The following is a 56,916-nucleotide window of genomic DNA, read 5'->3' as shown; positions in this document are numbered from 1 at the left end:
TATCGGATTAGCGTTTTTAATCCATTCTCCAAAGTAAATTACAACAGCTGTACTCGTTATCGCTACCACGATACTGATGATATCCCAACAATATTTCCGGTAGATTTTTCCTACCTGATAACCAATCCCGATTATCAGCCACCCGGTTATTACGAATAAAATTGCCATGACAGTACCGGCAATCAGCCAGTACACAATCCCGGAAAGAATACTGTTAGGTATTCCACTGCTTAACTGTCCGAAAGAGTCTGCACCTGTCACAAACTCCCGAAATAAACTTCCCATTCCTTTTCCTAACGCACCGAAAAAGACGACACAGTCGTTAAGGAAAACCGGCGAAAGAATCGCAGTAAACAGTGTTGTTGTTATGCTGTACCATGCCAGTAGAAACAAGATACTTTCATAACCAATCGTCATATTTTTATATTTCTTTTCTAACTGGCTTTTACGGCTATCGCATTTTTCTTTTGCTTTCCGGTAAGCAGTACGGTCACATTTTTCACATTTCTCATAAGGCACTTTTTTCTCAACAGCTACCTCTACCGTCTTTTGGTGTGTCTGTGCATAAAGTTTTTCCTGCTCTGCTTTTTCATACTTAAATTTCCATGCCACGGCTTCTGCGTCGGCTCTTTTCCTGCTGTCTGTCTCGCTGGTCAATCGTTCCTCTGTTTGCCTTAATCTTGTCCGCAATGCTTCGATATTCTCGGCTCTGTTTTCGCTGTTCAATTTCTCGTTCAAGGTCAGCGATTCGCTTAGCTGCCTGTTTAGTTCCTGGATTGTCTGGTCTTTCTGATCCAGTTCGTCCTGCATCTGTTCGGTCATCAGCAGAAGTTCTTCCACCTGCCCGACGTTCTCTAAGTTTCTGCATTCGCTCATCGATCTCCCTCGCTTTCTCTATCTGCTGTTTAAGGTCAGCAATTCGCTGTTCTGTTTCTGCAATAAGCTGTTCTCGTTGTTCAGCTTCTGCGTTAATTCCTGCCATTGCTGATTCTCGTTTTCCAACTGTTCGATTCTGGTTTTCTGTTGCTCGATCTGTGAGAGCAGTTCTTCTGTATCTGGCAAAAGATTTAGCAGCCTGGATAATTCGCTGTTTAAGCTTTTTAAACTCTGGTTCTGCTCCTGAAAAGACAGGAGCTGCCTGTCCCGTTCCTGCAATTCCTGTACCATCTCTGCCATAAGATTCTGCTGTTCCTCGATCTGGTTTATCATTGTCTCCATCATGGGAATGACTTCCCGGCTTTCTTCTAATGTCACGCAATCGCTCCTTCCATTGTGTTAATGCACTGGATACTTTTCCAAAAGAAATCTGTATTTTATCCAGCAGTGCATTTTGTCTTTTTATGATCTGGTTTTCCTCTACTTTCCATGAAGTAGAGGATGTCTGTCCGTTTTGAAATTTCTCGTCAATTTTTCTGGCATCTGCGCCCTCATGGATCGTCGGTATCTCTAATTTTCCCTGCCTTGCATAAGAACGATGGTCAATGTGATTTTCCGTTTTCAAATGTGCATTACAGACGTTTGCCCATTCGCTCCGCCATAGCTCACAATTTTTCGGATTGTTCCACCCGGTAGCATCGGTTAATACACGTTTCCACTGTTTGCGGTTCCTTGTCCCGACTTTCTGGACTCCATTTTCATCAAGTACGGGGATTCGGATTCCATGACGGTCAGGGTTCTTTTTATCCTGCCACCAGTCCGGATGGGATTCATCCACCACAATATTTCCATTTTCATCTCTGACAAACTCCCAATCCTTGATTTCTTTGTTACCCCATGAGTGGTCTGAATTGAATGGTCGCAACGTCACCAATAAATGCACATGGGGATTACCATCTCCTTTATCGTGGATACTCCAATCCGCACACATTCCCTTATCTACAAAGGTCTTTTGAATATATTCAGTTGTATAATCAATCTGTTCCTGTCGGCTCCATTCTTTCGGAAGTGAGAACTCAAATGACCTGCCGAGTTGTGCATCTGAACTTTTTTCTATCCTCAAGACTTCATTCCATAAACGCTGCTTCTGAAAAGTAAGTTTGAATTTTTCCAGTGCAGCATTTTGGTTATCTGCCCTTTTATATCGGACAGATTTCTGGAACCGTCTGATATTTTCAGCAGGTACATTCTGCCATTCCTGTGGTGCATTTTCACACATCAGCAGGCTGGTATAAACGACTTCTTTTTTTGAAGTATAGTAGCTGATCCTGCCTGTTTCTTCATTTTTCATCACATCGCCATTGAGATAAGCAGACGCCGATATGATGGATTTTCCTTTGCTGCGTCCAACAATCTTTACTGTATAATGAAAAATCGCCATGCTCCGTTTCCCCCATTCTGCCGTATCCGGCTTTGATTTCCGGCAGGTAACGTTTTTCCTAAAAGAAAATGGTATCTGCCGGAGCACCCTCTGCGTAAGAGTGCCCTGTGCATAACAGCCTGCATGGAATGTGCCCCTCTGGCGAAGAGTGCCTCCTGCGGCATGAGCAGGTCTGGCTGAAAGCCCCGCCGACGGAACGAGCCCGGCAAGCGTAAGCGCAGACCGGTTGCCACCTGTGGCAAACTTATACGGACGACCTCTGGTTGTCCATAAGTGCGCCCTTCATAAAAAAGCAATGAAGGGAATGGAAACTCCACTCCCTCCGGCATTACACTTCCTCCGTATTTGCAACTGGCTCTTTCTGCATTGCCTTTGAGAAGAATTTCCCATTTGCTTCCTGCCTTTTTAAGAAGCCGATCAGCTTTGGGATATCATCTTCCTCAATCGCAGAACCCAGTACCGATTCCACTGCACCGCCAATCTGGCAGAGCCTGTGTGTCCGTTTTTTGGTTTCCACATCTTTCTGACGTTTCTTCAGTTCCCGTTTCTGTGCTGCATACTGTTTTGCTTTCTCAAGGCTTTCCTGTTCTTTCTTTTCCAACTGGAGCATACGCTCCTCATAACTCTTTGTTGATCTTGCCATAAATATCATCGTCCTTTCTTTTTTTCCAAACATAAGTTTCCTGTTGTCTGTCAGACGAAGTACATGGTATAATCTGCTTGCGTGTAGGTATATCATGACTCCGGTCTGATAGAACCTTTGGCGGTTTCTTCGGGAACCGCTTTTTTAAGTTGAACCGTTTCTTGTGACTGCTTTCACATTTCCCTTATCCCTCAAGTCCCTGCCCTCGTTGGCTTCCATAAAAAGTTCCAGCATATCCGTTTTGATCAGGACTTTTCTCCCAACCTTCAATACCGGAAGTTTCTTCCACTCTACCAACTTTCGCAGGGTGTTCCTGCCAATTCCCGTATAATCAGCAGCTTCCTCAATAGATAAGGCAATCTTTCTTTGCGTCATATGACCACCTCCTTTCGAATTGCATTATGCAATTTCATTTGTGCTGTCAGTATAGCGTGTTTATATTGCTTTGTCAAGCATTATGAAATTTTTCTGCTTTTCTTAAAATTGCATATTGCAATATATTTTGTTGCGTGGTATAGTAATGACATACCGAAAAAGGAGGCACATCAGCATGAAAGATAAAGAACTACGCAAGCTGATTGGCAGCAGGGCAAAACAGCGCCGTCTGGAATTAAATCTGACACAGCCTTATGTCGCAGAGAAGATGGGAGTTACCGCTTCCACAATCCTGCGTTATGAGAATGGTTCGATTGACAATACCAAAAAGATGGTACTGGAAGGTCTTTCGGAAGCACTTCATGTATCGATTGAATGGCTCAAAGGGGAAACCGATGAATATGAAACTGATATTACGGATAAGAAAGAATTGCAGATTCGTGATGCGATGGGCGACATTCTCAAACAGTTTCCTCTTGACCTCAATAAAACAGAAGACGCTTTTTCTAAAGACTTACTGCTGTTAATGTTAAAGCAATATGAACTGTTTCTGGATTCGTTTCAGTTCGCCTGTAAAAATTACAAAGGCAGTACCAAAGATGCGGACATTGCCAAAGTAATGGGATTTGAATCGAAAGATGAATATAATGAGATTATGTTTCTCAGGGAGATCACACATACTGTCAACGCATTTAATGATATGGCAGATGTTGTAAGGCTCTATTCAAAGAAACCGGAAGCGGCAGAACAAAGGCTTGCAAATCTTTTATCCGAAGTTATGTATGACGATTCTGAATCGGTATAGTAAGATAATCGGAGTTATGATACAATGAGCGCAAGCGAGTCAAGCTGTTTACAGATTTGACGAGCGGCGAATTGGCTTATGGACTTGTCCATAAGATGCCTACACGCAAGAAGCATTTCAGCAGTTCCGATTGTCTGATATCGAAAGGAGACATACGATTATGGCAAAAGGATCTGTTAGAAAAAAAGGAAAAAAATGGTACTATCGTTTCTATGTAGAAGATGCAAGCGGTAAAATGGTTCAGAAAGAATACGCCGGAACCGAAAGTAAAAGTGAGACGGAAAAGCTTCTCCGCAAGGCACTGGAAGACTACGAAGATAAGAAGTTTGTTGCAAAGGCAGATAATCTTACCGTAGGGGAACTTCTGGATATGTGGGCAGAAGAAGAACTGAAAACTGGGACACTCAGCAACGGTACAGTGGAAAATTATCTTGGTGCAATCCGATGTATCAAAAAACACCCGATTGCAGACCGCAAACTGAAAACAGTTACTGCCGAACATTTACAGGCATTTCTTGATCTGCTTACATTCGGTGGTGAGTTTCCAGACGGGAAAGTAAAAAAGGGATACAGCAAAGATTATATCCATTCTTTTTCCGCAGTGTTACAGCAGTCATTCCGTTTTGCAGTATTTCCAAAACAGTTAATCAGTTTCAATCCGATGCAGTATATTAAGCTGAAAAAGCAGGCAGAGGAAGTTGACCTCTTTTCCGATGATGAAGTGGAAGAAGGTACACAGCCGATTTCACATGAGGATTATGAACGGCTTATCCAATATCTGGAAAAGAAAAATCCACCTGCTATTCTTCCGATTCAAATTGCGTATTATGCCGGGCTCCGTATCGGGGAAACCTGTGGTCTTACATGGCAGGACATTAACCTTGAGGAACAATGCCTGACCATAAAACGCAGTATCCGCTACGACGGCATGAAACACAAAAATATTATCGGACCAACGAAACGGAAAAAAGTAAGGATTGTTGATTTTGGAGATACGCTGACTGAAATACTGAAAGCTGCCAGAAAAGAACAGCTCAAAAACCGGATGCAGTATGGCGAATTATATCACCGCAATTACTACAAAGAAGTGCATGTGAAAAACAGGGTATATTATGAATACTATCATCTTGACGGAACACAGGAAGTCCCGACAGATTACAAAGAAATCTCCTTTGTCTGCCTGCGACCAGATGGCTCTTTGGAACTGCCGAGTACACTCAGCATTGTATGCAGATCAGTGGCAAAGAAGCTGGAAGGATTTGAAGATTTCCATTTTCACCAGTTGCGTCACACTTATACCAGCAATCTGCTTTCCAATGGAGCTGCACCGAAAGATGTACAGGAACTGTTAGGACACTCTGATGTCAGTACCACAATGAATATTTACGCTCACTCAACAAGAAAAGCAAAACGGGATTCCGCAAGACTTCTTGATAAAGTAGCGAGCAATGCTTAACTAAAAATTTCCCTTATTTCCCTTGCGGATTCCGCATAAGGGCAAAAATAAGGGAAAATACATATCATTTCACTATTTAATGGGCTGAAAAGCCTGTAAAATAAGGAAAGTTCAGGAAATCTCTCCACAAATCCCGATTTCTATTTTTGTTTCCATATCATAGTGTACTCTTTTTCACCAGTATCTTCATCCAAATCTTCACATTGAATAATGAACCCTTCCCTTTGGTAAAAAGAAATTGCTCTGGCATTCTTCTGGTATACATTTAATCGTAAGCTAACTTTTTTATCCTTAATATAATCCAATAAAAGTTTACCTATGCCACATGACTGCATTTCATCAGAGACAAAAATACCTTCGATATATTCATCATTTAGTCCTACAAATCCTTGTATCATTTTATCCACTTCAAACACATAGACTTCGGATTGTGACATCATTTCTTTCACTAATTCATAATTACTTTTCCAGTATTGATTGGAAATAAAATAATGTGCTTTCAGATTTGTCTTTAACCATATGTCAGCGACTCTATCGATATCTCCGTTCAGCAACTTTCTAATCATAACAAATATTCTCCACAACTACATCCTTTATGCTTTTCTCTTTTTTCCATTCTAGCACAAGCTCACCATTAATCATCATTTTTTGATATTTTTTCTTTTCCCCCACTGTAAAACAGCCTCTGAGCGTTCTTACGCAAGGATCCATTGGCCATTCTCTATGTCAGATCTCACCTGCGTCTGGTTATAAATCTCCAGACAAATGTGAAAGCAATGCAGAGCCCGGCTTATGCTCGTCGGGTAAAACTTTCTAACCTGCAGCAAATGGCAAATACCATTCACTGATGATTTCTATTGCCCGCTTTCTTGGTGTTTTGTGGTCAACTTGGCTCTTTTTTCGACCACTTTTTCTTTTCAATACATCATTCTTCAGTTTGTAAGCAAAAGCTTTTTCACTGTAACTGATCCGTTCTCTGTGAAGATTGGAATCTACCATACTTAAAATGGAATCATCTTCACTTAATACCCGGATGATTACCGGTACTTTACGGTATCCTAGTTTCTCCGCAGCATGTTTTCTTCTGTGGCCGGATATGATCTCATAGTAGCCATCCGGTACTGGTCTGACGATCAGCGGATTTAAAATGCCATACTTCTCAATGCTTTCCTGCAGAAGAAACATTTCCTTATCATCTTTCACTTGAAACGGATGCTCTTTGAATGGACGAAGACGCTCAATCTCAATTTCTATGATTCTTTCTTCGTTTTCTTCTGATTGTCTGTTTGGCTCAGTCATCTTGACTCCTTTCCTCCAGGATTCAGGAAATAAAAAATGCCTGCCTGGAACTTTTATAGATAGTAAAGTTCCAAACAGACATTGCTGTTTGACCATTAGCTGTAGCTAATAGAATTGAGTACTATTTCAGCTAATTTATGTTTGCAGGTTTGGGAGAGATTGTTTCTTTTCCCGCCTTTTCTCTGATTTACATCCCCGAATAAGGGGTGACAACAGAGCGGAACCCAAATGTTAGCTGGACTTCCTAAAACCCATGTTTGCAAACCGGTAATTTTGATTAGCTGTCAGCTAACAAAAATCGGATTGCGTTAGCTGGAAATTAATCATTTTGAATGGAATCTCATGTCACGAACGTGATTAGAAAATAGCAAAAGCGTTCGCTGTCAGCTAATCCAGCTAACATTTTCGAACGCTTTGAAGCCCGTCGCCAAGAGGATTTGAACCTCCGACCCCTCGCTTAGGAGCAACTTTTATGCAGGTTCAGACTAGTCCAACCGGGACAACCTATTCACTTATAAGTCCAGTAAAAAAGCGCCTTCCCGGACTATTTCTGTTCATATAAGATCATTGAAAATTATTCCGGATTTTTACATTTTCTGAGAAAATGATTGTACGCTTCTAAATATAAAGCGCCAACTCCATCTATAATTTTTCAAATCATAAAATCCAACTATCCTGCCCATTTAAAAGCGGGAAATGAAATGTGTGATACACTATTTTCTTTGTCAGATTTCTTCTAAATTATACATCAGATACCGCCATTTACGCAAGATGCTTTGACCACTATTTTACCTCTTTTTTCTCACATGCTCTGATTTGATCTCATAAATAAAACCGGCAGAGAATTTGCTCTCCACCGGTCTGCTTTTATCCTAATTATGTTCCCCTTGCATTGATTTTGCTAATGATGTCAGCAACACAGCCATTTCCGGATTGCTGAGAACTTTTGCAAGTAACTCTGCGTCCACTCCTTCTGGAACTTCCATCATCGTCCTCTTTTCTGTATCATGGATCTGCGGATTCAGATTCTTCCTGTTATAAAAGGAATCTTCCAACAGTGTCGCATTGCGCCGTCTGTCTTCATCTATGATATGCGAATATACTTCTGTACTGTAATAATTCTATTCAAATTTTCTTTCTGACTTCCTTCACTCTGCATGTACGGTCACATCACTTTCCTTTTGTTTCGACATAAACCAATAAAATACAGCACAAAATGCCAATGCAAATACAACACCAAAAACATTCTGAATCACTCTAAGACTAACTGCTCCTTTTAATCCATAACTTTCCGCAGCAATTGCGAGAGCGCCAAAGGTATTAAATACAGCCTGCCAGCCGTATTGCGCTGAAAATCCTACACCAATTCCACCAAGAATTCCTATATAAGCATAGATGGATGATGGAAGCAGAAAATATAATACGGTGAAGCATATAACACCTACAATATTTCCGACAATCCTTTTACGGACTCTGTATTGCATGTCTTCCACAAACGGCAAAATTGCTGACATAGCCGCAATACCAGCCCACATTGCACGTGGCATATTGCAAAGTTCTGCAATGCAAATGACAATTGGTACACATATAATCTGGCATAACTGCCATTTTGTTCTCGATGAAGTGATATCAAATTCCTGGATTAGATCTTTCAAATTTCTTTTAAAAGTTCTATTTTTATGATTTCGATAAAATACAAAACAGGTAAGAACTGCGCCTAAAATCATTCCGGCCAATCGCATCTGATAGCTTGTTCCTGTAACATCATATCCATATAATAGCAGATAGCCAAGAACCAATGTAGATTGGTTAAACATGAATGGATTATGACATCCAAAAAATATCAACACTGCCAGTGCAGCAATATTTAACAGCATTCCCAGTACCGGTGAAAGCTGATTTGCAAGATGCGGACATACGGCCATTATTACAAAAAACATAGCCAAAAGCATCGTAGATTGTCCAGTGTGGATTCCCAAATCCGCATTTCGAAATACCATAAGACATAATAAAACTACCACACCAACAATACTGTTTTCATTTCCAAACAGGATGCTGAAAACAGTAACAAATAAAAAACAAAAAACCATTGTAACAGCTATCTTAATCAGATATACCAGTATATGATACATTTTTTCTTTCGTGGTTTCACTCTTTTTCAACAGGTTTTTCGATCCTGCCTGATTTAACTGTAATTCCTGATAAAATGTCATATAAATCCTCCCATCTTCTACTTTTATATTATATTCTCATTTGTCTGTATCGGAAGTTCTACAACAAATCTACATCCGCCATATTCCCGGTTTTCTGCTTTGATCGTTCCTCCCGCACTATCTACAATCCGCTTTACAAGTGCAAGACCAAGACCGTTTCCTTCTGCCTTATGAGAACCATCTACCTGATAAAACTTGTCGAATATTCTAGTCTTTACATCTTCCTCGATTCCTGGTCCTTCATCCTCCACAATGAACTTCACAGAATTCTTTTCCTGTTTCAGAAACATCGTAATTGTTCCCTTTGCCGGACTAAACTTGATTGCATTATCTAAAAGATTCATCCAGATATGCATAAGAAGTCCTTCATTTCCAGTATATTTGACTTCCTCCAATTCTACCTGGAAGCCAATTTCTTTTTCTGTCCATTTTGATTCCAAAGAAAGAAATGCCTGACGAATCTGTTCATCCAGTCGATATTTCGTTTTTTTCATTGGTATATTCTGATTCTCCAATTTAGACAACAACAAAATATTTCCAACCAACCCAGAAAGCCTCTTCGTGTTAAATAAGATTTTTTCTACATATCCCTCTTGCTCCTGCGATAATTCTTCTCCCTGAAGAAGCATTGTATAACCTTCAATGGCATTGATAGGGGTCTTAAACTCATGAGAAACATTAGATACGAAATCCATCTGCAGCACTTCTGTTGCACGAAGCTCTTTTGTCATCACGTTGAAACTTTGATAGGATTCACCAACCTCTGCTATACGACTGTTCGTTTCCAAATGCTGTTCAAAATCTCCTTGAGAAACTTCCTTCATTGCTTTACTGAGTCTGGTAATTGGCTCCAGTAACTTTGCATTAATAAAAGAAGTAATGAGCCCTGCGATCAGTGTATTAAAAATCAAAAGCCAGCCAAGCACAGGTATACTCCCCGGTAGCTTAAAGAAATGATTTAAAAATGCAAATAATAAAGCAGATATCACTGTTGAAAATACGAGAGACAGCCAGATTGCACCAGTCAGACAGGACCGAATCTTCAATCTTTTTTCTTTCTTCTGATTCATTATTTTTTCACCACCTTATATCCAATTCCACGCATGGTTACAATTTCGAAATTGGGATTATCTTTAAAACGCTCCCTAATTCTTCCTATATGCACCTCTATCGTATGTGGGTCTGCCTCTGTCTCATATCCCCAAACTTCATCCATTAACTGCTGTTTTGTAAATGTTCTTCCCGGCGAAGCTGCCAGCTTATATAAAAGCAGAAATTCTTTTTTCGGTAAAACAAGGCTTTCCTTATCCGTTGTAACGGTCATTGCATCATAATCAAACTCTGTTGAACCAATCACAATTTTATGTTCATTCAGGATCTGTGCACGACGGAGCAATGCACCTACTCTTAAAACCATTTCATTCACATTTACCGGTTTTACCATATAATCATCACTTCCAGAAAGAAATCCCTGGCGCATGTCATCAAAGTTTCCTTTTGCAGTGATCATAAGTACCGGTATCTGGTATCCTGCTGAACGAAGTTCCGACACCAGCTCATAACCATCCATAACCGGCATCATGATATCGGAAATAATCAGATCAATATATTCCTTATCCAATACTTCTAATGCCTGAGCTCCATCCGGTGCACTTTTAACCTGATAACCATTCTTCTCGAGCACTTTCTGAAATAGCTGGCTTAATTCTTTATCATCTTCTACAATTAATATCTGAAACACGTTTTCCTTCCTCCCTGTTATCTATTAAAACAGATATCTTACCCATCCAAGCAGATGCTGTACCAAAAACACATTCCTCTGACGTTTTTTTGTTAATTCAATCGGTTTTACATGATACGGATCATGATACGTGCCATCTTCTAATGCCTGTCGGGATACTTTTTCATATTCCATCATTCCTTCTTCCAACTGTTTATTGATTTCTTTGCTACGTATTACAAGCATCAGTTCCGTATCCAGATACGTACTTCTCATATCCATGTTAAAGGAACCAATCACAGATAAATCATCATCGATCAGGATGCTTTTTCCATGGTAAGAATAACCGCCTTCATATTCCCAGATGTCAATTCCTGTATTTAAAATCTTATTTCTATTTTTTGCATAATCAGCAGACCCGAATGGATTGCCATTATTTGCAACCGAATTTGTCATGATTGAAAAATTTGGAACATTCTCTGCAATCTCCTCCCATGTATTGTACATCATATCATTACAGATAATATATGGTGTATGAATCTTTACACGATTCTTCGCACTTTTCATCAATTCTCCCAGCTGATACCAGATTACTGGTTCCTTGGAACCTGTGTGAATAGGATTTGATACCAATGCAATCTTTTCTGTCTCAAACGTTTCATCTGTATAATCCGTATCGAAAATCATTCCCTTGTTTTCATTATAATATTGCTGATATTCTTCCTGCAGTTCTAATACTGCCTTCTTTACAGATTTTCTATTTGCAAGTTTCTTATCATTATGAAAATAGCCACTATCTTCTTGTTCCCATATCGTTTCAAAATAATCTAACAACTGGTTGACTGAATTTTCTTTCCTTGGTTCATCGCAAATAACCAACACATCTCTGTCATAGTTCTTGTGTCCTGGAAAATCGCCCAGGAAATAATTATATGTATTTCTTCCTCCAAGAATATAGTTCTTACCATCTGCAATCAAATATTTATCATGCATTCTTCCCATCATTTTCCATGGTTTCAACGGATTGGCCTTATTGTACAATTTGATTTCAACATTCTCATGGGAAGATAATCCATAAAAATACGGATTACCTTCCATATCAATCCAACTCTCCATTCCATCTACCAGCAAGCGAACATGTACACCTCTGTCTGCCGCATCACGAAGAGCTCCTAAGATCAATTTCCCACTTTCATCGGATTTGAATGCAAACGTAGAAAGAATAATTTCCTCTTTTGCATTCTTAATCAATCGCACTCTTTGTAAAAGAGCTTCCGAATTCTTTTCTATAATCACTGCCCGTTCTGGATTCTCACTGCATTCGTTCCACGACTCATTATGTATTTCTTTTATGGTTTTTTCGGACATTTCTGGTTGTTTTTTATATGCAATGCAGATTCCAAGTAATTCATAACAAGCCATAAACAGAAGAACTACCAGTATAACAAGAAGAATTTTACATATTTTATGCTTTTTCATTGTATATCACCTGATTCCTTTTTTCCATGCTTATATAATACAATGTCAATCTCAATTCAACCTCAACAAAATTTATTTTTTTCAACTAAACGGAAATTCTGTACAAATCATTCGATATAACAAAACGACCTCTCAAAAACAGTCGACTTTTAAATTAACTGTTCTTTGAGAGATCGTTACATCAGATTCTTATAGCAATCCAGCAAATAATCTCATAAATAATTGTCCTAATCGTAAATATGCACTGCGTCCGGTACAATATTGTTCTGTCACATCACGACATTCACCCATGGTTTTTATCAAATCACTCTTTATATCTAAAACAGACTGACAATCTATCATAAAACATCCATTTTCAAAATGATGGTATAAACTTCGATAATCCAGATTAATTGTTCCACAAGTTGCCATACAGTCATCCACCACACTCATTTTTGCATGGCAGAAACCAGGAGTCCATTCATAAACACGCACACCATGTTTAACCAATCCATGATAAAAAGAACGAGTGATATTATAAATAAATTTTTTGTCTGGAATACCCGGTGTAATAATTCTGACATCCACTCCTCGCTTAGCAGCCAAACATAACGCATGTGTCATTTCGTCTGTTATAATCAGATATGGAGTCATGAACCAACAGTATTTTTCAGCTTTATTTATCATACTAATATAAACTTCTTCTCCAACCTGTTCATTATCCATAGGACTGTCTGCATAAGGCTGAATAAACCCCGTTTGCTGCGCCTTGTAATCATAATGAAAAATATATTTACCAAAATCAGGATCATTCGCATCTTTATCACTAACCGCATTCCACATTTCCAAAAATGTCACTGTGAGTGACCGAACAGCATCTCCTTCTAAACGAATACCTGTATCTTTCCATTGTCCATAAGGATGTGTATAATTAAAATATTCATTTGCGAGGTTGTATCCACCGGTAAACCCAACTTTCCCGTCAATAACCGTTATTTTTCTATGATCACGATTATTCAAGAACAAATTTAAACCTGGTACAAACGGATTGAATACACGGCAATGAATTCCTACGCACTCCATTTTTTTTACAAAATCAGTATTAATAAATCCTATAGAACCCATATCATCATAAAATATGCGTACTTCCACTCCAACTTTTACTCGTTCTTCCAGAATCTTTTGGATCTTATGCCACGCCTCTGCATCTTCTATAGCATGATACTCCATGAAGATAAACTTCTGTGCCTTTGCAAGATCTTCAAGCTGGGTCTCTAATCCCTTTACTGCTTCATCGAAATACATCACATCCGTATTCTGATAGATTGGATACTGCGAATTTCTTTGTATATAACTTGCAATATTTCCTGCCTTTGGAATCGTTTCGTTTATTCTGCTTAAACACTCCTGATTATCGGAAAGCATTGGTAACAATTTGCTATCAATTTCTGCATATCGCTCACGCATTTTATGTGTGCCACCATTCAAACCAATCAATAAATATAGGCCTACACCCATAATTGGGAAAATTAAAATTAATATAACCCAAGGCATTTTCATGGAAGATGTCTTATCTGATGCATACAATCTCAAAACTAAAATTCCACTTAAAATCCTTGTAAATAGATTTATGATTTCTGCATATTCATTTAAGCGTGTTACAATAGTAATAATAAAAACTACTTCTAGAAGAATGCAGATTATGGAAAAACACAATCGTTTTACTCCGTTTTTTGTTTTCGCTTTTCCTTCTAAAGTATCTTGTTTCATATATATTCCAACCTTTCTACTCAATCAAATTTCTGCTTAAATTTCGTGGAACATACCAATTTTGTCTTTTATTCTCTGCATTTCATTATCTGCTTCAATGACAACTCTTGCAGAATGAAGTAATTCTTCACTGATCTCTTCATATCCAGGCATTTCTTCAATGCCTTTTTTATAACGAAGCTGATGTTCCAACGTTGCCCAGAAATCCATCCCATTAGTTCGGATTTGAAGTTCTACACGCATAGGTGTTTTACCCTTAGCAAAAAATACAGGAATCTCAACAATCATGTGATAGCTTCGATAGCCATTTGGTTTGGGATTTTTTATATAATCCTTTACTTCAATAACTTTGATATCATCTTGTTGTGTGATCAAATCAGATATCATATAAATATCATCAATAAATGCACAAACTATTCGAACACCTGCTACATCATTTAGATATATTTGTATATTCTCTGTTGTAAAATCATGTCCCATTTTCTGCAGTTTATTATAAATACTATTGGGTTTCTTAATTCTTGTCTTTATAAATGAAATAGGATTTCGATTGTTCTCAACTGAAAATTCATCATCTAAAACCTCAAGTTTGGTTTGAATTTCCCGGATAGCACAACGGTACATCATCATTAAATTATAAAACTTTGTAGCATTCTTTAAAAACTGCATTGATTCCGGATTATCCATCCAGAGTTTTTCTACTTCTTCCTTTGTCATGATAATTTCCTTCCTACTTCTTATTTATAAATACTATTTATTTTGATAATTGATTTGTTCTCCTTGAATTACAGGATAACAGATCAAGTTATTACCATCCAAATCTTCCGCATACATATCTACCGCACTTATCTGATGATTTTCATAAGTATTGTAATAATAAATGCCTTTTGTAACATTACAACAAGATGTATATAATGTAATTTCATATTTTCCATCAGCCACCTCGCAACATCCACGTTGCTGATCCACGGATCCGAGAATGTGAAAGAACTGGCTAACACTCTCTTTCTCTGATTCACCTGAAATTGCATGTATCTTTGTAAAAGCAACACGCACAAATCGAGAGGAAGATGAGAGATCTCCCGGAAGACCTATTCCTCCCATACCTCTACTATATGCATCAAGAGCCAAATTTTCGCCAAAAGTGTTCTCTGGCTGTTTTGGGGACAAATGCATATAGTTGTTTAATTGAAACATCTGCTGTGGAAATGGCGGATTATTCGTAAGCACTCCTACCGGGTTATCGTAAATATGCAAACCATGTGACATAGATTCTACCGTAATTGATTCGTTTTCATCAGAAATTATCCAATGTAATTGCGCTAATGGCAATTGTTCACTAAAAGGAGTATTCACAATATTAATTCGATCAAGAAGCTCCCGAACTTCTGCCAAAGAAGCACACTGACTCAATATCCAAGGAATGAATTCAAACTGTGCAATATTTTCTACATCTGACTGAACCTCGGAATAAACAGCATTTCCGACAAAATTCAGTCCAGCAATCGCCACTCCTTTTTCATTCATCGCATCATAATACAACGGATAGTTTTCTGCAACATGAGCCATTCCAATCATTGCATAATGCTTTTTTTATCTCCAATATAACGAAAATGAAACGAATAATTACGTGGTGTAATTACAATTTGATCACCATAAGAGAATTCATAATCGAGGGTTCTTCCAAAGTAAAAATCTTTTGATTTATAAGTTGCTGCTGTACACATGATTGTTTATCCTCCTAAATATTTTGAAATATGTCAATAAATTTTTGTCAAACAATAGTATAGCACAATTCTGTTATTTTGTTTCAAATTCACTAATAATCGAATTAAAAAAAGTGTTTGAATGCCTTCAAAAGATTACACTCAAACACTTTGTAAAATCATATTATTCCGCCATCAGTCTTTCAAACCAAGTATCCATAGCAAGGATGAACTTGCTTGCTCCCGACCATTCTTGCAACATCTCATCCAAAGTCTTATGCTTCACATATTTCTGCACATATACCCAGCAGGCAGCACCACTGGCTTCTGATACAATGTCAGCTATAGTTTTACGCATGACCTCTTCAAATTCAGCAATTTCTTCTTTTTGAACAACATCATATAGTTTTGGTTCTTTATAATCTATTCTCACTGAAAACACAATCCAACAGCTCCGTCCACTTTGTTTTTCTTGTCATGGTTTCCGGATCTTCTGGCTGCCACTTTTTACTTCTGTAAACTTCATTACGGTAAGCGGAAAGCATTGCCTTGGCTACCTCTCTGGTTATTTCATAAAATTTCCCATCAACTTTTGCATAAAATTTGTCATTGAATTTATATGGATGCTCTACATACATCGTCCGTTCCTCCTGAATTTGAAATCTGTTTCGTGTTCCAAATTCAAGAGCGGAGGGGACCGGCTCCTTCTGATGCCTCTGATCATGCGTACTGATTTCCTTTCAGGCCACCAGATCAGGCAGACCTGTGGCTTATTGGCCGGAAATCAAAATTTCAGGGCAACAAAAAAAGCCCCTCCGGGGTGCTAACCCGAAAGAGCTTTTCTAATAATCATATGAAGTTTTCCTGCTGTTCTTTTATTTCCAGCATAATCAGTATAACAGTTCAAAGTATCAGGGGTATCTCAAATACCTGCCGTAAAGTATCACTGATTCCTATAAAAGTATCATCATTTGATACTTTTTAAATTGACATAAAAATACACCGGAATCATTGTATCAGGATAAAGTTCACAAAGTATCCGCAATACATTCCCATAAGTTCATGTCATTATTGAAATTGTACATATTTCAGTATGAAAAGTTCACCATTCAAATTCTGATTATTATTTCTCCACATACTCTTCTGCCATATGTACTGCCATAGCACCATCTGCCACTGCTGTTACTATCTGACGAAGTAACTTTGTTCTGACATCTCCTACAGCATAAACACCCGGAATACTCGTTTCAGTGTTTTCACCTGCCACAATATATCCTTTATTATCCAGTTCTATCTGATTATCTAAAAAATCTGTTGTCGGTTTTCTTCCTATACTCACAAACAGGCCGTCACATTCTATAATGTTTTCTTCTCCTGTAACTGTATCTTTCAACCGCACACCAGTCAATCGTTCTCCATAAATCAGTTCATTTACTGTATTGTTCCATCGAAACTCTATATTTTCAGTTTTCATCAGCTGGTCATGGTAGATTTTCGTTGCACGTAATGTATCTCTTCGATGAACAATGATGACTTTCTTAGCAATTCGACTTAAAAGAACAGCATCTGATACAGCAGAATTTCCACCACCAACAACCACCACGATCTTATCTTTATAAAACATACCATCACAGGAGGCACAATAAGCAACCCCATGACCTATCAATTCTTTTTCTTTAGCGAGACCAAGTTCTCTTGGATTTGCTCCAGTAGCAATCACTACTGTTTTCCCAATATAAATTCCCGAACTAGTTTCTACTCTCTTAAGCTTTCCTGTTAAATCCATATTAAAAACTTCAGCATATTCACTTTTAGCGCCAAATTTTTCCGCCTGTTTTTGCATTTTCTCTGCCAATGAAAATCCGTCAATTCCATTTTCAAAACCAGGATAGTTATCAATCTGCCAGGTCAATGACATCTGACCACCTGCAGATAATTTTTCTAAAACAATGGTATCAAATCCTGCTCTGGCTGCGTATAATGCTGAAGTATACCCTCCAGGTCCTCCCCCCACGATAATCATATCGTAAACATGATTTTCATTCATACAGCAGTCCTCCTTTTATTTTTTCCAATGCTTCATTAATAAAATTCTCTATCATTATTTTTGATTCAGGTGCAACAATAGAATCTATTGCCTTTCCATCTCGATATAAAACCAGCGTAGGAATTATCTCAATCTTTTCAGCTTCTGCAATCTGTGGTTCTTCATCAATATTTACTTTTCCAGCAATAAGAATATCGCTGTATTCTTCACTTATTTTTTCATAAGCCGCTCCAATTCTACGGCAATAACCACACCAAGGTGCCCAGAAATCAACCAAAACCGGTTTTTCCTTATGAATTAATTGTCCAAACTTTTCTTTATTTATATTTATAGATGTCATATTTTTCAACTCCTTCTCCTATTTGAACTTAATATACCCCAAATAAGTGCTTGCTTCCGTGATGATATCACAGAAAAGATAATTTACTTTATTACACTTCTTTTTATTTCTATTTATGGCGTATGCCAGTTATATAATTGACGCATCTAAAAAAAGCAAGTATACTATGTTCGTAAAGGAGATAACGGTTATGAACTTCGAAAATTGTTTTCCACTATGGAATGACTTAAATACAGCACAGAAAAAAATAATTTCAGACAATTTAATCACACAGTATGTAAAAAAAGGGACAATCATTCACAATGGAAACCTGGACTGTACTGGATTATTGCTGGTTAAATCCGGGCAGCTTCGAACTTACATACTTTCAGATGAAGGACGGGAGATTACACTTTACCGTCTGTTCGATATGGATATGTGTCTTTTATCCGCCTCATGTATCATGCGGTCTATTCAATTTGAAGTAACCATTGAAGCAGAAAAAGATACGGATCTTTGGATCATCCCTGCTGAAATCTATAAGGGCATCATAAAAGAATCTGCTCCTGTCGCAAACTATACCAATGAGTTAATGGCTACCCGTTTTTCTGATGTCATGTGGCTGATTGAACAGATTATGTGGAAGAGTTTGGATAAGCGTGTTGCTTCATTTCTTTTAGAAGAAACATCCATTGAAGGAACAAATGAACTGAAAATCACTCACGAAACTATCGCAAACCATCTTGGTTCCCACAGGGAAGTTATTACTCGAATGCTTCGATACTTTCAAGGCGAAGGACTCGTCAGACTCTCTCGCGGCAAAATAACAATCCTTGATTCGAAAAGACTGGAAACACTACAAAGATCATAAAACGTTTTTTTCTCTAAAGAATCCTCCATTTATCAGAATTATGAAAGTCATTCTAATAAATGGGGGATCTTTTTATACTACAATCAAACTATAAAAATATTTTATTTATTTCTAATAATCCATACCACATGCATATGATCTTTCAATCAGTGCATGGTCATTAGCCACTGCATCATAAAAGCGGAATCCACCTGAAAAGTTGTATGTTTCATATCCATTTCCTTCCAAAATACGGCTTGCAATATAACTGCGTAGCCCACTCTGGCATATCAGGTAAACAGGCTTTCCCTTCTCAACTTCATTGATACGTTCCCTCAGTTCATCTACAGGAATGTTTTTAAATCCATTAATATGGCCCCTGCTAAATTCACCTACTGTTCTCACATCCAGCAACACAACACTTTTATCTCTAGAAATCTTATCCATATCTTCCAGATGCCATTGTTTTAAGGTACCTTTTGCTATATTGTCTATCATGAATCCTGCCATATTTACAGGATCTTTGGCAGAGGAATAAGGCGGTGCATATGCGAGATCCAAATCCTTCAGCTGGGTTGCCTTCAGCCCTACATGAATTGCTGTTGCCAGCACATCAATACGTTTATCAACTCCTTCATATCCAATAATCTGAGCGCCAAGCAAACGATAGGTCTCTTTTTCAAAAACCACCTTCATGGTCATCACTTTTCCACCAGGATAGTAACCGGCATGACTCATAGGAGAAAGAATTACTGTATCTACCTCTAACCCTGACTTTTTGGCATTGGTTTCATTGATACCTGTAGTAGCTGCTGTCATATCAAATACTTTGATAACGGAGCTTCCCTGACTGCCCAGGTAACGACTATCACCGCCACAAATATTATCAGCGATGATTCTGCCCTGTTTATTGGCTGGTCCTGCCAAAGAAATCAGCGCATCATTACCCGTAACATAATGTTTTACCTGAACTGCATCACCTGCAGCATAAATATCCGGTACAGAGGTTTCCATTCTGTCATTCACTACAATACTTTCCTTGATGCCAAGTTCCAGGCCGGCTTCTTTTGCTAATACTGTGTCTGGTGTGACTCCGATTGCCAGAACTACCATATCAGCCTGAAGGGATGGATTATCTTTCAACAGGACCTCCACTCCGTTGTCTTTTTCTTTAAATCCTTCTACTGTATAGCCCAGTACCAGTTTTATCCCATGCTTTCTCATTTCATTATGGATCATGGATGCCATATCCGGGTCAAAAGGGTTCATCAGCTGCTTAGGCCTCTGGACAATCGTAACATCCATGCCAAGCTCCCTCAAATTTTCTGCCAGTTCCAGACCAATAAAACCGCCACCTGCCAATACAGCCGATTTTGGATGATTCTTATTTATATATTCCTTTATCCGAAAAGTGTCTTCTACAGTACGAAGTGTAAAAAGTTTATCAATACCTACTCCGGGAAGTCTCGGCTGTGTTGGCTTTGCACCTGGAGAGAGGATCAGCTTATCATACTTTTCTTCAAATATCCCACCATTCTCTAAATTTTTCACTGAAACCGTTTTACGTTCCGGATGTATGGAGATAACTTCATGATGAATTTTCATGTTAATACGGAAGCGTTTAAAAAAACTCTCTGGTGTCTGTAGTGTAAGTTCTTCCGGGTCTGTGATCACGTCTCCAATATAATATGGAAGTCCACAATTTGCATAGGATATGTATCCGGATCTTTCAAACACAGTAATTTCAGCATGTTCATTCAGTCTGCGTATTCTTGCTGCAGCTGTAGCTCCTCCGGCTACACCTCCTACAATTATTACCTTCATCTTATTTTTCCACCTTTCCTGAGTAAGCTACAATGCCACCGATATTATTTACTTTAGAATATCCCATTCGTTGCAGTATCCCAGTTGCCTGGCGGCTTCGTGAACCGGAATAACAGTATACAAACAGTGGGATATCCTTATTCTTCGCTACAGAAGCAATATTGTTAAGTTGTTGTAACGGTACATTTTTACTTTCTGGTATATGCCCTTCCTGATATTCCTGCGGAGTACGTACATCCAGCAGAACTGCACCAGCAGTCCTTTTATATTCCTCTATCCCTTGATTAATATTCGCCTGTTTAAGGAAATCAAAAAATATCATTAGCGCACCTCCTTAAAGCATTTCTAAAATTGCATTCTTAGATCTCGCACCTGAAACCTGCTGTACAATCTTCCCATTCTTCATAACCACTAAAGTTGGAATGCTCATAATACTGAACTTATTTGCCAGTTCAGGCTCTTCATCTACATTAATCTTTCCAACTTTAATATCTCTACGCTCACTTGCAATCTCCTCTACAATAGGTACTACCATACGGCAAGGCGCACACCAAGATGCCCAAAAATCTAAAAGAACGGGTTTATCGGAATTCAGTACTTCGTTCTGAAAATTATTTTTATTGATATTAATAGCAGACATTTTACAGTCCTCCTTATCTTTTTCTTTTTGTAGATTTATTATAGTCTTAATTTCATTTATTTTCCGTGATTACATCACCATACCTCATTAACTTAACTTCTTGCCATACCATCTACACTTAATATAACACCTGTAATGTAACTCGCCTCATCTGAAGCAAGAAACACAAACGCATTGGCAATATCTTCCGGCTGTCCAAGACGACGCAATGAAATTCTTTCAATCATAGGTTCGATAACTTCCTTTGGCACGGCCTTCATCATATCAGTTTCTGTAATCCCAGGTGCAACAGCATTAACACGAATACCTTTAGGTCCTAGTTCTCTTGCTAATGATACAGTCAATCCGTTTACTGCAAACTTCGATGCCGGATAAGCAAACCCACTTGGCTGTCCCGAAATACTCACCATGGAAGAAGTTGAGAGAATGACCCCCTTGCCTCTTGCCACCATACATTCTGCTGCTACACGAGTAGTATTAAATACTCCTTTTACATTTAGATCCATGACTTTATCAAAAGTCTCCTCTGTATAATCCATAAATGAGGTGTTTTCTGAAATCCCTGCATTATTTACCAGTATGTCGACACATCCATATTTTTCAGTTGCCTCTTTAAAAGCCTTTCTGACAGACTCCATGCTTGCTAGATTTGGACTAATTCCAGCAACTATTGCATTGGGATATTTTTCTTTTAATTTATCTACAGCAACATCTGCCGATTCCTGTGAACTTGCTGCAAACACAACTGAAGCACCTTCCTTCAAGAATTTATCAGCTGTAGCAAATCCTATACCACGGCTTCCACCCGTAATGATTGCAACTTTATCTTTTAATCTCATTTAGACTACCTCCTTACTTTGTTTGTAGTTACATTATAAGCAAAAGGTAAATCATTTTCTGTGATATCATCACAAACTATCGCAATAAAAAACCCTGTTGCTCACACGCACCAGGGTTTTTGTTTATCTATCCGTATTTAAATAATCAGAATTTTATTCAACTTCTGAAAACTGATCTTTTCCAACATTACATAATGGGCATTCAAAATCTTCTGGAACGTCCTCCCACTTTGTTCCTGGTGCAATACCACCTTCAGGATAACCTTCCTCTTCATCATATTCCCATCCGCAAACGTCACATACATATTTCATTAGTTTGTTCCTCCTTATAAATATATTAATACACAGCATATATTACTGTTGTATCTGAATTATTTTGTAATCTTAGCACGAAAGTCAAGTGTTTTTAGCATTTCCAGAGTCCATGAAGATTGCAGTATGCGTATACTTCTTCTACATATTCTCCATCACAGAGGCAGAAATCCGCAATAGGTTCCTGTCCTGGAATTAGCTGTTTTCTATAAATACCCTGATTTGTATTTAGTGTAATCCATTCAATGAAATGATTATCAAGCATTGGATGTTTTGTTTCACCGACCACAACATGTACATGCTGTTTGTCCACTGTATATACAGGTACATGCTTCTCAACAGCAGCATCTGTCACTCCAGCTTTTAACTCATGTATAGCCTCTCCGCAGCACATTACTGGTACGCCTTGATCCTTTACCATTTCAATAATGTTTCCACAATGATTGCATACATAATATTTTACTTCCATCTTTTTTATCTTCCTATGTTTAAAATTTAAAATCCAATTGTTTCTATAACTTTTTTCAAAGCATCCGCCGATTTCTTAAACTTTAATGCTTCTTTACCAACTGATGCAGAACCAACAAAGCCACAGCCTATCATTACTGCTTTTTTTAATAATCACTTTCTTCTTTGTAATAATCTCCTTCTCTTTAATAGTTCTCTTCACATACTTCGAAATAACTCTGTGGATGGTTACATACTGGACATATCTCAGGTGCCTTTGTTCCTACCACAACATGTCCACAGTTACGGCATTCCCATACCTTAACTTCACTCTTTTCAAACACCTGTGCAGTTTCAATATTCTTAAGAAGTGCACGATATCTCTCTTCGTGGTGCTTCTCAATCTGTTTATTATCAATAAATAATAGTAGTAATTACTATTATTATAATAATCAATATTACTGATTACCTTTTATTTAAAATAATCATTCAATCATCATTTTTTCCGTTCAAAAACATATTCTGCATCTGATGATAAATCAGAGCAGAATGAATAGCCTAGTCTATCAAATTTCTTAATATCCTCAGGATTTTCAATTCTGTTTTCAGCCATGAACCTAACCATTTCACCACGGGCCATCTTAGCATATGTACCTTTTGTCACCAGTTTATCTCCTGATAACTCACAAAATGTAATCGTAATGTATCTATCCTGTCGTGTCAGATATTTTTCTATGCACTTAGAGTATTCTTTCGATGCCAGATTGATTATAATCCTGCTGTTATCAATCACTGAGCGGTATAATAAATCTCCCCAGTACTCATACAGATTTTTTGTTTCTCCTATTCCAACCTTCGCCTGCATTTCCAAACGATAAGGTGTCACACCATCCCTTGGTTTTAGCACACCATAAAATGCAGATATTATTCTCAAATGATTTTGTACATACTCGAACTGACTGTCCTCAAACACGGATGGAGCCATATATTGAAAAGCAATTCCTTCATATGATAAGACAGCTGGGGTAAGTAAATGATAAAGATCCATGTTTTCCAATCTATTGAAGTTCTGTTCTGTAATTTTGTCATTACATTTCCAGATAGTCTTCAGTTCTTCTTTTGACTTACTTTTCAACCAACTTTGTATCTCTGTCGTCTTTTCAATAAATTCAGGCAATCCATCCGGCGCTATGCTGTCAGTATCTGTAATCATCTTTTTAGCAGGGGATAATATTATCTTCATTAATCTAATTCCTTGAGCATATTTTCAGGATCATCTGCAGCCTTGACTTTATCATTTGCCTTTATAATAATCCCCTGTTCATCAATAAGATATGTGGTTCTTACTACTCCCATAGAGACTTTGCCATAATTTTTCTTTTCTTTCCATACATCATATGCTTCAATAACTTTCCGCTCTGGATCTGCTAAAAGTGTAAATGTCAATCCATATTTTTCCTCAAATCTCTTATGAGAGGATACAGAATCCTTACTGACTCCAAGAATAACTGCTCCTTTTTCGGTAAACTGAGGGTATCGCTCAGAAAACCCACATGCCTGTTTCGTGCATCCCGCTGTATTATCCTTGGGATAGAAATATAAAATCACTTTTTTTCCTGTATAATCCGATAATCTATGTATTTTCCCATTTTGATCTGGCAACTCAAAATCCGGTGCCTTAACCCCTACTTCCAACATTATTTATCCCTCCCTTTCTGTATCTTTCTCTTTATTCGCCTTTTTCTTCCTATTCCCGGTAATCATTTTATGACCTGTATATATCGCCATTACCATACATAACATAGAACTTAAAGCAAAGTATTTGTGACTTGATTTTTGCTTTTTATATCCAGTGTAAAAAGTCCCAAGCATTGTGATCAATGCTCCTACTGACCAATATTTATGTGCTTTCATGTAATTCCTCCATTTTTCAGTGTATTCAATTCTAATTATACGCTACCATATTCCTATGTCAATTTGATAATAGAGCATTCCTATAAATTTTTTCAAAATATCATTGTCAAAACTATGTATTGTTATCCTTTAATTTTTCTTTGAAATAATTGACAAAAAGCTTGTTTTCAGGAGATTACTATTTAATCTCTTTTCCATCTATATATAGTTGAAATTTATCAGGATTATTGACAACATCATAGTCCTTTCCGTATTCTACAGGTCTATATTCGGCTGTCATTACCGATTCCCCGTCTTCAATATCCTCTTTCCATAAATAGATGTTCATATCAATGCTCGTCGCATATCCTCTGTCTGTGGAGAATTTTGTCGAATGAAAAGAGACTTTACAACTTAAAATTGGATAAAAAGGACAAAAAAAGAAGAGCTGCTTGCTCTTCCCATATAGTAGTAGTAAAATAATATGTCATGCCAGCGCAATATATTACCTAGAATATCGCTATAACAGGAAAGGGGCTGCATTGTGACAGCCCCTAGTTTACTTCATCACGTTGTCTACATTCTGAGTGAACTCGTTCCCTGGTTTATTTTAGCATCGGTCTGGATTTTGTTTCATAAAGATAAATTTTGCCACAGAGCGGTCGTATGTTTTAATGTGTCCAAACAGCCAGTCGATTACATTTTTCTGTACAAGTTCACTGAACCGATCTGTTGGTCCTTCATACTCCTGAAGGTATTCATACAGTTCCTGAATTGTCTTTTTAAACTCTTCATGTTTTTCATAATGTTTTTCACGCTCTGGATAACCGGCTTTTTCCTGAAGTGCTTCTTCTTCTTTAAAATGAAAGTCAGTATACTCGTTAAGATAATCCAGAAGTTTGATCGCCTTTACCTTGCTGTCGCCATTTTGACAGGCAATTACAAAGTTCTGAATACGGTCAATCAATTCTTTGTGCTGTGTATCGATTGTTTTATTTCCTGTTACTAAATTGTCATCAAAGGTAATGTTTAAATCGTAAGTCATAATTTGACCTCCATTTCTTTTATATGTTCTCTTAGGCTCTTTTAATGTCTGGCAGTTTCGTACCTGCATTTTCTGCTTAGTCTTCTACAGGAACGAAAACATCTTTTCCTAATCCGCAGATTGGGCATGTCCAGTCATCTGGAATATCCTCAAATGCAGTTTCTGGATCGATACCGGCGTCTATATCCCCTACTGCCGGATCATAAATATATCCACATGGTTCACATTCATATTTTATCATAGTCATTTTCCCTTTTCAATGTCGATTTATTTTTGTTACCAAGTTCCTAGCAATTTTTCTAACACTTTGTTTCTTGTATATCTGTATTATACATGATAATTATTCTTTTGTCAATAATAGTAATTATTATTATTTTTTGTACTTAGCATAAACTGATATTTGAATTGCACATTTACACACTGTATATATCATGGGAATAGTTGAATAAAAAAATGAACTCTATTCATTAAAGACAGAGTTGCCGGAAATTATTTCTCTCCAACAACTTTCTTCGTCTTTAAGTCCTTAAAACACAATACTGTCCAATCAGATTCATCCAACTGTTATATTTATTCTTTTCACACACCTTTCGGCAAATTTCATTTTCCATCAATACACAGAACATCTTATCATAATCAAATGCCCAAACAGCACCATTCACATGGTTTTCCACTGCTTTCTGATCTATGTTCTTTAAACGTGTGACCATTTTTTCAATTTCTCCATTTCTCAAGTTACCGATATTTTTGCAGATAAACCGAAAGAAATTCAACGTTGCATATTCGTCATGCCAATGGAACTCTTCTGGATTGTTTTTAATTTTACTGACTCGCTGCTGTTCTTTGATTATCTGATCAGCTACACCTTTCATCGAATCTTCGTATCTCATATTACTCACCTACTCTTCCTCAACGCCCAGTGACGGTTTAAATCTTTTATCCTTTGCCTGCGGTACCACGATCTCATAAAAATAAAATCCTAAATATCCAAGTGCCTGCTTCTTCATTTTATAAAAAGAAGTCCTGCCTATTCCTAACTCCTGCTGTACTTCCACATCTGTCTTACATAAATTAAAAGGTAAATATGTTCAAACATAAGGCCTCGGAATCTTAATGATTTCTGGCGTTTTCTATTATTGGGATAAGACTATTTATAGCAATTTAAACCGAATTATGATAACATAAGGCAAAGATAAATCGAAATTTATAAAGGAGAATATTGATGAAACTATTTTTATGTTCGCACTTTTCAAGTGTAGGAAGTCTGATAAAGGAAGAAATTGAAAATAAGAAAGTCGCATTTATTCCAACAGCTTCACTGCATGAAGGCTACACCGGTTATGTCGGCTCAGCTCGAAAATTATTCAAAAAGTTGGGAGTAATCGTAACTGAAATTGATATTTCAACGGAGGCTTATTCAACGATACAGTCTGTTTTTGAAGAAGCAGATATGATATATTTTACCGGCGGAAATTCTTTCTTTCTTATGGACCAGCTCCGTAAAACGGGAACTGATGGGCTGCTGAAAAAGGAATTGGCAAATGGAAAATTGATGATCGGCGAGTCGGCAGGCGCAATTATATGCGCTCCAAGCATCCAATATATCGAGCAAATGGATGAAAAGCCAGAGGACTACTCACAAGAAGATGATGCAGGGCTTGATTTGATTGATTTCTATGTTCTTCCGCATTATCTTACAGCACCATTTAAGAAAGTTACCGAGAAAATAATGACTGAGTTTTCGGATTTGAATCTATGCCCAATTAACAACCGTCAGGGAATTGTAATTGACGGTGAAGGTTCAAAGGTTATTTGCAAAGACTAATTTGAAAATTCCAGTTTGCATATTTCTTAAAAAGATGTATGATATAAAAAAGCTCAGGAGGTTCAAATGAAATCACATAAATACTGGTCCATCGGTGCGCTGGTTTCCATGATCGGAACTTGCTACACCGGCTATAAGGATATGAAATCAGCACATAAATATTTTGCATTCAGTTCACTGATCTGCATGGCTATGGCCATTTACTCAGGTCATAAAATGATTTCTGGCAAATCCAGAAAAAAGAAAGAAGCTGCAGCTGAAGAATCTGCGGAATAATAAGAGGAATAGGGGAGTATTCCATTATATATAAGCCTGATGGAAAGGGGAGATTCCATCAGGCTCTTTCAAATCTACTCTTCCGTTTCTGGAAAAGATGGCTTATAGCTGTTATTCTTATCTGGTCTTACTAAAACAGGTGTCAGCACACCATTCTGTTTAATACTCTCTACCAGGTCATCCATCTTATCATCATCCAAAACTTTAAATGGATGATTTGCAAAGCTGTGTATTCTGCTAATCTCAATATCTGTTGCACTTTCTTCGCCGGATACTCCCAGCAGTTCATCTATGCTGGGCATCTTTATTTTGTCTGCGCTTTTACTCTTCATTTCTCAATACCTCCTTTGCAATCGTCTCATATGCTTTCGCTACTTTTCCATTCAGGCAATGGGAAAAGATACTGACGCCTTCTGCACTTGTTTCAGCTGCTTTCACTGACATAGGAATCACTGTATCAAAAATCTCTATTTTCTCACCATAGGCTTCACGCACTTTGCCAGCCACATCCTTTGCATAGTTTGTGCGAAAGTCCACCATTGTAAGAAGAATCCCTTCAAATATCAGCTGCCTGTTCAGCCGCTTCTTCACCATTGCAATCGTATGTATCAGCTGCTGAAGCCCTTTCACCGGAAGGTAAGCTGCCTGTACTGGAATCAACACGGAATCCGCAGCTACCAGTGCATTGATTGTCATTAGTCCCAGGCTTGGCATACAGTCAATCAAGATATAGTCATACTCTGTTCTCACAGCCTCAATATATTCCTTCATAATCAGTTCTCTGCTCATCACGTTCCCCATTGTTACTTCCAATGCAGATAATTCAATATTTGCCGGAAGCAGATCTACATTTTCTTTATGATGCAGAATGCCATCTGTGATCTCAAATTCTTTTTCATTGATGATAGCCATCATAATTGTGGCAAGTGTAGTTCCTATTTCGTCCGGTTCTACATAACCAAGACTTGCTGTAAGACTCCCCTGTGGATCTGCATCAATCAGCAACACTTTCTTTCCCTGTCTGGCAAGTCCAATTCCAAGATTTACGGTTGTGGTGGTTTTTCCAACTCCACCTTTCTGGTTTGATATTGCGATTACTCTACACATAATTTTCCTCCTATTTTGCTACCGTTTTCTGCGGTTTCCATTGGTTTAACATGCTCAGTATCTCTTCTTTCATTTCTGCCGGGGTATATGATTTTGGGAAATACCGATACAGTTGTTCGTTGTTAAACATCACTCTGGTAATTTCCCCTTTTTTGATCTCACCCATGATCTCTCTCATTTTTGTTCCCGTCAGCTTTTTCTCACGGCTTAATTTCTTCATTCTCTGTGCCTGGGAAATGGATGGAACTGCCTGTGTATACTCCATAGCATCTATAAATTCCTTTTGTTCCTCTATCGTTAAATACGAAAGTTCCACAGCCGGGTTAAATGAAAGTTCACCGTTATCCAGCTTTTCCAGTAACTCAGGAATAAGATCCGTCAACTTCAGATACCGCTGTACCTGTTTTGCGCTGTCACCAAATTCTTCACCAATGATTTCTACTGTCTTTTTTCCTTTCAACGGGTAGTCAGACTGGCTACTTTTTCTTCTTCCTCCGGTTCGCTTCATAGCTTCATTCTTCATCTTATAAGCAAAAGCCTTTTCACTGAATGTTATCTGCTGCCTCTGTAAATTGGAATCCACCATATTAATTACTGCTTCGTCATCTGACATGACTCTGATAATGACCGGTACCTTCCTGTAACCAAACTTTTCAGCAGCTGCCTTTCTTCTGTGTCCGGAGATAATCTCATAAACACCATCTGGAATCGGTCGTACAATCAGTGGATTTATGATTCCGTATTTCTCAACACTCGCACTGAGCCGAATCATTTCCTGATCCATCCGAACCTTAAACGGATGGTTCTTAAAGGTCCGCAGACGTTCCAGCTGAATCTCTATAATTTTTTCGCCATCTTCTGGAACTGATGCCACTGTATCCATATCTTTCCTCCATTCCTTATCTGCAACAGAAAAAGCCTGTCCAGATAGATTTCTTTTTGAAATCTGATCCAAACAGGCTTACTGTTGACCTTAGTTTTCACTAAGCAAAGATTTTATTGTATTCACGCCTAATAACTTACCGCCGGATATTTCCCTTCCTCTTTTTTCTTATCTGAGCTTGAATTTACATCCACTTTCTCAAATAAACAGCTGGCTTTTCTCTTTTATTAGAATTTCGATTTATTTCCAGCTATTATACCAGCAGTGCGTTTTATTAGACAGCGGCTAATAGGATTCTTTCCGTATTAGCTGATATTCCATTCCATTTTCCACTTGAAAAAACAAAAAAGCGGAAATTATATTAGAAATTTTTCTAATACATTCCGCTTTTGATAGGACGTCCCGTGCGGGAATCGAACCCACATCTAGTGCTTAGGAGGCACTTGTTCTATCCATTAAACTAACAGGACAAATACCGGATTTTTGGCTTAAAATCAAGGTTTTCAGCCATTTCAACGGCATTGGATTTTATGATTTAAAACTGACTTACGTCAGCTGAATCAATCTTATATGATGAAATTTTTTGGTATGAAGCTATCGCCATTTTCCAAAACGCATGTCCTCTTAATTGTGACATCACATAACAGAATCGAACTTAAATTCATTTTTCTGTTATACACCGAGGCGATAACTCTGGTCACCGCTTAGGAGGCGAGTGCTCTATCCAGCTGAGCCACAAAAACCTAACTGGAATGGTTTGCCTTTTTTCATCGGAAACCACTCCATAGATATTTATTATAGCATACCGAAAGCTGTTAATCCAGCCCTTTTTCAAAATTTATGTGGCCCTGCATCCAGATATTTCCCTTGAACCGTCTGCCTTCTTCCGGTTCACCCAGAAGATCCTTCTGATTGATACAGATATCAAAGATCATATCGTTGCAGGAAAGAGTCATAAAATACAATTTTTCATCCGTATATTCATTGACTGCCTCTTCCACATTTTTGATTTCACCCATGATCTGGTACTGGTCACATTCCACGCCATAGGGCATCATAAACGTATCGATCACCGTGAAAAGATCCTCTTCCTGGATTCTCTGGGAAATCATGGAATACGTATCCATATCCTCCAGTGTCAGGCTCTCGATCGCCTCTTCATCACCTTTCTTGGCCGCAGCAATGAGTTTGTTTCTCTTGGAAACCGCTTCCCGGTCACTCTGCAGCTGTTCTTCACTTTTGCAGATGGGGAGAAGGATTTCTCCCTTATCGGAAAGTCCGGAGAATGTAGTACTTACCGGCTGGTTCAAAAGCATCTGATCAACACAGGCCTTCTTATAAGCCACCACATTCTGTACATAGAAGATCAGTGAAACACCTACTCTTGGATCCTCCATGACTCCTGCATAGGACTCGCGACTGCCATGCTTCTCCACCATCAGATCTTCCTTGGATGTCACACCGGTTCCCCGGAAATATGGAACATAATATTCCTGATGAAACCCGTTTTTGTCCATTTCTCCGCAGAGCGTGATACCAAAATCCGGTCCGAACGCTTTGGAATATTCCACAAACGCATTTCCATTTTCTTCTTTTACCGCCTGACGGTCTGTATATTTCCGGAAAACCTCATCCAGGATCGTTTCCAGTTCCTCTTCCGTTTTCAAACCGCCAAAGCCAATTGATTTCAGATAACTATGCACTACATTCACCTCCTCTTCCAGATCATACGGTATTTCTTACCTCTTCTGATCAAACTTATTTCTTTTTAACCTCGATTTTTTCCATTCCGCCCATATACGGTCTTAATGCCTCCGGAATGTTTACACTTCCATCTGCATTCAGGTTGTTCTCCAGAAATGCGATCAGCATACGCGGCGGTGCTACTACCGTATTATTCAGTGTATGTGCCAGATATTTCTTACCATCCGGTCCGTTTACACGGATCTTCAGTCTTCTTGCCTGTGCGTCTCCTAAATTGGAGCAGCTTCCTACCTCAAAATATTTTTTCTGTCTCGGAGACCATGCCTCAACATCCAGAGATTTTACTTTCAGATCTGCCAGATCCCCGGAACAGCACTCCAGCGTACGAACCGGAACATCCAGACTGCGGAACAGATCTACGGTATTCTGCCACAGCTTATCAAACCACATCTTACTCTCTTCCGGCTTGCAGACAACGATCATCTCCTGTTTCTCAAACTGATGGATGCGGTAAACGCCTCTCTCCTCGATGCCATGAGCACCTTTCTCTTTACGGAAGCAGGGAGAATAACTGGTCAGAGTCTTCGGCAGCTCTTCCTCCGGAATAATGGTATCGATGAATTTACCGATCATGGAGTGCTCACTGGTACCGATGAGGTAGAGATCCTCGCCCTCGATCTTGTACATCATGGCATCCATCTCTTCAAAGCTCATAACACCGGTAACAACGTTGCTGCGGATCATGAAAGGCGGTACACAGTAAGTAAAGCCTCTGTTGATCATGAAATCTCTTGCGTAAGCAATGACAGCTGAGTGAAGACGTGCGATATCTCCCATCAGGTAATAGAAACCATTTCCTGCCACTTTTCTGGCACTGTCCAGATCGATGCCGTCAAATTTCTCCATGATCTCTGTATGATAGGGTACTTCAAAATCCGGAACAACCGGCTCTCCATATTTCTGGATTTCCACGTTCTCACTGTCATCTTTTCCGATGGGAACGGAAGGATCGATGATATTCGGGATCACCATCATTCTGGTACGGATCTCTTCCTCTACCTTCTTCTCTTCTTCAGAGAGTTCATTCATACGATCTGCCTGGCTGGCAACCTGCTTTTTGACCTCTTCTGCCTCTTCTTTTTTCTTCTGAGCCATCAGAGCTCCGATTTCTTTGGAAAGTTTGTTTCTGGAAGCACGAAGTGCCTCTACCTCCTGTTTGATCTCACGGTTCTTTTTATCCAACTCGATCACTTCATCTACCAGATGAAGCTTTTTATCCTGAAATTTATTACGAATATTCTGTTTTACGATTTCCGGATTTTCCCGGACAAATTTAATATCCAGCATTTTCTACTTATTCCTTTCTAAAATCCAATCGGAGAAAGTCTCCTCTGTAAATGAAAACTCGGCGAATCAAATATCCGCCGAGTTCTATCATACTCTATTTTTCAGTTCGCGTAAAGCACCTTTTTCCTTATTTTCCGGTCTTTCTGCCCTTTTAGGAAGGTCCGTGTAGAAGTATCTTCGCTCTACTGCTCCAGTTCATTGTGTGAATTTACTGCCTGTCGAAGAGCTTCTTTCTCTTCTTCGCCGAGAACCACATAAGATTCTCCTTTTACGATTTCCTTTACATAGGTATAACAGCCGTCGCTGCTGTGAATGGCATTCATGACAAAGCCATTGTTTTCCTTATCCAGCATGGCAAGGGCAAAACTGAGTTTTCCGCCCATTTCCTTAAAAGCATCGTATTTGACAATTGCCACTTTATTCAATGTAATATTCTGTACTTCCTTGATCTTCCGGATTTCTTCCATGTGATTCCGGCTGTTTTCTTCCAGAAGATCCATCTGGTTGAAGCGGGCTGCAAATGCCCGTTCCAGAGATGCTCCATCCATTCCACGCATAAACATCTTATACTTTTTTATAAAACGGCTCATTTTCATGGAGATCTTTATCATATAGACCAAGACGATCAGAAGAACGCCCAGTACAAAAATAAGGATGATCCCCGGGTCGATACCGATTGCATCAAAAATACTGCTTTCCATTTATTGTCCCCTTTTTCTTCTGTTCTGCCTGTCAGGCTTCCTGGTGAATAGACTCCAGAAGATCCATGATCCGTTCCAGTTCTTCATTGGAATAATATTCGATCTCAATTCTTCCTTTATTATTCTTTTTATGATTTACTGTAACTTTTGTTCCCAGGATCATTTTGATCTTCTCTTCGATTCCTTTATAAATAAATTCATTCTCTGTTTTCTGGCTTTTTTTGTTTTCTTTCTCCTTCTGAAAATTTTTCATCAGGCGTTCGGTTTCCCGGACACTGAGTTTTTCATCAAAGATTTTGTTTGCCAGCGTATACTGCTGCTCCTTGTCTTCCACAGCCAGCAGCGCTCTTGCATGACCGGTAGAAATCTTCTCATCCACCACCATCTGCTGCACCCGTTCATCCAGTTTGAGAAGACGCATGGAGTTTGTCACAGCCGTACGGCTTTTGGAAACCCGTTCTGCCAGTTCATCCTGTTTCAGCTCGAATTCTGTCAGAAGACGTCTGAATGCCAGAGCTTCCTCGATCGGGTTCAGATCTTCCCGCTGAATATTTTCAATCAGTGCGATCTCAACTCTTTCCTGCTCCGTGTAATTTTTAATGATAACAGGAACTTCTTTTAAGCCAGCCAGTTTTGCAGCCCGCCATCTGCGCTCACCTGCAATGATCTCATAATAATCATCTTGTTTCTGAACGATCAGCGGCTGGATGATTCCAAACTGTTTGATGGAATCTGCCAGTTCCAGAAGTGCATCCTCATTAAAATTTTTACGAGGCTGTTCCCTGCTGGGCTCCACTTCTGTGATCTTAAGCATCACTTCTTCTTTTTTAACAACTTTCTCTACAACTACTTCTTTTTTTACTTCCGACTTGGCGGGATTACTTTTCTTTGCTCCTGCTGAAGGAATCAGGCTGTCCAGACCTTTTCCTAATCCACTCTTCTTTACCATTCTTCCTCATTCCCCCTGTTGATCACTTCTTCTGCCAAAAGGCGATAACTCTCGGCTCCTGTTGATCTTGCATCATATTTTGTGATAGGCATTCCATAGCTGGGTGCCTCGGCCAGACGCACGTTTCTTGGGATAATGGTCTTGTAAATTCTCTGATCCAGATTTGCCTTTACATTTTCCACAACCTGAAGAGACAGATTGGTTCTTGCATCGTACATGGTGAACACTACACCCTCGATCTCCAGATTCGGATTGAGTCGGTCTCTTACCAGCTCCACAGTATTCATCAGCTGGGAAAGTCCTTCCAGTGCATAATATTCACACTGGATCGGCACCAGCACTGTGTCGGCTGCACACATGGCATTGATCGTCAGAGTATTCAAAGATGGCGGACAGTCAATAATGATAAAATTGTAATTTTCCCGCACCTGATCCACTGCTTTTTTCAGAATAAATTCTTTTTCCTCAAAACCGGTCAGTTCGATTTCTGCTGCTGCCAGATTGATATTGGAAGAAATGATGTCCAGATTCTCGATCACTTCTTTCTGAATGCACTCTTCTATTTTTGATTCGCCGATCAGCAGCTCATAAACGGTATTTTCCACTTCATTCTTTTCTACTCCCAAGCCGCTGCTGGTATTTCCCTGGGGATCTGTATCAATAACCAGAATTTTCTTGCCAAGATCTGCAAGAGATGCGGATAAGTTGATTGCCGTAGTGGTCTTTCCAACTCCGCCCTTCTGATTTGCGATTACGATTGTTCTTCCCATATCTATGTATATTCCCCTTTCTCTGTGATTCCTGTATGTATCACACGATATCTGTGACTTGTTTCGGATGTTCCAGATCCATGAATGGTTTCTTTTCTCACGTCTCTCACAATTCCGGTGTCTCCTATTATAACACCTGTCTGCTGATTGTCCACTGGAAATGTTTCACGTGAAACAAACAATGTTTGTAACTATTCAGGACATTCAAAACAACAGGCCACAGGTCTACGCGTTGCTTCGGTCGGTGCTAAACGAGTCCCACTGGGCCTCAGCCCCCCGCGCATTACATGCGCTCTCGCTGCATTCGCAGCTTCTGTCTGAGGCTAATGGGTATTCCGCCCATTCCAAAATAAAAATTTCATCCTATTGCAAACAAGTTTGCATAGTCTGATTTTTTATTTTGCTGATGTTCTGAACTGTTCCTAATATTTTAGGTTTCACGTGAAACATTCGCTTTTTTCTCCATATCAAGAACTTCATCCAACATTTTTTGAAAGTTTTCCTGTTTTTCTTCCAGCATCTGCTTTTCTTCTTCAAATTTCTGGAGTTCTGCTTTTAAATGTTCCCGGTTTTTCAGCAGTTCTCCCAGCTGTTCTCTCAAAGAATTTTCGCTTCTTCTTGGTGAAAAATATCCCACATCAAATTCTTTTTTGGACTGGATCTTCACGATCTTTTTTTCCACACTCTCAAGTTCCAGTTGCTGTTCCTCTATTTTAGCCGCATACTCTGCAATCTGCCCTCCGTTTTCCTGCAGGACAGACTCAAAATATTCCCGTACCATTGCCGTCTCCTCCCTTCCGGTATCGGCATTCCATATCTGTAGACTGCTCCGCTGCCATACAGCTTCTGCAAGTCTCCAGCCATTTTTTCATTGTAACAGATTTTTTTATCCTGCACAATACAGGTGAGAAAAAGATTGTATCAAAGATGATTTTGGATTATAATAAAGACAGGTTTACGCATGCCCAAATACCAGTAACCATTCATTATCACTTTGTTTAAAAGGAGTCGCTGTTATGAAGCATAAACTTAAAAATGCCCTTATTTTGACCTCAGTCTGTATTGGATCTCTTCATATAATCAACCAGTTTATTTCCTCTGCTGCCACGGTTAAAAACCTCCTCCCGATACGTCCTGGAAAATATTTTGACTGGAGGCACGGAAGAGTTTATTACAGAAAATTCGGTTCCGGAAAACCGCTTCTTCTGATCCATGATCTGGATCCTTCCGCTTCCGCCTACGAATGGAATCAGCTGGAGCAGCAGCTGGCAAAGGATTTTACGGTCTATTCTATCGACCTGCCCGGCTGTGGCCGATCTGATAAATCCAACATGATCTATACCAACTACTTTTATGTTCAGCTGTTGAATGATTTTACCGAAAACGTCATCCGAAAGAAAACCAATGTGGCTGCTACCGGTCTTTCCGGATCCTTCGTGATCATGGCCGCAAACAACAATGAGGAGCTTTTCGATAAGATCTTCCTGATCAGTCCGAAGAGCATTTCTTCCCTGAACCAGATCCCGAATCCCAGATCACGGATCGCGAAACATATACTCAACTGCCCCGTATTGGGAACTACGCTTTATTACATTCTGAGCAACCATACAAATATAGAATATCTCTTCACAGAAAATTATTTTCATAATCCGTTCCATCTTTCCAGACGGACCGTAGATATTTATCATGAATGTGCCCACAGAAAAGGAAACGGCGGAAAATACCTGCTGTCCAGCATCAAAGGCAACTTTGTAAATATTGATATTTCTCATGCACTTCGGAACCTGGACAACAGCATTTACATCATCAGTGGAGATTCTACGCCAAATATTGACAGTATCATTAAGAGTTATGAAACCTTGAATCCGGCCATTGAAAGTGCCCTTGTAGAAAAAGCGGCTTACCTTCCTCAGCTGGAATGTCCGGAAGCTTTCTATCAGACCATGAAAGTTTTCTTCTGATTCCGTAAAACCGCATACTAACAGAAAAAGGCTGTCCACAGCAAGCTTTCCTGCTTCTGTGACAGCCTCTTTTTCTGTCCGCACGGACTTCTATCTGATCGGCTCTTTGGATGGCGTTCCCGCCTTTCTCGGATATTTCTTCGGTGTTTCTTTTACCTTTCCGATCACCACCAGCGTACGGTCAATATCTGTATCAGGGAGCGTGAACCGTACGGTATCCCGATACTCTCCTCCCAGGACTTTAATGGCTTTTTCTGCCTCTGAAAGCTCCAGGTCCACACTTCCGGACTTATACGGTACAAACAAACCGCCCGTCTTTACAAAGGGGAGACAATACTCACTGAGAGAGGAAAGATTCGCCACCGCTCTGGACACCACAAGATCAAAGCTTCCCCGGTATTCTTTCTGTTTTGCGATATCCTCCGCTCTTCCGTGAATTGCCGTAATTCCCGTAAGCCCCAGTCTTTCAATGACTTCATTCAGGAATTTTACCCGTTTATTAAGAGAATCCAGAAGTACTACTTCCAGTTCCGGATAGATGATCTTCAAAGGGATTCCCGGGAAACCGGCTCCTGTTCCCACATCCAGAAGACGTTTTTTTCCATCCAGTTCAACTGCTTTTCCCAGAGCACAGCTATCTACAAAATGTTTGCTCATGACCTCTTCAAACTCTGTGATGGCCGTCAGATTCATGACTTTATTCCACTCGATCAGGAGATCATAATACGCCAGGAACTGCTCTGTCTGTCTCTCTGTAACAGAAATGCCAAAAGCCTGGCATCCCTTTGTCAAAATTTCCGTATCTGCCACTTTTTCACCCGTTTCCTTTCTTTGTAAAGCGGACATTCGCAATCCGCTTCGCTACTTGCTCATGAACGCAGTCGCTTCGCGATCTGTCAGTGGGAGCTTTCAACTCCCACTGACATAAGCATCCCCCCTCACCCGCCGCTTAGTTCTCCGCGCACTTGAAGCGGGGGAATGCTTATCTGCGTTCAGACTGCATGGAGATGCTTCCGCCTTATCAACGCCTTCTGCGCCTCATACAGCTCTTTTCTGTGATTCTTCGTAAATTTCTATGTTTCTGTCTCAAAAATATCTGATTTCAGCTTCTGTGGCTTTCCAGATATACCAGCAGGACAGAAATATCTGCCGGTGAAACTCCTGAGATCCTGGAAGCCTGTCCGATGGAAGTCGGTCCATATTCCTTCAGTTTCTGTTTTGCCTCCAGGCGCAGGCTGTACACATCATCATAATCAAGATCTTTCGGGATCTTTTTCGTCTCCAGTTTTTTAAACTGTTCAACCTGCCGCTTCTGCCGCTGGATATAGCCCTCATATTTGATCTCAATATTTACCTGCTCCTGTACATCTTCCCGAAGTTTCGGACGAGCCTCATCGATCTCAGCCAGTTCTTCATAGTTAAGCTCCGGTCTGCGGATCAGTTCGCCCAACGTCGTTCCTGATTTTAAGAGCGTACTTCCGTGACGCTCCAGAAAAGCCTGTACTTTCTCATTGGCTCCGATATTGGTATGCTCCACCCGTTTGATCTCTTCTTCGATCTCCTTCTCCTTTTTCAGCAGATCCTGGTATCGCTCTTCTGAGATCAGTCCCACTTCATAGCCTTTTTTCGTCAGACGCAGATCCGCATTATCCTGTCTTAAAAGCAGACGGTATTCGGCTCTTGAAGTCATCATACGGTAAGGCTCCCGGTTCTCTTTTGTCACAAGATCATCAATGAGGACACCGATATAACTTTCGGAGCGATCCAGAAGCAGCGGCTCTCTTCCCAGTACTTTCATAGCCGCATTGATACCTGCAACCAGCCCTTGGGCAGCCGCCTCTTCATATCCGGAACTTCCGTTAAACTGCCCGCCGCTGAAGAGCCCCGGGATCTTTTTAAATTCCAGAGAAGCATCCAGTTCTCTTGGATTGATGCAGTCATATTCGATCGCATAGGCATTCCGTACGATAATCGCATGTTCCAACCCCGGCACCGTACGGTACATGGCATACTGAACATCCTCCGGCAAAGAACTGGACATCCCTCCCACATACATTTCATTGGTGTTCCGTCCTTCCGGCTCAATGAAAACCTGATGCCGATTCTTATCGGCAAAACGTACCACTTTATCTTCTATGGACGGACAATATCTGGGACCGGTCCCTTCGATCATACCGGAATACAACGGTGAACGATCCAGATTTTCCCGGATGATCTCATGTGTTTTTTCATTCGTATAGGTCAGCCAGCAGGATATCTGGTCGATCTGCACGCTTTCCGGATCTGTTGTAAAAGAAAAAGGTACGACTCTCTCATCACCGAACTGTTCTTCCATTTTTGAAAAATCAATAGAACGCTTATCGATCCTGGCCGGTGTTCCGGTCTTAAAGCGACGCATTTCGATGCCATGTGACTTCAGGGAATCTGTCAGGTAATTGGCTGCCTGCAGACCATTAGGTCCCGTATAGGTACTTACATCTCCATAAATACATCTGGCCCGTAAATACGTTCCCGTGCATAAGATACAGGCCTTACAATTGTATACAGCTCCTGAATACGTCTTTATCCCTGTTAATTTTCCTTCTTCATCTGTCAGGATCTCTGTTACTTCCTGCTGCCGGATCGTCAGATTCTCCGTATTCTCCAGAACCTTCCTCATTTCTCTGCTGTAATCGGCTTTATCTGCCTGTGCTCTCAAAGAATGGACTGCAGGTCCCTTGGACTGGTTCAGCATCTTGGACTGAATAAAGGTTTTATCAATATTCTTGCCCATTTCTCCGCCTAAAGCATCTAGCTCCCTTACCAGATGTCCCTTCGAGGTTCCCCCAATATTCGGATTACAGGGCATCATGGCAATACTTTCCACACTCACTGTAAAAAGCTGTGTCTTAAGCCCCAGTCTCGCACAGGCCAGTGCTGCTTCACAGCCTGCATGACCTGCTCCTACTACAACTACATCTACATTTTCTGTGATTGTATTCATAATGCAATTTTCCTCTCATTTTGTATACAATATGCCAATACAGTGCTTTTTCACTTGAAATCACTGTATCTTTCTCCTTGTTCTGTCCGGGAATTTCGGGACTTTCCGATCCGATTTTACCGTAGATCCTTCTGTTCTGCAAAGCAAAATCGCCTTCTATTTTCCCGTACAGAACTTGCTGAAGATCTCGTTCACCAGATCTTCCCCGAGGCTTTCTCCAAGAATCCTTCCGAAAGCCTCATAAGCGCTCATAAGGTCAATGGAGAAGAAATCCTCAGGCATCCCTGCCTGAATGCTTTCCCCTACCTGTATGAGGCTTCTGTGCGCTTCCAGAAGGGCCTGTTTCTGTCTGGCATTGGTAATGTAAACCTGATCATTAAAGGACAGTTCTCCTCCGAAAAACATCTCTTTCACCTTTTCTGAAAGCCGGTCCAGTCCTTTATTTTCTAAAGCAGAGATCGGTATGACCTCAATCTCCCCGATGCCGGCCTGCTGCATCTTCTCTCTCAGGATCTCCTCTGTCGTCACAGCCTCGAGATCGGTCTTATTCAGAAGCACCACCGCTTTTTTCTCTTTCAGAAATCCCATGATCTCCTGATCATTTCCGTCCAGCTCGGTAGAAGAATCCACCACGTAGAGGATAAGATCTGCATCACGCACCGACTCCCGGCTCCGTTTTACGCCGATCTTCTCCACCACATCCTCCGTCTGACGGATCCCTGCCGTATCTACCAGCACCAGGGTAACGCCGCTTAAGTTTACCTTCTCTTCCAACGTATCCCTGGTCGTTCCTGCAATATCTGTGACAATGGCTCTCTCTTCCCCTGTCAGTACATTTAAAAGTGAGGATTTTCCTGCGTTCGGTTTTCCCAGGATCACAGTCCTTATCCCCTCTGTCATGATCTTCCCGTCCTCAGAATTTTTCAGAAGTATTTCCGTTTCTTTTTTCCAGCTCTCATTCTTTTCTTCCAATTCTTCCGGATACCCCTCCAGAGAAATATGCTCCGGATCATCCAGTGCAGACTCGATATGTGCGATCTCATAAAGAATACCTGCTCTCAGAGCCTTTATACGGGCCTGTACAGCCCCTTTCAGCTGTTTGACGGAGCTTCTCAGGGCATACTCATTCTGAGCCTCTATAACGTCCATAACGGCTTCTGCCTGGGAAAGATCGATCCTGCCGTTCAAAAATGCCCTCTTGGTAAATTCACCCGGTTCTGCTGCCCTGGCTCCATTTTTTAATACCGTCTCCAGAACCCGTTTCACGGCAAATACGCCTCCATGGCAATTGATCTCCACCGTATCTTCTGCCGTGTAGCTTCTGGGGCCTTTAAGGAGCGTTACAAGCACTTCATCTATGACTTCCTCCCCGTCTACAAGAAAACCATAATGGATGGTATGGGAAGGCTGCTCCGAAAGCTTCTTTTTCTTCTTTGTCCCGGAATCATAGATCCGGTCCGCAATCTCAAAAGCGTGTGTTCCGCTGATTCTTACAATACCGATCCCCGCCGGACTCATGGCCGTGGAGACCGCAGCTATCGTATCACTGTTCATTTCTTTCATTCTCCTTCCAGGCAGTTCCTACTGCCCGGTTCGATGCTCACGTAAACAAGAAGGGGATGCTGCCTGCATCCCCTTCTTCTCCCGGCAGCAGATTTATCTTTCTCTGTTGCTGCTGTTATTATTTTTCAATGTCACTACGACTTTACGGTAAGGCTCTTCTCCTTCACTGTGAGTCGCCACATAAGGATTGTTCTGCAGTGCAGAATGGATGATCCTTCTTTCATACGGATTCATAGGCTCCAGAAATACCGGTTTTCTGGTCCGTTTTACTTTGGAAGCAATGTTTCTTGCCAGATTTTCCAGTGTTTCTTTTCTCCGTCTGCGGTAATCTTCGGTATCTACCTTAACACGCACATACGGTCCGTTTCCCTTATTTACTACAAGGCTGGTCAAATACTGAACAGAATCCAGAGTCTGTCCTCTCTTTCCGATCAGAACGCCCATCTCATCTCCATTGAGGTCAATGTTCAGGGTGCCTTCTTCATCAAAAGCGGCTTTGATCTCCACCTGCATATTCATGGCGTTCAAAGTTCCCTTCAGGAATTCTTCCGCTCTTCTGATGGCTGCCTCTTTATCCAGAGGAGCTTTTCCCGGCTTCTCAGCTGCTGCTTCCTTCACCGGTACAGCTTCTTTATGAACGGGCTCTTTCTCTGCTCTTGTCTCTTCCCGCACGGTTTCCTTTACAATGACTTTTTCTTCTGCTTTCTGTACCGGTTTTTTTTCTGCTTTTTTCACCGGTTCTTCTGCAGCTTCTTCAAAGCTCTCCTCCGGAATCTCTTCTTTTTTACGGGCCATGATCACTGCGGGCTTACTTCCGAATCCTAAGAATCCGGAGCTTCCTTTTTCTACTACTTCATACTCGATGTTATCGCTGCTTGTGCCAAACTGAATGGAAGCTTCCATGAGCGCATCATCCACTGTTTTGGCTGAGATCCTGATGTATTCCATAGTACCCCTCCTGTTTTGCTGAACTGCTGCTTATTTTTTCTTTCCTGACTTTTCGTTATACTGTTCTACCATACGGGCCTTTGCCGCGATGCTTCCCGGTTTTGCCGTATGATTTTTATAGTATTCCGTGGATTTCTCCATCTGTTTCTTACGGGCTTCTTCTTTCTGTTTCTGAACCTTCTCATCCTCTTCCGGATCTGCCTGTTTAGAAGCGGCCATCATGGCCTGTTTGGAGATCGTCTGAGGCGGAAGACCCATTTTTTTACGTTTCTCGTTGTTTTTCTCCACGTTTTTCTGGATCATAGCATCCAGATCGATCTTATCAATCTGTTTGTTTACAATAAGCTGCTGAATGATACGGACAACAGCACTGGCTACCCAGTAGATACCGAGACCGGTCGGCAGGGTAAAACAGAATACCACAGACATCAGCGGCATTACGTTGTTCATCATTTTCATGGATGCTTCCATGCTTCCGCCCTCTGTCTGATTTGAAGAAGGTGTTGCAGCAGTGGAGATTTTTACACTGAACCACTGGGTCAGACCGGAAAGGATCGGGATCAGAAGAGCTCCGATCACCAGAAGGATGGCTCCGCTCTCCAGACCGCTCTTGATGATATTGAACGGAGAATCCGCAATATTCAGACCGAGGAAATAATTCATCCGGTCCATTTCGCCCTGTGTCTTGGTTACCAGATCAGCAAAATCCGGGAATTTCTCGGCAAGAGTTGCCCAGTCTGTCGGTTTGCATTTATAAAGTGTATCTACGATAGAATCGGCTGCATAGCCCAGTTTTTCAAAACTGATATTATTTACTTTTGCAATTTCAGTAAGAATCTCCTGGCTTCCGCTTGTTGCTAAAATCTTCTCAACCAGCGGCATGAATGCATTTTTCACGCTGCCTACATAAGCGGGAACATTCCAGATAACCCGGTACAAAGCGAACAGGATCGGCAGCTGGATCAACATCTGTATACAGCTTCCGGTCGGGGATACGCCGTATTTTGCGTATACCTCTTTGGTTTCCTCGTTCATCTTCATCATGGAAGCCTGGTCCTGCTTGCCCTTGTATTTTTTCTGGATCTTCTGCAGTTCCGGGTTCATTCTTGCGGAAAGTTTGGAGAACTTCTGCTGCTTGTAGGTCAGCGGAGTCATGATCCCGTAGATGATGATCGTGAACAGGATGATACATAAACCGATATTTTCCACATGGAACACACTGCTCAAAAAGATAAAGATGGCATTCATAATGAATCCAAGCAGTGTGGCTACCGGTCCAATAATGAACGTATTGGTCTTGGTTAATAACATGCTTTTCCTCCTGGATGTGCAGCCTTTCCGGCTCCCTTTGCCGCATGCTGCATTGCTTCTTGTTTTTCGTCTTCCTGATCAAACGGCCGTTACCGTTCAGGGAACAGGATCATACCCTCCATGAGAAAAAGGATTACACCTTAAGATACGCCACACGGCCAAAAGGGAACCCTTCAAAGCCCCGTATTTTTCAATCGCCTCCAGTCCATACTGGGAACAGGTGGGAAAATACGGACACTTGGTACTCTTTAACGGTGAAAGGTATTTTCTATATAATTTAATCATTCCGATTAAGATCTTTTTCATCTTGATTCTCCGACGAAAGCTCCTGGTACAGATCCTGAAGCTTCATGAGATGCAGGAGTGCGCTCTCGATCTCCCGATAGCTCCTCCCCTTTGCCAGTGGTCTTACCACAACCACAAGGTCATATCCAGGTTTTATTGATTTTTCGTTCAAACGATAACTCTCTCTAATTAAACGACACATATGATGGCGAACAACACTGTTCCCCACCTTTTTACTGACAGAAATCCCGATGCGGTTTTTGGACAAGCCATTATCCAGCCGATACAGCACCAGGTACCGGTTCGCCTTGGAATCTGCTGCCCGATAGACGCTCTGAAAATCCTGATTTTTCTTCAATGACTCTGAAAATATCATAAAAACTCCATACGTTTCTATTAAAGAGAAGAAAAGGCCACAAATATGCGGCCTATGCTGACAATACTTTTCTTCCTTTTGCTCTTCTAGCAGCAAGAACTTTTCTTCCGTTTGCTGTGCTCATTCTTGCTCTGAATCCGTGAACTTTCGCTCTGGATCTTTTCTTCGGCTGAAATGTCATTTTCATAAGTTTTGGCACCTCCTTCTTCTATCCTGCCATTTCCGTCCATACTCCGAAACCGGTTTCCCTGATACGGAAGGACAAAAACAGCAGCCAATCTACCACTTCTGCCCTGCGAAACAGGCTGGTTTTCTATTTTTATACGATGCAAAACATCATTTCCCATTATATTCACAAAAAACCAGAAAGTCAAGGGGTTTTTTCCCTTATTTACGGGCTTAAACCGCCTTTTCGGCCTCTTACTTTCCGGGGATCCCGTTTTGGATTCCCTTATAATATAATAAGAAGAAACTCTTCTTTCCAGCCCTTTTTTGCTCCGGTTTGTGGATATGTGGAAATTTTTCGCTTTTTCCCCTGATCCACATCCCATCCCCAGTCCATCCACGGCCAATCCACAAGTTATCCACATATTGGGGATAACTTGTGCATAACTCCAGAATAACTTGTGGAAAGAGCCTCAAACATCCACATAGTTGCCTAAAAAGCCCGTATTTTACATGGTTTTTCACTGTGAACAAGTTTTTTTCTCTTTTTCACAAGAATTAAGCATTGATAATTTCACCGTTTTAGTTTAAAATTGTTGAGTATAGTGGGATGATTTTTTATGCTCGTCCCGTACGGACATACACCATACGTTCTTTTCATGATTGTGGAGGTCTCCATAGTCTTTTTTTCGTATGCTTATAACCAATGTAAGGAGTTATCTGAATGGACATCATCAAAGAAAAATGGGAGGAAATTCTATATACCGTAAAGCTGGAACATGAACTTACAGACGTATCCTTCGATACGTGGCTGAAACCACTGAAGGTACATAGTTTCGAAAAAAACGGATCTGCAAATATGCTGTATATCCTGATCCCGGCTGAGCAGCAGCCTGCTTTCGGTTATATTAAGAAGAAGTACGCCCTTCCGCTTCGGGTTGCCATTGCGGAAATCACCGGCCTGGACTGTTCCCTGGAATTTATCCTTCCCGAAGAAGCACAAAAACTGGAAGCTGAAAAGGCAACCGTTACTTCTAATCTGAATGAATGCATTGAAAAAGCCAATCTGAATCCAAAGTACACCTTCGATACTTTTGTGGTCGGCAGCAACAACAATTTTGCCCATGCTGCCTCTCTCGCAGTGGCCGAATCTCCGGGAGAAATGTACAATCCGCTCTTTATCTACGGAGGAGTCGGACTTGGCAAAACACACCTGATGCATTCCATTGCTCACTTTATATTAGAAAGAAATCCGGAAACAAAGGTACTTTATGTGACCAGTGAATCCTTTACGAATGAACTGATCGAAGCCATCCGTAACAACAACAACACTGCAACTGCCCGTTTTCGTGAGAAATACCGCAATATTGACGTACTTCTTATTGATGATATCCAGTTCATTATAGGAAAAGAATCCACGCAGGAAGAATTTTTCCATACTTTTAATGATCTGCACAGCAATAAAAAGCAGATCATTATTTCTTCGGATAAACCTCCTAAAGAAATGCAGACTCTGGAAGGACGTCTCCGTTCCCGCTTTGAATGGGGTCTTATTGCAGACATCTCCTCTCCCGACTACGAAACACGTATGGCAATCCTCCGGAAAAAAGAAGAACTTGACGGTTATCAGGTAAATGATGACGTCATCAAATATATCGCTACCAATATCAAATCCAACATCCGTGAGCTGGAAGGTGCCCTCAATAAACTTATGGCCTGCAGCCGCCTGGAAAAAAAGGAAATCACGATTGAAATGGCTGAGCAGGAGCTCCGCGACATCATCTCTCCTGATGAAAAACGGGAAGTCACTCCGGAACTGATCATCAATACGGTAGCAGAACATTTCGGGATCCGTCCGGAAGACATCAAAGGAAAGAAACGAAATTCCGAAATTGTCTTTCCCAGACAGATAGCCATGTATCTCTGCAGAGAGATCATCGGTATCCCCTTAAAGTCCATCGGAACCATAATGGGGAAAAAAGACCACACGACAGTTATCCACGCCTGCAACACGATCGTTGCTGACATGGAAAAATCCGAATCTACACGCAATACAGTAGAGATCATCAAGAAGAAAATCACACCGAATTAACAGTCATCCACAGGCTCCGTACGAGAGTTCCACAAAAGTATTCCACACAGGAACCTCTTGATTTTACTGCCTTTCGTACGGTTATTCACAAATCCACAGCCCCTAAGAATATGACTACTGATTTTCTATAAAAAATATATTCAAAGCCTTTTTCGGCCAGAAGGAGTACACACCTATGAAAATTATCTGTTCCAAAACAAGTCTGTTAAAGGGTGTAAACACCGTACTGAAAGCGGTACCCTCCAAAACGACCATGCCGATCCTGGAATGCATTCTGATCGATGCAACTCTTGGAAAAATTAAATTTACTGCAAATGATATGGAACTTGGCATTGAAACTACAGTTGACGGTTCCATCCAGGAAAAAGGTATTGTTGCTCTGGATGCAAAGATTTTTTCTGAAATCGTACGAAAACTTCCGGAAAATGAAGTGACTATCGAAACAGATGCCAGACTGAACACGACCATCACCTGTGAAAAAGCAAAATTTAATATACCGGGTCAGTCCGGTGACGATTTCACAGGACTTCCTGTTGTTGAAAAAAATGAAAGCATCACTCTTACTCAGTTTACGCTGAAAGAAGTGATCCGTCAGACCATCTTTTCGATTGCTGTAAATGAAAATAATAAAATGATGACCGGTGAGCTTTTTGAAGTAAACGGAAGTTTACTAAAAGTGGTTTCCCTGGACGGACACAGGATTTCGATCAGAAAAGTGGAATTAAAAGAAAACTTTGGCAATATTAAAGTTGTCGTTCCCGGAAAGACACTCACAGAAGTGAGCAAGATTTTATCCGGCGAAACAGACGACGATGTCCGTATTTTCTTTACAAACAACCATATTGTTTTTGAATTTGATGAAACCGTTGTTGTTTCCCGCCTGATCGAAGGAGAGTATTACCGTATTGATCAGATGCTTTCCAGTGATTATGAAACAAAGATCACGGTAAACAAGAAAGAGCTTCTAAGCTGTATCGACCGTGCAACGCTGCTGGTCAAGGAAGGAGATAAAAAACCCATTATCATCCATATCACAGATGCTTCCATGGAACTTAAGATCAATTCTCAGATCGGTTCTATGAAAGAGGATATTGATATTGAGAAAGAGGGTAAAGATATTCTTATTGGCTTCAACCCCCGGTTCCTGATGGATGCTTTGCGGGTAATTGACGATGAGACCGTTGATGTTTATCTGGTAAATCCCAAAGCGCCCTGCTTTATCCGGGATGACAAAGAAACTTACACCTATCTCATTCTGCCGGTAAACTTTACAGCTTAAGGGAGGAAAATCATGAATACAATTGCAATCAAAGATGAATTTATCAAGCTGGGACAGGCACTGAAGCTGGCCGGTTTATGTGAGTCCGGCGTAGAAGCAAAATTCGCCGTACAGGAGGGACAGGTACTGGTTAATGGCGTAACAGAGACCCAGCGAGGAAAGAAACTTCATCCGGGAGATACTTTTACCTACGAAGGACAGACAGTAACGGTTCTGGAAAAAAAGTAAGGCTGGTGCCGAATGGTAATCGAATCGATCAAACTGGAAAATTTCAGGAATTATGAGACGCTGGAACTTCAGCTGGATCCGGGAACCAATATTTTTTACGGAGAAAATGCCCAGGGAAAGACGAATATTCTGGAGTCGGTCTACCTCTGCGGGACGACCAAGTCCCACAAAGGGAGCAGAGACCGGGAGATGATCCGCTTTGACCAGGAAGAAGCACATATCCGTATGAAACTTGACCGGGCCGGAAGTTCTTACAGCATCGATATGCATCTTAAAAAAAACAGACCCAAGGGGATCGCCATAAACGGTGTCCCCATACGGAAGGCGGGAGAACTTCTTGGGCTTGGTAATTTTGTGTTTTTTTCTCCCGAAGATCTGAATATCATCAAAAGCGGCCCGGGAGAACGGAGACGTTTTGTGGATCTGGAGCTTTGCCAGCTTTCAAAAGTCTATCTTTTTCAGCTGTCTAATTACAACAAAATCCTGAACCAGCGAAACAAACTGCTGAAGGAGATCTCCTTTCGGCCGGAATATCTGGATACGCTGGATGTATGGGACAGTCAGCTGGTTCAGTACGGGCAGAGAGTCATTCAGGAGAGAGAACTTTTTGTCAGTCGCCTCAATGAAATCATAGGCGGAATCCATCAGCGCCTCTCCGGAGGCCGGGAGACCCTGGTGATCCATTATGAGAAAAATGTGGAGATCGGGGATTTTGAACAGAAACTGAAAAATAGCCGGGAACGGGACTTAAAACTCCGTACGACCCAGAATGGTCCTCACAGAGATGATCTCTGCTTTGATATTGGCGGAATGGATATCCGTAAGTTTGGTTCTCAGGGGCAGCAGCGTACGGCGGCACTTTCTCTGAAGCTTTCCGAGATCGAGCTGGTAAAACAGGAGATCAAGGATACGCCGGTGCTTCTTCTGGATGATGTGCTTTCCGAGCTGGACAGCAACAGGCAGAAATATCTTCTGGACGGTATTCATGATATACAGACATTGATCACTTGTACGGGACTTGATGAGTTTGTTGAGAACCGTTTTGAAATAAATAAAGTATTTCAGGTAAGCGATGGAGTAGTAACTTAAGGAGGTTAGATAATGGGTACAGAACAACAAAATGCAGAATATGGCGCAGACCAGATCCAGATCCTGGAGGGCCTGGAGGCAGTCCGCAAAAGACCGGGAATGTACATCGGAAGCACTTCCGTACGTGGACTTCATCATCTGGTGTATGAGATCGTAGATAATGCAGTGGACGAGGCACTGGCCGGTTTCTGTACGGAAATACAGGTCGTCATCAACAAGGGAAACAGCATCACCGTTATCGATAACGGTCGTGGGATTCCTGTAGGAATCAACCATAAATCCGGTCTTCCGGCTGTAGAGGTGGTATTTACGATCCTTCATGCCGGCGGAAAATTTGGCGGCGGCGGATATAAGGTATCCGGTGGTCTTCATGGTGTGGGAGCCTCTGTTGTAAACGCACTTTCCACCTGGCTGGAGGTTCGTATCTGCCATGAAGGAAAAGTTTATCAGCAGCGTTATGAGCGGGGGAAGGTCTGCTATCCCTTGAAGGTGATTGGTGAATGTCCTCTGGAGAAGACGGGAACGCAGGTAGATTTCCAGCCGGATCCGGAGATTTTTGAGGAGACAGAGTATGATTTCAATACCCTGAAGCACCGTCTTCGGGAGATGGCTTTTCTCACTAAGGGAATCCGTATCGTCCTTCGGGATGACAGAGAAGAGGAGCCCGTACAGAAGGTCTTTCATTACGAGGGAGGCATCAAAGAATTTGTCAGCTATCTGAACAGGGGAAAGACACCGCTTTATCCGGAAATCGTCTACTGTGAAGGAAACCGTGACGGCGTTTCTGTTGAGGTGGCACTTCAGCATAACGATGGATACAACGAAGGCGTTTACAGTTTCGTAAATAACATTACGACACCGGAAGGCGGAACACATCTCACCGGTTTCCGGAATGCCCTGACAAAGACGTTTAATACGTATGCCAAAGCAAATAAGCTGATCAAGGAGACGGACAGTCTTTCCGGAGAAGATATCCGTGAGGGGCTGACTGCGATCGTCAGTGTGAAACTTGAGGAGCCTCAGTTTGAAGGTCAGACAAAGCAGAAGCTGGGAAACAGTGAAGCAAGAGGAGCGGTAGACAATCTGGTGACCGAGCAGCTGACCATTTATCTGGAACAGCATCCGCAGGTGGCGAAGATCGTTCTGGAGAAATCCATCATGGCTCAGAGGGCCCGTGAGGCAGCAAGAAAGGCAAGAGAACTGACAAGGAGAAAATCTGCCCTGGACGGCATGGCTCTGCCGGGAAAACTGGCAGACTGTTCAGATAAGGATCCGAAAAACTGTGAGATCTACATCGTAGAGGGAGACTCTGCGGGCGGTTCTGCAAAAACAGCCAGAAGCCGTGCGACGCAGGCGATCCTTCCTCTTCGTGGAAAAATCCTGAACGTGGAAAAAGCGAGACTTGACCGGATTTATGGAAACGCGGAGATCAAAGCAATGATCACTGCTTTCGGAACCGGTATCCATGAGGATTTTGACATCAGCAAGCTGCGTTATGACAAGATCATTATCATGACAGATGCCGATGTGGATGGTGCTCATATCAGTACACTGCTTCTGACGTTTTTGTACCGGTTTATGCCGGAGCTGATCCGTCAGGGACATGTATATCTGGCACAGCCGCCTCTTTACAAGCTTGAAAAAAATAAAAAAGTCTGGTATGCCTACAGTGATGAGGAGCTGGCGAAGATCCTCAATGAGGTAGGCCGTGACCAGAATAATAAGATTCAGCGTTATAAAGGACTTGGAGAGATGGATCCGGAGCAGCTCTGGGAGACTACCATGGATCCGGAGCGCAGGATTCTTCTTCGCGTGAACATGGATGAAGAAGCTTCTTCTGAACTGGATGTGACCTTTACCACACTGATGGGTGATCAGGTGGAACCCAGAAGAGAATTCATCGAGGAAAACGCGAAATTTGTAGAAAATCTTGACATTTAGGAGGAGAAACCGTGGAAGACAATATTTTTGACAAGATCCATGAGAGGGATCTGAAAAAGACCATGGAGAAGTTTTATATCGATTATGCCATGAGCGTGATCGCTTCCAGGGCTCTTCCGGATGTACGGGATGGATTGAAACCCGTACAGAGGCGAGTGCTGTATTCCATGATCGAGCTGAACAATGGACCGGATAAGCCACATCGAAAATGTGCGCGTATCGTCGGTGATACCATGGGTAAATATCATCCCCATGGAGATAGTTCCATTTACGGAGCTCTGGTAAATATGGCTCAGGAATGGTCTACCCGTTATCCGCTGGTAGACGGCCATGGAAACTTCGGTTCTGTGGATGGAGACGGCGCAGCAGCCATGCGATACACGGAGGCAAGACTCAGTAAGATCTCTATGGAGATGCTTGCAGATATCAACAAGGATACCGTTGATTTCCAGCCGAACTTCGATGAAACGGAGAAAGAGCCTACGGTACTGCCCAGCCGGATCCCAAACCTTCTGGTAAATGGAACGACCGGTATTGCAGTCGGAATGGCGACCAATATCCCGCCTCATAACCTTCGGGAAGTTGTTTCTGCAGTGGTGAAGATCATCGATAATCGGGTCCAGGAGAACAGGGATACGGAAATCGATGAAATTTTAAAGATCATCAAAGGCCCGGATTTTCCGACAGGAGCGATGATCCTTGGAACCAGAGGAATTGAGGAAGCATACCGTACAGGACGCGGAAAGATCCGTGTGCGTGCAGTAACAGAGATTGAAGCCATGCCTAACGGAAAGAGCCGGATCCTGGTACATGAGCTTCCGTACATGGTAAATAAGGCACGGCTCATTGAGAAGATCGCTGAGCTTGTCCGTGACAAAAAAATCGATGGAATTACCGGCATTACGGATGAATCCAGCCGTGAAGGCATGCGCATCAACATTGAGCTCAGGAGAGATGCCAATGCCAATGTGGTACTGAACCAGCTCTTTAAGCATACACAGCTTCAGGATACGTATGGTGTGATCATGCTGGCTCTGGCAGGAGACGGTCCGACCAGCCTGCAGCCCAAGGTTATGAATATCCTGGAGATCCTGCAGTATTATATCCGCCATCAGGAGGATGTAGTCACCAGAAGAACGAAATATGATCTGAACAAAGCGGAAGAGAGAGCCCATATTTTACAGGGACTGCTCATTGCACTTGATCATATCGATGAAGTCATTAAGATCATCCGCGGTTCTGTCAACACGCAGGCGGCGAAAGCTGCTTTGATGGAGCGCTTTGCTCTTTCTGATGCCCAGGCTCAGGCGATTGTGGATATGCGTCTTCGTACGCTCACCGGTCTGGAACGGGAGAAGCTGGAAAACGAGTATGCAGAGCTTATGAAACGCATCGGTGAGTTGAAAGCGATTCTGGCGGATGAAAATCTTCTGCTTGGTGTGATCCGCAAGGAGATCTCAGAGATCGCTGATAAGTACGGCGATGAGAGAAGAACCAGCATCGGATTTGACGAGTTTGATATTTCCACAGAGGATCTGATCCCGAAGGAAAATGTGGTCATTGCCATGACGAAGCTTGGTTATATCAAACGTATGACCGTGGACAATTTCAAGAGCCAGAACCGTGGCGGAAAAGGTATCAAGGGCATGCAGACTCTGGATGATGACTATATTACAGAACTTCTCATGATGAATACTCACAGCTATATCATGTTCTTTACGAATACCGGTCGGGTATACCGTCTGAAAGGATACGAGATTCCGGAAGCAAGCCGTACAGCAAGAGGAACGGCTATTGTAAATCTTCTGCAGCTGGCTCCGGAAGAAAAGATCACAGCTACGATCTCCATCAAGGAATTTGCGGAAGGTCAGTATCTTTTTATGGCAACCAAAAAAGGTATCGTGAAGAAAACGCCGGTGACGGATTATGTCAACGTGCGGAAGGGCGGTCTGGCTGCCATGACACTCAGAGAGGATGATGAACTGATCGAGGTAAAACGTACCAACGATGAGAAAGATATCTTCCTTGTGACCAAATATGGCATGTGTATCCGTTTCCACGAGACAGATGTCAGAAGCACCGGTCGTGTTTCCATGGGAGTTATCGGCATGAATCTTTCTGACGGTGATGAAGTGGTAGGTATGCAGCTTGACACGCAGGGAAAATATCTTCTGACAGTATCGGAAAAAGGTATGGGAAAACTGACGGACCTTGAAGAGTTTACAGCCCAGATCCGCGGTGGTAAAGGTGTGAAGTGCTATAAGATCATGGAGAAGACCGGAAATGTAGTAGGAGTGAAGATCCTGAATAAAGAAAACGAGATCCTTCTCATCAACACGGAAGGCATCGTGATCCGTATTGAGTGTGAGGATATTTCGATCCTGGGCCGGGTAACTTCTGGTGTAAAACTTATGGATGTAGGAGAAAATATCAAGGTGGCCAGTATTGCCAGGGTTAAGGAAGAATCCAAGAAATCCGATGAGGACATGCTGAAGACCATGGAAACTGAACTGGAAGAAGAATCAAAATAAATGAGCAGATTAAGAAGAATCCTTGCGGTGTGGGCGGCAAAAGCCACTGGCTTTGCCTGCCGGATCACCGGTAAACAGGGCGTGACCCTGGCCGGACAGATTGCTTTAAAGATCGATCCGGACATTTTAAAAGAACTTTCCAGCCAAGTAAAAGAGAAGATTTTCGTTACCTGCGGAACCAACGGGAAGACTACCACAAACAATCTTCTCTGTTCTGCCATTGAAGCAGAGGGAAAAAAGGTAGTCTGCAACCATACGGGTTCCAATATGCTCAACGGTGTGGCAGCAGCCTTTGCACAGAGCGCCTCTCTTAGCGGTAACCTGAAGGCTGATTATGCCTGCATCGAGGTGGATGAGGCATCTACTGTCCGTATTTTTCCTCATTTTAAGCCGGATTATATGGTATTGACCAATCTGTTCCGTGATCAGCTGGACCGGTATGGTGAGATAGACATTACCATGAATCTTCTGAAAAAGGCAATGCAGATGGCACCGGAAATGGAAGTTATTGTAAACGGAGACGATTCTCTGTCTACTTATCTTGCAATGGAGAGTGGAAATCCTTATGTGACGTTTGGCATTGGAGAGCAGTATTTCAAAGATCAGAAAGATTCCGGAGAGATCAGAGAAGGAACTTTCTGTAAAAAATGCGGTTCCAAAATGGAGTATCATTTTTATCATTACAGTCAGCTGGGAGATTATTATTGCCCGGACTGCGGCTTTAAGCGTCCGGAGCTCACCTATAATGCCCTGCATGTGCATGCTGGAGAGAATCTGTCCTTTGAAGTGAACGGGACTGCCATTGAGGCCAATTACAGAGGTTTTTACAATATCTATAACATCTTGGCGGCTTATGCTGCCGGAAAAGAGGCAGGACTGAAACTGACTGCTTATAACCGGGTTCTGAGAAAATACAGTCCGGAAAACGGCCGGAATGAGGCGTTCCACATCAACGGGACGGATATTATCCTTAATCTTGCCAAAAATCCGGCGGGCTTTAATCAGAATATTTCCGCTGTCATGGAGGATACGAAGGAAAAAGACCTGATCATCCTCATCAATGACAACAGCCAGGACGGTATTGATGTTTCCTGGCTTTGGGATGTAGACTTTGATCGTTTTCAGGATGCCGGAATCCATTCCATTACGGTAAGCGGTATCCGCTGCCGTGATATGCAGCTTCGTCTCAAATACGTGGATATCCCGTCCATTCTGGAGCCGGATATTGAAAAGGCCATCCAGGACCGCATCAAGGACGGTGTAAAAAATCTCTATGTACTGGTGAATTACACAGGTCTTTATAAGACGCATAATATTCTGAAGAAACTGGAGGGAGAGCAGAAATGAATATTACCATCGGCCATCTTTATCCGGATCTTCTGAATCTTTACGGAGACAGAGGAAATATCCAGTGTCTCCGTAAACGCTGTGAATGGAGAGGAATCCGGGCAGAAGTGAAAGAATTCCGTTCCGGAGATAAGATTGATTTTCAGGAACTTGATATTGTACTTCTGGGCGGAGGATCTGACAGGGAGCAGATGATCGTCTGCAATAAGCTGAAGGCGATCCGGGAGGATTTCAAGGCTTATGTGGAATCCAATGGCGTTGTGATTGCTGTCTGCGGCGGTTATCAGCTCCTGGGAAAATATTATCAGACAGATGACGGTCTTATCGAGGGACTGGATCTGGTGGATCTTTACACGGAGCAGAAGGAAGGACGTCTGATTTCAAATATCGTCTTAAAGAGCGATCTTTTTGAATTTCCGGTAGTAGGATTCGAGAATCATGGCGGAAGAACCTTTATTGGGGCAAATAAGCCCTTTGGGAAGGTACTTTACGGTAATGGTAATGATGGAGAATCCGGATATGAAGGCGTGGTCTATAAAAATGTCATTGGAACCTATCTTCATGGACCGCTTCTTCCTAAAAATCCCCAGGTGGCAGATTATCTTATACAGAAAGCACTGGAGAGAAGATATAATCGCCCAATGGAGTTAAAAGTTCTGGATGACAGTGAAGAAAAAGAAGCAAATGACTACATTTATAACCGCTTTGTAAAAAATGCAGAATAAGAAAGGCCCGGAAGCAGCAGAAGTCTTCCGGGTTTTTTCAAAATTAAAAGAAAAACAGGAGAGAGAAAAAACAGTGTTTCCGTGAGCCAAGTGAGATACAAAATAAATAATTGAAAAAAATGAAAAAAAGCATTGACAAAAGTAAATTCATAAAGTATAATTTCAAATGCGTCACTGATGAACGCTATTCAAAACTGAATGCAATGTATCTGGAGAAGTACTCAAGTGGCTGAAGAGGCGCCCCTGCTAAGGGTGTAGACCGTTCGCGCGGTGCGAGGGTTCAAATCCCTCCTTCTCCGTATTTTTTTGAATCGCTTGAATAAAATAAAAAATTCAAAAAAATAAAAAAGTTCTTGACAATAGCGAAAATCAATGATAGAATCAATACTCGCTGAGCAAGTTTGAAAAAAGAACATCAAAAAAACTTTTGAAAAAAGTTTAAAAAAGTTCTTGACAAACAAAACAAAGCCTGATATAATAAAGAAGTTGCTGCTGAACAGCAACAAACCAAGAACCTTGATAACTGAACAGTGACATATCCTTGAAAGTTCA

57 protein-coding genes, 2 tRNA genes and 6 pseudogenes (1 of these 65 only partly in view) are annotated in these 56,916 nt (G+C 41.1%); 16 read left to right on the top strand and 49 right to left on the bottom strand.

The annotated features are described in order from the left end of the window. The 4 genes from DXA57_RS14395 to DXA57_RS14375 form a co-directional block, all read right to left on the bottom strand. On the bottom strand, window positions 1–612 hold the 5' portion of the coding sequence (locus DXA57_RS14395; protein WP_117485168.1) for a DUF6040 family protein. It extends 93 nt beyond the left edge of the window; only the first 612 of its 705 coding nucleotides appear in the window; it begins with the start codon at window positions 610–612; the stop codon falls past the left edge of the window. Next, window positions 596–2,317: a MobA/MobL family protein gene (locus DXA57_RS14390; protein WP_109214826.1), complete on the bottom strand. Its 1,722-nt coding sequence runs from the start codon at window positions 2,315–2,317 to the stop codon at window positions 596–598. Before DXA57_RS14390 ends, DXA57_RS14395 begins: the two co-directional genes overlap by 17 nt. Window positions 2,318–2,645: 328 nt before the next feature. Then, a complete protein-coding gene (locus DXA57_RS14380) occupies window positions 2,646–2,960 on the bottom strand; it encodes a DUF3847 domain-containing protein (RefSeq protein WP_002578306.1) in 315 nt (104 codons plus the stop codon). Window positions 2,961–3,104: 144 nt separating this feature from the next. Beyond that, the gene (locus tag DXA57_RS14375; protein ID WP_002578307.1) at window positions 3,105–3,335 is read right to left on the bottom strand and encodes a helix-turn-helix domain-containing protein; all 231 of its coding nucleotides are present in this window, start codon (window positions 3,333–3,335) and stop codon (window positions 3,105–3,107) included. Between the two features lie 175 nt (window positions 3,336–3,510). On the opposite strand from DXA57_RS14375, the gene DXA57_RS14370 reads away from it, so the two are divergent. Together DXA57_RS14370 and DXA57_RS14365 are read left to right on the top strand one after the other, a co-directional pair. After that, a complete protein-coding gene (locus DXA57_RS14370) occupies window positions 3,511–4,140 on the top strand; it encodes a helix-turn-helix domain-containing protein (protein ID WP_009243739.1) in 630 nt (209 codons plus the stop codon). A gap of 160 nt (window positions 4,141–4,300) precedes the next feature. Continuing rightward, complete coding sequence (locus tag DXA57_RS14365) at window positions 4,301–5,596, top strand: tyrosine-type recombinase/integrase (RefSeq protein WP_009321335.1); 1,296 nt, start codon at window positions 4,301–4,303, stop codon at window positions 5,594–5,596. 140 nt (window positions 5,597–5,736) lie between these two features. Here the strand turns inward: DXA57_RS14365 and DXA57_RS14360 are convergent, their stop codons facing one another. Beyond that, the gene (locus DXA57_RS14360) at window positions 5,737–6,162 is read right to left on the bottom strand and encodes a GNAT family N-acetyltransferase (protein WP_117767976.1); all 426 of its coding nucleotides are present in this window, start codon (window positions 6,160–6,162) and stop codon (window positions 5,737–5,739) included. A gap of 126 nt (window positions 6,163–6,288) precedes the next feature. On the opposite strand from DXA57_RS14360, the pseudogene DXA57_RS17855 reads away from it, so the two are divergent. Beyond that, a pseudogene (locus tag DXA57_RS17855) lies at window positions 6,289–6,438 on the top strand (relaxase/mobilization nuclease); the annotation flags it as partial. Here the strand turns inward: DXA57_RS17855 and DXA57_RS14350 are convergent. The 12 genes and pseudogenes from DXA57_RS14350 to DXA57_RS14285 all read right to left on the bottom strand — a co-directional run. Then, window positions 6,437–6,991 (bottom strand): annotated as a pseudogene (locus DXA57_RS14350) (ParB/RepB/Spo0J family partition protein); the annotation flags it as partial. The pseudogenes DXA57_RS17855 and DXA57_RS14350 overlap by 2 nt on opposite strands. 1,052 nt (window positions 6,992–8,043) lie before the next feature. Further along, window positions 8,044–9,108: an FUSC family protein gene (locus DXA57_RS14335; RefSeq protein ID WP_117767975.1), complete on the bottom strand. Its 1,065-nt coding sequence runs from the start codon at window positions 9,106–9,108 to the stop codon at window positions 8,044–8,046. Window positions 9,109–9,131: 23 nt separating this feature from the next. After that, complete coding sequence (locus DXA57_RS14330) at window positions 9,132–10,178, bottom strand: HAMP domain-containing sensor histidine kinase (protein WP_117767974.1); 1,047 nt, start codon at window positions 10,176–10,178, stop codon at window positions 9,132–9,134. Then, a complete protein-coding gene (locus DXA57_RS14325; protein ID WP_117602944.1) occupies window positions 10,178–10,849 on the bottom strand; it encodes a response regulator transcription factor in 672 nt (223 codons plus the stop codon). The genes DXA57_RS14330 and DXA57_RS14325 overlap by 1 nt, the downstream gene beginning before the upstream one ends. Window positions 10,850–10,873: 24 nt before the next feature. Next, window positions 10,874–12,307 carry a phospholipase D family protein gene (locus DXA57_RS14320; protein ID WP_117767973.1) on the bottom strand — a complete coding sequence of 478 codons (1,434 nt, stop codon included), beginning with the start codon at window positions 12,305–12,307 and terminating at the stop codon, window positions 10,874–10,876. Between the two features lie 189 nt (window positions 12,308–12,496). Continuing rightward, window positions 12,497–14,056 (bottom strand): cardiolipin synthase, encoded by a 1,560-nt coding sequence (cls, locus tag DXA57_RS14315; protein ID WP_117767979.1) that lies wholly within the window; start codon window positions 14,054–14,056, stop codon window positions 12,497–12,499. A gap of 36 nt (window positions 14,057–14,092) precedes the next feature. Further along, window positions 14,093–14,773 carry a GTP pyrophosphokinase gene (locus tag DXA57_RS14310; RefSeq protein WP_117767972.1) on the bottom strand — a complete coding sequence of 227 codons (681 nt, stop codon included), beginning with the start codon at window positions 14,771–14,773 and terminating at the stop codon, window positions 14,093–14,095. Window positions 14,774–14,806: 33 nt separating this feature from the next. Beyond that, a pseudogene (gene bsh / locus DXA57_RS14305) lies at window positions 14,807–15,783 on the bottom strand (choloylglycine hydrolase). Between the two features lie 163 nt (window positions 15,784–15,946). Further along, window positions 15,947–16,174: pseudogene (locus DXA57_RS14300) on the bottom strand (hypothetical protein); the annotation flags it as partial. 4 nt (window positions 16,175–16,178) lie between these two features. Continuing rightward, the gene (locus tag DXA57_RS14295; protein ID WP_117767971.1) at window positions 16,179–16,400 is read right to left on the bottom strand and encodes a hypothetical protein; all 222 of its coding nucleotides are present in this window, start codon (window positions 16,398–16,400) and stop codon (window positions 16,179–16,181) included. Window positions 16,401–16,885: 485 nt separating this feature from the next. Then, a complete protein-coding gene (gene trxB / locus DXA57_RS14290; protein ID WP_005421617.1) occupies window positions 16,886–17,809 on the bottom strand; it encodes a thioredoxin-disulfide reductase in 924 nt (307 codons plus the stop codon). Next, window positions 17,802–18,149, bottom strand: coding sequence for a thioredoxin family protein (locus DXA57_RS14285; RefSeq protein WP_117767970.1), 348 nt, complete (start codon window positions 18,147–18,149; stop codon window positions 17,802–17,804). Before DXA57_RS14285 ends, trxB begins: the two co-directional genes overlap by 8 nt. A 166-nt stretch (window positions 18,150–18,315) precedes the next feature. On the opposite strand from DXA57_RS14285, the gene DXA57_RS14280 reads away from it, so the two are divergent. After that, entirely contained in the window at window positions 18,316–18,999 is a 684-nt protein-coding gene (locus DXA57_RS14280) for a Crp/Fnr family transcriptional regulator (protein ID WP_117767969.1), read from the top strand. A 111-nt stretch (window positions 19,000–19,110) separates the two neighbouring features. Here DXA57_RS14280 and DXA57_RS14275 read toward each other — a convergent pair whose 3' ends face one another. The 14 genes and pseudogenes from DXA57_RS14275 to DXA57_RS14215 all read right to left on the bottom strand — a co-directional run bounded on the left by DXA57_RS14275 (window position 19,111) and on the right by DXA57_RS14215 (window position 26,868). Beyond that, window positions 19,111–20,802 carry an FAD-dependent oxidoreductase gene (locus DXA57_RS14275; RefSeq protein ID WP_117767968.1) on the bottom strand — a complete coding sequence of 564 codons (1,692 nt, stop codon included), beginning with the start codon at window positions 20,800–20,802 and terminating at the stop codon, window positions 19,111–19,113. Window position 20,803: 1 nt separating this feature from the next. Further along, a complete protein-coding gene (locus tag DXA57_RS14270) occupies window positions 20,804–21,124 on the bottom strand; it encodes a rhodanese-like domain-containing protein (RefSeq protein ID WP_117767967.1) in 321 nt (106 codons plus the stop codon). 12 nt (window positions 21,125–21,136) lie between these two features. Further along, window positions 21,137–21,442 (bottom strand): thioredoxin, encoded by a 306-nt coding sequence (gene trxA, locus DXA57_RS14265; protein WP_055183212.1) that lies wholly within the window; start codon window positions 21,440–21,442, stop codon window positions 21,137–21,139. A gap of 92 nt (window positions 21,443–21,534) precedes the next feature. Then, a complete protein-coding gene (locus tag DXA57_RS14260) occupies window positions 21,535–22,281 on the bottom strand; it encodes an SDR family NAD(P)-dependent oxidoreductase (RefSeq protein WP_117767966.1) in 747 nt (248 codons plus the stop codon). 153 nt (window positions 22,282–22,434) lie between these two features. Further along, entirely contained in the window at window positions 22,435–22,593 is a 159-nt protein-coding gene (locus DXA57_RS14255; RefSeq protein WP_005339874.1) for a rubredoxin, read from the bottom strand. Window positions 22,594–22,687: 94 nt separating this feature from the next. Beyond that, a complete protein-coding gene (locus tag DXA57_RS14250; protein ID WP_117767965.1) occupies window positions 22,688–23,062 on the bottom strand; it encodes a desulfoferrodoxin family protein in 375 nt (124 codons plus the stop codon). Window positions 23,063–23,246: 184 nt separating this feature from the next. Further along, window positions 23,247–23,447: pseudogene (locus DXA57_RS17560) on the bottom strand (rubrerythrin family protein); the annotation flags it as partial. A gap of 89 nt (window positions 23,448–23,536) precedes the next feature. After that, the gene (gene yaaA / locus DXA57_RS14240; RefSeq protein ID WP_117767964.1) at window positions 23,537–24,283 is read right to left on the bottom strand and encodes a peroxide stress protein YaaA; all 747 of its coding nucleotides are present in this window, start codon (window positions 24,281–24,283) and stop codon (window positions 23,537–23,539) included. Next, the gene (gene bcp / locus DXA57_RS14235) at window positions 24,283–24,738 is read right to left on the bottom strand and encodes a thioredoxin-dependent thiol peroxidase (RefSeq protein WP_005421605.1); all 456 of its coding nucleotides are present in this window, start codon (window positions 24,736–24,738) and stop codon (window positions 24,283–24,285) included. Before bcp ends, yaaA begins: the two co-directional genes overlap by 1 nt. Window positions 24,739–24,741: 3 nt before the next feature. Further along, window positions 24,742–24,954 carry a DUF6219 family protein gene (locus tag DXA57_RS14230; RefSeq protein WP_005421604.1) on the bottom strand — a complete coding sequence of 71 codons (213 nt, stop codon included), beginning with the start codon at window positions 24,952–24,954 and terminating at the stop codon, window positions 24,742–24,744. Window positions 24,955–25,132: 178 nt separating this feature from the next. After that, window positions 25,133–25,282 carry a hypothetical protein gene (locus DXA57_RS17345; protein WP_015524977.1) on the bottom strand — a complete coding sequence of 50 codons (150 nt, stop codon included), beginning with the start codon at window positions 25,280–25,282 and terminating at the stop codon, window positions 25,133–25,135. 261 nt (window positions 25,283–25,543) lie between these two features. Beyond that, on the bottom strand, window positions 25,544–25,978 hold the full coding sequence (locus DXA57_RS14225; protein ID WP_019161195.1) for a bacteriohemerythrin: 435 nt from the start codon (window positions 25,976–25,978) through the stop codon (window positions 25,544–25,546). Window positions 25,979–26,054: 76 nt separating this feature from the next. Beyond that, window positions 26,055–26,219, bottom strand: a complete 165-nt coding sequence (locus DXA57_RS14220) for a rubredoxin (protein WP_117767963.1) — start codon at window positions 26,217–26,219, stop codon at window positions 26,055–26,057. Window positions 26,220–26,496: 277 nt separating this feature from the next. Next, on the bottom strand, window positions 26,497–26,868 hold the full coding sequence (locus DXA57_RS14215; RefSeq protein WP_117767978.1) for a hypothetical protein: 372 nt from the start codon (window positions 26,866–26,868) through the stop codon (window positions 26,497–26,499). A gap of 332 nt (window positions 26,869–27,200) precedes the next feature. On the opposite strand from DXA57_RS14215, the gene DXA57_RS14210 reads away from it, so the two are divergent. After that, window positions 27,201–27,803, top strand: a complete 603-nt coding sequence (locus DXA57_RS14210) for a Type 1 glutamine amidotransferase-like domain-containing protein (protein ID WP_117767962.1) — start codon at window positions 27,201–27,203, stop codon at window positions 27,801–27,803. 66 nt (window positions 27,804–27,869) lie between these two features. Continuing rightward, complete coding sequence (locus tag DXA57_RS14205) at window positions 27,870–28,079, top strand: DUF6219 family protein (protein ID WP_005421572.1); 210 nt, start codon at window positions 27,870–27,872, stop codon at window positions 28,077–28,079. 101 nt (window positions 28,080–28,180) lie between these two features. On the opposite strand, the pseudogene DXA57_RS14200 reads toward DXA57_RS14205, so the two are convergent. From DXA57_RS14200 to DXA57_RS14155, 10 genes and pseudogenes are all read right to left on the bottom strand, one after another. Further along, window positions 28,181–28,411 (bottom strand): annotated as a pseudogene (locus DXA57_RS14200) (ParB N-terminal domain-containing protein); the annotation flags it as partial. After that, the gene (locus DXA57_RS14195; RefSeq protein WP_117767960.1) at window positions 28,401–29,186 is read right to left on the bottom strand and encodes a ParA family protein; all 786 of its coding nucleotides are present in this window, start codon (window positions 29,184–29,186) and stop codon (window positions 28,401–28,403) included. The gene DXA57_RS14195 and the pseudogene DXA57_RS14200, both read right to left, overlap by 11 nt. 10 nt (window positions 29,187–29,196) lie before the next feature. Next, on the bottom strand, window positions 29,197–30,069 hold the full coding sequence (locus DXA57_RS14190) for a ParB/RepB/Spo0J family partition protein (protein WP_117767959.1): 873 nt from the start codon (window positions 30,067–30,069) through the stop codon (window positions 29,197–29,199). Between the two features lie 398 nt (window positions 30,070–30,467). After that, a tRNA-Arg gene (locus tag DXA57_RS14185) sits at window positions 30,468–30,539 on the bottom strand. A 345-nt stretch (window positions 30,540–30,884) separates the two neighbouring features. Next, window positions 30,885–31,772, bottom strand: a complete 888-nt coding sequence (locus DXA57_RS14180; protein WP_117767958.1) for a DUF3881 family protein — start codon at window positions 31,770–31,772, stop codon at window positions 30,885–30,887. A gap of 55 nt (window positions 31,773–31,827) precedes the next feature. Next, window positions 31,828–33,120 carry a serine--tRNA ligase gene (gene serS / locus DXA57_RS14175; RefSeq protein WP_117767957.1) on the bottom strand — a complete coding sequence of 431 codons (1,293 nt, stop codon included), beginning with the start codon at window positions 33,118–33,120 and terminating at the stop codon, window positions 31,828–31,830. A gap of 182 nt (window positions 33,121–33,302) precedes the next feature. Continuing rightward, a complete protein-coding gene (locus DXA57_RS14170) occupies window positions 33,303–33,821 on the bottom strand; it encodes a DUF4446 family protein (RefSeq protein ID WP_117767956.1) in 519 nt (172 codons plus the stop codon). Between the two features lie 31 nt (window positions 33,822–33,852). Further along, window positions 33,853–34,770, bottom strand: coding sequence for a ParB/RepB/Spo0J family partition protein (locus DXA57_RS14165; RefSeq protein WP_117767955.1), 918 nt, complete (start codon window positions 34,768–34,770; stop codon window positions 33,853–33,855). Next, on the bottom strand, window positions 34,764–35,540 hold the full coding sequence (locus DXA57_RS14160) for a ParA family protein (RefSeq protein WP_117767954.1): 777 nt from the start codon (window positions 35,538–35,540) through the stop codon (window positions 34,764–34,766). Before DXA57_RS14160 ends, DXA57_RS14165 begins: the two co-directional genes overlap by 7 nt. A 430-nt stretch (window positions 35,541–35,970) precedes the next feature. Further along, window positions 35,971–36,321: a hypothetical protein gene (locus DXA57_RS14155; protein ID WP_117767953.1), complete on the bottom strand. Its 351-nt coding sequence runs from the start codon at window positions 36,319–36,321 to the stop codon at window positions 35,971–35,973. A gap of 235 nt (window positions 36,322–36,556) precedes the next feature. Here DXA57_RS14155 and DXA57_RS14150 point away from each other — a divergent pair, with 235 nt between their 5' ends. Next, window positions 36,557–37,501 (top strand): alpha/beta fold hydrolase, encoded by a 945-nt coding sequence (locus DXA57_RS14150; protein WP_117767952.1) that lies wholly within the window; start codon window positions 36,557–36,559, stop codon window positions 37,499–37,501. 90 nt (window positions 37,502–37,591) lie between these two features. Here the strand turns inward: DXA57_RS14150 and rsmG are convergent, their stop codons facing one another. The 8 genes from rsmG to rpmH form a co-directional block, all read right to left on the bottom strand. Beyond that, window positions 37,592–38,347, bottom strand: a complete 756-nt coding sequence (rsmG, locus tag DXA57_RS14145; protein WP_117767951.1) for a 16S rRNA (guanine(527)-N(7))-methyltransferase RsmG — start codon at window positions 38,345–38,347, stop codon at window positions 37,592–37,594. A gap of 256 nt (window positions 38,348–38,603) precedes the next feature. Continuing rightward, window positions 38,604–40,484: a tRNA uridine-5-carboxymethylaminomethyl(34) synthesis enzyme MnmG gene (gene mnmG, locus DXA57_RS14140; RefSeq protein WP_117767950.1), complete on the bottom strand. Its 1,881-nt coding sequence runs from the start codon at window positions 40,482–40,484 to the stop codon at window positions 38,604–38,606. Between the two features lie 156 nt (window positions 40,485–40,640). Next, complete coding sequence (mnmE, locus tag DXA57_RS14135) at window positions 40,641–42,038, bottom strand: tRNA uridine-5-carboxymethylaminomethyl(34) synthesis GTPase MnmE (protein ID WP_117767949.1); 1,398 nt, start codon at window positions 42,036–42,038, stop codon at window positions 40,641–40,643. 102 nt (window positions 42,039–42,140) lie between these two features. Continuing rightward, complete coding sequence (jag, locus tag DXA57_RS14130) at window positions 42,141–42,995, bottom strand: RNA-binding cell elongation regulator Jag/EloR (protein WP_117767948.1); 855 nt, start codon at window positions 42,993–42,995, stop codon at window positions 42,141–42,143. A 30-nt stretch (window positions 42,996–43,025) separates the two neighbouring features. After that, window positions 43,026–44,306, bottom strand: a complete 1,281-nt coding sequence (locus DXA57_RS14125) for a YidC/Oxa1 family membrane protein insertase (protein ID WP_117767947.1) — start codon at window positions 44,304–44,306, stop codon at window positions 43,026–43,028. A gap of 96 nt (window positions 44,307–44,402) precedes the next feature. After that, on the bottom strand, window positions 44,403–44,612 hold the full coding sequence (gene yidD, locus DXA57_RS14120) for a membrane protein insertion efficiency factor YidD (protein WP_117767946.1): 210 nt from the start codon (window positions 44,610–44,612) through the stop codon (window positions 44,403–44,405). Further along, on the bottom strand, window positions 44,584–44,967 hold the full coding sequence (rnpA, locus tag DXA57_RS14115; protein WP_117767945.1) for a ribonuclease P protein component: 384 nt from the start codon (window positions 44,965–44,967) through the stop codon (window positions 44,584–44,586). The genes yidD and rnpA overlap by 29 nt, the downstream gene beginning before the upstream one ends. Window positions 44,968–45,019: 52 nt before the next feature. Next, complete coding sequence (gene rpmH / locus DXA57_RS14110; RefSeq protein ID WP_117767944.1) at window positions 45,020–45,154, bottom strand: 50S ribosomal protein L34; 135 nt, start codon at window positions 45,152–45,154, stop codon at window positions 45,020–45,022. Between the two features lie 702 nt (window positions 45,155–45,856). Here rpmH and dnaA point away from each other — a divergent pair. The 9 genes from dnaA (at window position 45,857) to DXA57_RS14060 (ending at window position 56,663) form a co-directional block, all read left to right on the top strand. Beyond that, entirely contained in the window at window positions 45,857–47,224 is a 1,368-nt protein-coding gene (gene dnaA / locus DXA57_RS14100) for a chromosomal replication initiator protein DnaA (RefSeq protein WP_117767942.1), read from the top strand. Window positions 47,225–47,399: 175 nt separating this feature from the next. After that, window positions 47,400–48,503: a DNA polymerase III subunit beta gene (gene dnaN, locus DXA57_RS14095; protein WP_117767941.1), complete on the top strand. Its 1,104-nt coding sequence runs from the start codon at window positions 47,400–47,402 to the stop codon at window positions 48,501–48,503. A gap of 12 nt (window positions 48,504–48,515) precedes the next feature. Then, window positions 48,516–48,731, top strand: a complete 216-nt coding sequence (locus DXA57_RS14090; RefSeq protein WP_117767940.1) for an RNA-binding S4 domain-containing protein — start codon at window positions 48,516–48,518, stop codon at window positions 48,729–48,731. A gap of 12 nt (window positions 48,732–48,743) precedes the next feature. After that, a complete protein-coding gene (gene recF, locus DXA57_RS14085; RefSeq protein WP_117767939.1) occupies window positions 48,744–49,820 on the top strand; it encodes a DNA replication/repair protein RecF in 1,077 nt (358 codons plus the stop codon). A gap of 12 nt (window positions 49,821–49,832) precedes the next feature. After that, window positions 49,833–51,761: a DNA topoisomerase (ATP-hydrolyzing) subunit B gene (gene gyrB, locus DXA57_RS14080; RefSeq protein WP_117767938.1), complete on the top strand. Its 1,929-nt coding sequence runs from the start codon at window positions 49,833–49,835 to the stop codon at window positions 51,759–51,761. 11 nt (window positions 51,762–51,772) lie between these two features. Then, window positions 51,773–54,292 (top strand): DNA gyrase subunit A, encoded by a 2,520-nt coding sequence (gene gyrA, locus DXA57_RS14075; RefSeq protein ID WP_117767937.1) that lies wholly within the window; start codon window positions 51,773–51,775, stop codon window positions 54,290–54,292. Then, complete coding sequence (locus DXA57_RS14070) at window positions 54,293–55,639, top strand: Mur ligase family protein (RefSeq protein WP_117767936.1); 1,347 nt, start codon at window positions 54,293–54,295, stop codon at window positions 55,637–55,639. It abuts the gene before it with no gap. Continuing rightward, window positions 55,636–56,364 carry a type 1 glutamine amidotransferase gene (locus tag DXA57_RS14065; protein WP_117767935.1) on the top strand — a complete coding sequence of 243 codons (729 nt, stop codon included), beginning with the start codon at window positions 55,636–55,638 and terminating at the stop codon, window positions 56,362–56,364. Before DXA57_RS14070 ends, DXA57_RS14065 begins: the two co-directional genes overlap by 4 nt. Window positions 56,365–56,575: 211 nt before the next feature. Next, window positions 56,576–56,663, top strand: a tRNA-Ser gene (locus DXA57_RS14060). Window positions 56,664–56,916 lie beyond the last annotated feature (253 nt).

The organism is Blautia sp. OF03-15BH (genome assembly GCF_003463065.1).
Classification (GTDB): Bacteria; Bacillota; Clostridia; order Lachnospirales; family Lachnospiraceae; genus Limivivens.
The sequence above is the reverse complement of the archived record's forward strand: the minus strand, read 5'-3'. Positions and strand labels throughout refer to the sequence as shown.

What these genes read in the sequence shown, in the direction of transcription:
- DXA57_RS14390 (WP_109214826.1), bottom strand. Translation starts at nt 2,317, where the DNA reads ATGGCGATTTTTCATTATACAGTAAAGATTGTTGGACGCAGCAAAGGA.
- DXA57_RS14380 (WP_002578306.1), bottom strand. Translation starts at nt 2,960, where the DNA reads ATGGCAAGATCAACAAAGAGTTATGAGGAGCGTATGCTCCAGTTGGAA.
- DXA57_RS14375 (WP_002578307.1), bottom strand. Translation starts at nt 3,335, where the DNA reads ATGACGCAAAGAAAGATTGCCTTATCTATTGAGGAAGCTGCTGATTAT.
- DXA57_RS14370 (WP_009243739.1), top strand. Translation starts at nt 3,511, where the DNA reads ATGAAAGATAAAGAACTACGCAAGCTGATTGGCAGCAGGGCAAAACAG.
- DXA57_RS14365 (WP_009321335.1), top strand. Translation starts at nt 4,301, where the DNA reads ATGGCAAAAGGATCTGTTAGAAAAAAAGGAAAAAAATGGTACTATCGT.
- DXA57_RS14360 (WP_117767976.1), bottom strand. Translation starts at nt 6,162, where the DNA reads ATGATTAGAAAGTTGCTGAACGGAGATATCGATAGAGTCGCTGACATA.
- DXA57_RS14335 (WP_117767975.1), bottom strand. Translation starts at nt 9,108, where the DNA reads ATGACATTTTATCAGGAATTACAGTTAAATCAGGCAGGATCGAAAAAC.
- DXA57_RS14330 (WP_117767974.1), bottom strand. Translation starts at nt 10,178, where the DNA reads ATGAATCAGAAGAAAGAAAAAAGATTGAAGATTCGGTCCTGTCTGACT.
- DXA57_RS14320 (WP_117767973.1), bottom strand. Translation starts at nt 12,307, where the DNA reads ATGAAAAAGCATAAAATATGTAAAATTCTTCTTGTTATACTGGTAGTT.
- cls (WP_117767979.1), bottom strand. Translation starts at nt 14,056, where the DNA reads ATGAAACAAGATACTTTAGAAGGAAAAGCGAAAACAAAAAACGGAGTA.
- DXA57_RS14310 (WP_117767972.1), bottom strand. Translation starts at nt 14,773, where the DNA reads ATGACAAAGGAAGAAGTAGAAAAACTCTGGATGGATAATCCGGAATCA.
- DXA57_RS14295 (WP_117767971.1), bottom strand. Translation starts at nt 16,400, where the DNA reads ATGTATGTAGAGCATCCATATAAATTCAATGACAAATTTTATGCAAAA.
- trxB (WP_005421617.1), bottom strand. Translation starts at nt 17,809, where the DNA reads ATGAATGAAAATCATGTTTACGATATGATTATCGTGGGGGGAGGACCT.
- DXA57_RS14285 (WP_117767970.1), bottom strand. Translation starts at nt 18,149, where the DNA reads ATGACATCTATAAATATAAATAAAGAAAAGTTTGGACAATTAATTCAT.
- DXA57_RS14280 (WP_117767969.1), top strand. Translation starts at nt 18,316, where the DNA reads ATGTTCGTAAAGGAGATAACGGTTATGAACTTCGAAAATTGTTTTCCA.
- DXA57_RS14275 (WP_117767968.1), bottom strand. Translation starts at nt 20,802, where the DNA reads ATGAAGGTAATAATTGTAGGAGGTGTAGCCGGAGGAGCTACAGCTGCA.
- DXA57_RS14270 (WP_117767967.1), bottom strand. Translation starts at nt 21,124, where the DNA reads ATGATATTTTTTGATTTCCTTAAACAGGCGAATATTAATCAAGGGATA.
- trxA (WP_055183212.1), bottom strand. Translation starts at nt 21,442, where the DNA reads ATGTCTGCTATTAATATCAATAAAAATAATTTTCAGAACGAAGTACTG.
- DXA57_RS14260 (WP_117767966.1), bottom strand. Translation starts at nt 22,281, where the DNA reads ATGAGATTAAAAGATAAAGTTGCAATCATTACGGGTGGAAGCCGTGGT.
- DXA57_RS14255 (WP_005339874.1), bottom strand. Translation starts at nt 22,593, where the DNA reads ATGAAATATGTATGTGACGTTTGCGGATGGGAATATGATGAAGAGGAA.
- DXA57_RS14250 (WP_117767965.1), bottom strand. Translation starts at nt 23,062, where the DNA reads ATGGAAGTAAAATATTATGTATGCAATCATTGTGGAAACATTATTGAA.
- yaaA (WP_117767964.1), bottom strand. Translation starts at nt 24,283, where the DNA reads ATGAAGATAATATTATCCCCTGCTAAAAAGATGATTACAGATACTGAC.
- bcp (WP_005421605.1), bottom strand. Translation starts at nt 24,738, where the DNA reads ATGTTGGAAGTAGGGGTTAAGGCACCGGATTTTGAGTTGCCAGATCAA.
- DXA57_RS14230 (WP_005421604.1), bottom strand. Translation starts at nt 24,954, where the DNA reads ATGAAAGCACATAAATATTGGTCAGTAGGAGCATTGATCACAATGCTT.
- DXA57_RS17345 (WP_015524977.1), bottom strand. Translation starts at nt 25,282, where the DNA reads ATGAACATCTATTTATGGAAAGAGGATATTGAAGACGGGGAATCGGTA.
- DXA57_RS14225 (WP_019161195.1), bottom strand. Translation starts at nt 25,978, where the DNA reads ATGACTTACGATTTAAACATTACCTTTGATGACAATTTAGTAACAGGA.
- DXA57_RS14220 (WP_117767963.1), bottom strand. Translation starts at nt 26,219, where the DNA reads ATGATAAAATATGAATGTGAACCATGTGGATATATTTATGATCCGGCA.
- DXA57_RS14215 (WP_117767978.1), bottom strand. Translation starts at nt 26,868, where the DNA reads ATGAGATACGAAGATTCGATGAAAGGTGTAGCTGATCAGATAATCAAA.
- DXA57_RS14210 (WP_117767962.1), top strand. Translation starts at nt 27,201, where the DNA reads ATGAAACTATTTTTATGTTCGCACTTTTCAAGTGTAGGAAGTCTGATA.
- DXA57_RS14205 (WP_005421572.1), top strand. Translation starts at nt 27,870, where the DNA reads ATGAAATCACATAAATACTGGTCCATCGGTGCGCTGGTTTCCATGATC.
- DXA57_RS14195 (WP_117767960.1), bottom strand. Translation starts at nt 29,186, where the DNA reads ATGTGTAGAGTAATCGCAATATCAAACCAGAAAGGTGGAGTTGGAAAA.
- DXA57_RS14190 (WP_117767959.1), bottom strand. Translation starts at nt 30,069, where the DNA reads ATGGATACAGTGGCATCAGTTCCAGAAGATGGCGAAAAAATTATAGAG.
- serS (WP_117767957.1), bottom strand. Translation starts at nt 33,120, where the DNA reads ATGCTGGATATTAAATTTGTCCGGGAAAATCCGGAAATCGTAAAACAG.
- DXA57_RS14170 (WP_117767956.1), bottom strand. Translation starts at nt 33,821, where the DNA reads ATGGAAAGCAGTATTTTTGATGCAATCGGTATCGACCCGGGGATCATC.
- DXA57_RS14165 (WP_117767955.1), bottom strand. Translation starts at nt 34,770, where the DNA reads ATGGTAAAGAAGAGTGGATTAGGAAAAGGTCTGGACAGCCTGATTCCT.
- DXA57_RS14160 (WP_117767954.1), bottom strand. Translation starts at nt 35,540, where the DNA reads ATGGGAAGAACAATCGTAATCGCAAATCAGAAGGGCGGAGTTGGAAAG.
- DXA57_RS14155 (WP_117767953.1), bottom strand. Translation starts at nt 36,321, where the DNA reads ATGGTACGGGAATATTTTGAGTCTGTCCTGCAGGAAAACGGAGGGCAG.
- DXA57_RS14150 (WP_117767952.1), top strand. Translation starts at nt 36,557, where the DNA reads ATGAAGCATAAACTTAAAAATGCCCTTATTTTGACCTCAGTCTGTATT.
- rsmG (WP_117767951.1), bottom strand. Translation starts at nt 38,347, where the DNA reads ATGTCCGCTTTACAAAGAAAGGAAACGGGTGAAAAAGTGGCAGATACG.
- mnmG (WP_117767950.1), bottom strand. Translation starts at nt 40,484, where the DNA reads ATGAATACAATCACAGAAAATGTAGATGTAGTTGTAGTAGGAGCAGGT.
- mnmE (WP_117767949.1), bottom strand. Translation starts at nt 42,038, where the DNA reads ATGAACAGTGATACGATAGCTGCGGTCTCCACGGCCATGAGTCCGGCG.
- jag (WP_117767948.1), bottom strand. Translation starts at nt 42,995, where the DNA reads ATGGAATACATCAGGATCTCAGCCAAAACAGTGGATGATGCGCTCATG.
- DXA57_RS14125 (WP_117767947.1), bottom strand. Translation starts at nt 44,306, where the DNA reads ATGTTATTAACCAAGACCAATACGTTCATTATTGGACCGGTAGCCACA.
- yidD (WP_117767946.1), bottom strand. Translation starts at nt 44,612, where the DNA reads ATGAAAAAGATCTTAATCGGAATGATTAAATTATATAGAAAATACCTT.
- rnpA (WP_117767945.1), bottom strand. Translation starts at nt 44,967, where the DNA reads ATGATATTTTCAGAGTCATTGAAGAAAAATCAGGATTTTCAGAGCGTC.
- rpmH (WP_117767944.1), bottom strand. Translation starts at nt 45,154, where the DNA reads ATGAAAATGACATTTCAGCCGAAGAAAAGATCCAGAGCGAAAGTTCAC.
- dnaA (WP_117767942.1), top strand. Translation starts at nt 45,857, where the DNA reads ATGGACATCATCAAAGAAAAATGGGAGGAAATTCTATATACCGTAAAG.
- dnaN (WP_117767941.1), top strand. Translation starts at nt 47,400, where the DNA reads ATGAAAATTATCTGTTCCAAAACAAGTCTGTTAAAGGGTGTAAACACC.
- DXA57_RS14090 (WP_117767940.1), top strand. Translation starts at nt 48,516, where the DNA reads ATGAATACAATTGCAATCAAAGATGAATTTATCAAGCTGGGACAGGCA.
- recF (WP_117767939.1), top strand. Translation starts at nt 48,744, where the DNA reads ATGGTAATCGAATCGATCAAACTGGAAAATTTCAGGAATTATGAGACG.
- gyrB (WP_117767938.1), top strand. Translation starts at nt 49,833, where the DNA reads ATGGGTACAGAACAACAAAATGCAGAATATGGCGCAGACCAGATCCAG.
- DXA57_RS14070 (WP_117767936.1), top strand. Translation starts at nt 54,293, where the DNA reads ATGAGCAGATTAAGAAGAATCCTTGCGGTGTGGGCGGCAAAAGCCACT.
- DXA57_RS14065 (WP_117767935.1), top strand. Translation starts at nt 55,636, where the DNA reads ATGAATATTACCATCGGCCATCTTTATCCGGATCTTCTGAATCTTTAC.